The sequence below is a fragment of the Planococcus alkaliphilus genome (assembly GCF_057031095.1).
In genome coordinates this window covers 2766214-2823884 of sequence record NZ_CM168060.1, presented here as the reverse complement: position 1 = coordinate 2823884, position 57671 = coordinate 2766214, and the positions used below count along the sequence as shown (strand labels likewise).

Annotated in this window: 40 protein-coding genes and 3 pseudogenes (2 of these 43 only partly in view); 35 read left to right on the top strand and 8 right to left on the bottom strand. The window is 41.7% G+C overall.

The window, feature by feature from the left end; translation table 11 throughout:
- From AC2EXB_RS14830 to AC2EXB_RS14810, 5 genes and pseudogenes are all read left to right on the top strand, one after another.
- Positions 1-166, top strand: a pseudogene (locus AC2EXB_RS14830) (lamin tail domain-containing protein) (its annotated part extends 254 nt beyond the left edge of the window); the annotation flags it as partial.
- Positions 167-946: 780 nt separating this feature from the next.
- Positions 947-1744 (top strand): endonuclease I family protein, encoded by a 798-nt coding sequence (locus tag AC2EXB_RS14825; RefSeq protein ID WP_483604761.1) that lies wholly within the window; start codon positions 947-949, stop codon positions 1742-1744.
- A gap of 410 nt (positions 1745-2154) precedes the next feature.
- A complete protein-coding gene (locus tag AC2EXB_RS14820) occupies positions 2155-5670 on the top strand; it encodes a DUF6359 domain-containing protein (RefSeq protein ID WP_483602160.1) in 3516 nt (1171 codons plus the stop codon).
- Positions 5671-5833: 163 nt separating this feature from the next.
- Complete coding sequence (locus AC2EXB_RS14815) at positions 5834-7132, top strand: S1C family serine protease (protein WP_483602159.1); 1299 nt, start codon at positions 5834-5836, stop codon at positions 7130-7132.
- 17 nt (positions 7133-7149) lie between these two features.
- On the top strand, positions 7150-7362 hold the full coding sequence (locus tag AC2EXB_RS14810; protein WP_483602158.1) for a hypothetical protein: 213 nt from the start codon (positions 7150-7152) through the stop codon (positions 7360-7362).
- Between the two features lie 137 nt (positions 7363-7499).
- Here AC2EXB_RS14810 and AC2EXB_RS14805 read toward each other — a convergent pair whose 3' ends face one another.
- Positions 7500-8264, bottom strand: coding sequence for a C40 family peptidase (locus AC2EXB_RS14805; RefSeq protein ID WP_483602157.1), 765 nt, complete (start codon positions 8262-8264; stop codon positions 7500-7502).
- Positions 8265-9100: 836 nt separating this feature from the next.
- On the opposite strand from AC2EXB_RS14805, the gene AC2EXB_RS14800 reads away from it, so the two are divergent.
- The 9 genes and pseudogenes from AC2EXB_RS14800 (at position 9101) to AC2EXB_RS14760 (ending at position 22876) form a co-directional block, all read left to right on the top strand.
- The gene (locus AC2EXB_RS14800) at positions 9101-9439 is read left to right on the top strand and encodes a hypothetical protein (RefSeq protein ID WP_483602156.1); all 339 of its coding nucleotides are present in this window, start codon (positions 9101-9103) and stop codon (positions 9437-9439) included.
- Between the two features lie 26 nt (positions 9440-9465).
- A complete protein-coding gene (locus AC2EXB_RS14795) occupies positions 9466-10485 on the top strand; it encodes an acyltransferase (RefSeq protein ID WP_483602155.1) in 1020 nt (339 codons plus the stop codon).
- Positions 10486-10745: 260 nt separating this feature from the next.
- Entirely contained in the window at positions 10746-14978 is a 4233-nt protein-coding gene (locus AC2EXB_RS14790; protein WP_483602154.1) for a S8 family serine peptidase, read from the top strand.
- A gap of 424 nt (positions 14979-15402) precedes the next feature.
- Positions 15403-15594, top strand: a pseudogene (locus AC2EXB_RS14785) (helix-hairpin-helix domain-containing protein); the annotation flags it as partial.
- Positions 15595-15777: 183 nt separating this feature from the next.
- Positions 15778-19401, top strand: a complete 3624-nt coding sequence (locus AC2EXB_RS14780) for a S8 family serine peptidase (RefSeq protein WP_483602153.1) — start codon at positions 15778-15780, stop codon at positions 19399-19401.
- 135 nt (positions 19402-19536) lie between these two features.
- Complete coding sequence (locus AC2EXB_RS14775) at positions 19537-20475, top strand: glycosyltransferase family 2 protein (RefSeq protein ID WP_483602152.1); 939 nt, start codon at positions 19537-19539, stop codon at positions 20473-20475.
- Positions 20475-22220, top strand: a complete 1746-nt coding sequence (locus AC2EXB_RS14770; RefSeq protein WP_483602151.1) for a DUF6020 family protein — start codon at positions 20475-20477, stop codon at positions 22218-22220. The genes AC2EXB_RS14775 and AC2EXB_RS14770 overlap by 1 nt, the downstream gene beginning before the upstream one ends.
- A complete protein-coding gene (locus tag AC2EXB_RS14765) occupies positions 22207-22545 on the top strand; it encodes an EamA/RhaT family transporter (RefSeq protein WP_483602150.1) in 339 nt (112 codons plus the stop codon). Before AC2EXB_RS14770 ends, AC2EXB_RS14765 begins: the two co-directional genes overlap by 14 nt.
- Entirely contained in the window at positions 22511-22876 is a 366-nt protein-coding gene (locus AC2EXB_RS14760) for an EamA family transporter (RefSeq protein ID WP_483602149.1), read from the top strand. The genes AC2EXB_RS14765 and AC2EXB_RS14760 overlap by 35 nt, the downstream gene beginning before the upstream one ends.
- A 61-nt stretch (positions 22877-22937) precedes the next feature.
- Here AC2EXB_RS14760 and AC2EXB_RS14755 read toward each other — a convergent pair whose 3' ends face one another.
- Both AC2EXB_RS14755 and AC2EXB_RS14750 read right to left on the bottom strand, forming a co-directional pair.
- Positions 22938-23996 carry an S-layer homology domain-containing protein gene (locus tag AC2EXB_RS14755; protein WP_483602148.1) on the bottom strand — a complete coding sequence of 353 codons (1059 nt, stop codon included), beginning with the start codon at positions 23994-23996 and terminating at the stop codon, positions 22938-22940.
- 32 nt (positions 23997-24028) lie between these two features.
- Complete coding sequence (locus tag AC2EXB_RS14750; RefSeq protein WP_483602147.1) at positions 24029-25111, bottom strand: S-layer homology domain-containing protein; 1083 nt, start codon at positions 25109-25111, stop codon at positions 24029-24031.
- Between the two features lie 371 nt (positions 25112-25482).
- Here AC2EXB_RS14750 and AC2EXB_RS14745 point away from each other — a divergent pair, with 371 nt between their 5' ends.
- Positions 25483-27843 (top strand): bifunctional 2',3'-cyclic-nucleotide 2'-phosphodiesterase/3'-nucleotidase, encoded by a 2361-nt coding sequence (locus AC2EXB_RS14745; RefSeq protein WP_483602146.1) that lies wholly within the window; start codon positions 25483-25485, stop codon positions 27841-27843.
- A 586-nt stretch (positions 27844-28429) separates the two neighbouring features.
- Here AC2EXB_RS14745 and AC2EXB_RS14740 read toward each other — a convergent pair.
- Positions 28430-29365 carry a nuclease-related domain-containing protein gene (locus AC2EXB_RS14740; protein ID WP_483602145.1) on the bottom strand — a complete coding sequence of 312 codons (936 nt, stop codon included), beginning with the start codon at positions 29363-29365 and terminating at the stop codon, positions 28430-28432.
- A 301-nt stretch (positions 29366-29666) separates the two neighbouring features.
- Here AC2EXB_RS14740 and AC2EXB_RS14735 point away from each other — a divergent pair, with 301 nt between their 5' ends.
- Together AC2EXB_RS14735 and AC2EXB_RS14730 are read left to right on the top strand one after the other, a co-directional pair.
- Positions 29667-31064 (top strand): trypsin-like peptidase domain-containing protein, encoded by a 1398-nt coding sequence (locus AC2EXB_RS14735; RefSeq protein WP_483602144.1) that lies wholly within the window; start codon positions 29667-29669, stop codon positions 31062-31064.
- Between the two features lie 159 nt (positions 31065-31223).
- On the top strand, positions 31224-31433 hold the full coding sequence (locus AC2EXB_RS14730) for a hypothetical protein (protein WP_483602143.1): 210 nt from the start codon (positions 31224-31226) through the stop codon (positions 31431-31433).
- Between the two features lie 168 nt (positions 31434-31601).
- Here AC2EXB_RS14730 and AC2EXB_RS14725 read toward each other — a convergent pair whose 3' ends face one another.
- Positions 31602-32489, bottom strand: a complete 888-nt coding sequence (locus tag AC2EXB_RS14725) for a hypothetical protein (RefSeq protein ID WP_483602142.1) — start codon at positions 32487-32489, stop codon at positions 31602-31604.
- Positions 32490-32817: 328 nt separating this feature from the next.
- Here AC2EXB_RS14725 and AC2EXB_RS14720 point away from each other — a divergent pair, with 328 nt between their 5' ends.
- On the top strand, positions 32818-33600 hold the full coding sequence (locus AC2EXB_RS14720) for a tyrosine-protein phosphatase (RefSeq protein WP_483602141.1): 783 nt from the start codon (positions 32818-32820) through the stop codon (positions 33598-33600).
- A 600-nt stretch (positions 33601-34200) separates the two neighbouring features.
- Here the strand turns inward: AC2EXB_RS14720 and AC2EXB_RS14715 are convergent.
- Positions 34201-35643 (bottom strand): MBOAT family O-acyltransferase, encoded by a 1443-nt coding sequence (locus AC2EXB_RS14715; RefSeq protein ID WP_483602140.1) that lies wholly within the window; start codon positions 35641-35643, stop codon positions 34201-34203.
- A 449-nt stretch (positions 35644-36092) separates the two neighbouring features.
- Here AC2EXB_RS14715 and AC2EXB_RS14710 point away from each other — a divergent pair, with 449 nt between their 5' ends.
- The 15 genes and pseudogenes from AC2EXB_RS14710 to AC2EXB_RS14640 all read left to right on the top strand — a co-directional run bounded on the left by AC2EXB_RS14710 (position 36093) and on the right by AC2EXB_RS14640 (position 53430).
- On the top strand, positions 36093-36824 hold the full coding sequence (locus AC2EXB_RS14710) for a YveK family protein (protein ID WP_483602139.1): 732 nt from the start codon (positions 36093-36095) through the stop codon (positions 36822-36824).
- 6 nt (positions 36825-36830) lie between these two features.
- Entirely contained in the window at positions 36831-37532 is a 702-nt protein-coding gene (locus AC2EXB_RS14705) for a CpsD/CapB family tyrosine-protein kinase (protein ID WP_483602138.1), read from the top strand.
- Positions 37533-37859: 327 nt separating this feature from the next.
- The gene (locus AC2EXB_RS14700; protein WP_483602137.1) at positions 37860-39701 is read left to right on the top strand and encodes a polysaccharide biosynthesis protein; all 1842 of its coding nucleotides are present in this window, start codon (positions 37860-37862) and stop codon (positions 39699-39701) included.
- A 215-nt stretch (positions 39702-39916) separates the two neighbouring features.
- Positions 39917-40510: a CatB-related O-acetyltransferase gene (locus AC2EXB_RS14695; protein ID WP_483602136.1), complete on the top strand. Its 594-nt coding sequence runs from the start codon at positions 39917-39919 to the stop codon at positions 40508-40510.
- A complete protein-coding gene (locus tag AC2EXB_RS14690; protein ID WP_483602135.1) occupies positions 40510-41880 on the top strand; it encodes an oligosaccharide flippase family protein in 1371 nt (456 codons plus the stop codon). The genes AC2EXB_RS14695 and AC2EXB_RS14690 overlap by 1 nt, the downstream gene beginning before the upstream one ends.
- Complete coding sequence (locus tag AC2EXB_RS14685) at positions 41870-42841, top strand: glycosyltransferase family protein (protein ID WP_483602134.1); 972 nt, start codon at positions 41870-41872, stop codon at positions 42839-42841. The genes AC2EXB_RS14690 and AC2EXB_RS14685 overlap by 11 nt, the downstream gene beginning before the upstream one ends.
- Positions 42838-44031: an O-antigen ligase family protein gene (locus AC2EXB_RS14680; RefSeq protein ID WP_483602133.1), complete on the top strand. Its 1194-nt coding sequence runs from the start codon at positions 42838-42840 to the stop codon at positions 44029-44031. The genes AC2EXB_RS14685 and AC2EXB_RS14680 overlap by 4 nt, the downstream gene beginning before the upstream one ends.
- Positions 43985-46096 (top strand): bi-domain-containing oxidoreductase, encoded by a 2112-nt coding sequence (locus tag AC2EXB_RS14675; protein WP_483602132.1) that lies wholly within the window; start codon positions 43985-43987, stop codon positions 46094-46096. The genes AC2EXB_RS14680 and AC2EXB_RS14675 overlap by 47 nt, the downstream gene beginning before the upstream one ends.
- A gap of 4 nt (positions 46097-46100) precedes the next feature.
- A complete protein-coding gene (locus AC2EXB_RS14670; RefSeq protein WP_483602131.1) occupies positions 46101-48176 on the top strand; it encodes an alginate lyase family protein in 2076 nt (691 codons plus the stop codon).
- 2 nt (positions 48177-48178) lie between these two features.
- Positions 48179-49411 carry a glycosyltransferase family 4 protein gene (locus AC2EXB_RS14665; protein WP_483602130.1) on the top strand — a complete coding sequence of 411 codons (1233 nt, stop codon included), beginning with the start codon at positions 48179-48181 and terminating at the stop codon, positions 49409-49411.
- Positions 49408-50669 (top strand): annotated as a pseudogene (locus AC2EXB_RS14660) (nucleotide sugar dehydrogenase). The gene AC2EXB_RS14665 and the pseudogene AC2EXB_RS14660 overlap by 4 nt, the downstream one beginning before the upstream one ends.
- A 6-nt stretch (positions 50670-50675) precedes the next feature.
- Entirely contained in the window at positions 50676-51281 is a 606-nt protein-coding gene (locus tag AC2EXB_RS14655) for a sugar transferase (protein WP_483602129.1), read from the top strand.
- A gap of 1 nt (position 51282) precedes the next feature.
- Positions 51283-51909 (top strand): acetyltransferase, encoded by a 627-nt coding sequence (locus AC2EXB_RS14650; RefSeq protein ID WP_483602128.1) that lies wholly within the window; start codon positions 51283-51285, stop codon positions 51907-51909.
- A gap of 29 nt (positions 51910-51938) precedes the next feature.
- Positions 51939-53102 (top strand): DegT/DnrJ/EryC1/StrS family aminotransferase, encoded by a 1164-nt coding sequence (locus AC2EXB_RS14645; protein ID WP_483602127.1) that lies wholly within the window; start codon positions 51939-51941, stop codon positions 53100-53102.
- Between the two features lie 166 nt (positions 53103-53268).
- Positions 53269-53430 (top strand): ATP-binding protein, encoded by a 162-nt coding sequence (locus tag AC2EXB_RS14640; protein ID WP_483604760.1) that lies wholly within the window; start codon positions 53269-53271, stop codon positions 53428-53430.
- Between the two features lie 933 nt (positions 53431-54363).
- Here the strand turns inward: AC2EXB_RS14640 and AC2EXB_RS14635 are convergent.
- On the bottom strand, positions 54364-55035 hold the full coding sequence (locus AC2EXB_RS14635) for a transposase (protein ID WP_483602126.1): 672 nt from the start codon (positions 55033-55035) through the stop codon (positions 54364-54366).
- A gap of 133 nt (positions 55036-55168) precedes the next feature.
- Between AC2EXB_RS14635 and istA the strand changes: the two genes are divergently transcribed.
- Together istA and istB are read left to right on the top strand one after the other, a co-directional pair.
- A complete protein-coding gene (istA, locus tag AC2EXB_RS14630; protein WP_483602125.1) occupies positions 55169-56716 on the top strand; it encodes an IS21 family transposase in 1548 nt (515 codons plus the stop codon).
- On the top strand, positions 56713-57456 hold the full coding sequence (gene istB / locus AC2EXB_RS14625; RefSeq protein ID WP_483602124.1) for an IS21-like element helper ATPase IstB: 744 nt from the start codon (positions 56713-56715) through the stop codon (positions 57454-57456). The genes istA and istB overlap by 4 nt, the downstream gene beginning before the upstream one ends.
- Before the next feature lie 94 nt (positions 57457-57550).
- Here istB and AC2EXB_RS14620 read toward each other — a convergent pair whose 3' ends face one another.
- On the bottom strand, positions 57551-57671 hold the final stretch of the coding sequence (locus AC2EXB_RS14620) for a YifB family Mg chelatase-like AAA ATPase (RefSeq protein ID WP_483604758.1). The gene runs 1376 nt beyond the window's last position; only the last 121 of its 1497 coding nucleotides appear in the window; the start codon falls outside the window, past its right edge; it ends in the stop codon at positions 57551-57553.

Sequence of the window (57671 nt, the reverse complement as noted above, 5' to 3'; positions counted from 1 at the left end):
GATGGATTTATCCGGAACAGTGGCTAGCGGAGAGATAGTGGTCATCTTCAATGGCCAGGCAGCTGAAGGCATCAAGAGCAAGGGGCAGCTACAAAATAATAACGTCATCAACTTTAATGGCGATGATGCTTTGGTGCTGAAGAAAGACGGCACACCGATCGATTCTTTTGGCCAAGTCGGCACGCGCATTGAAAATGCAAAAGATGTTACGCTGGTCCGCAATCCTGATATCCAAGCGGGCGACGGCATCGTGGATGATGCATTTAATCCTGCGGAAGAATGGATTGCGTATCCAGTAGATACGTTCGAGCACCTTGGGGCGCATACCATGACGGGATTCGGCGAAACACCGGCTCCAGAACCTGAGCCAGCACCGGAACCAACGCCAGATCCTGAACCGTCACCAGGGATAGGACCGATTCAACCTCAAAAGTTCCTTCATTATAAGAACTTGAACAAGAAGAAATTGAATATCGGCCAGCCAAGCGTGTCATTGACGCTCGAAGGGAAAACGGCGATTTCCGATGCGGTTTACTTAAAAGGAAAATACGCTGAATTTCACGGAATGGGCTTTAAAGAAGTGAAAGTGGTATTGAGTCCGGCACGGGCTGAATCCATATTTGACTTTAAAGGAACCGAAGTGGCGAAAGTGGTGGTTGATGGCCAGAAAGTTTCTCAAATTAGAGGGGCAGAAAACGTCAAGGCAATCGAGTTTACCAACGGAGCGGATTATGAAGCAATCGAATTTTATGACGCAGCTGGCCAGCCGATGAATTCGCCTCATTTGCCGGCAGAGAACAAAGCGCCGGTCGTGCTGAAAGCATTTGGCAATGAACAAGTGAAAAGCGGGGAAAGTTTGCAATACGACTTGACGGAATACTTCGCGGATCCGGAAGGGGAAAGTCTCGCCTTTACTTCCACTAAAGGCAGTTTAGAAGGTTCTATCCTGACATTGGATCTGCCGGCCGGTTCCCATATTATCGGCGTGACGGCGACTGATGGCAAAGAAAGCATCACGCAATCGTTCTCGGTAACGGTAACAGAAGAAGTTCCAGCAACGGGAAGCTATTACGAAACAGCTACTGGTTTGAGCGGCGATGCATTGAAAGATGAGTTGCATGCAATCATCGACGACCATGATCAGCTGAGCTACTCGGCGGTTTGGGATGCGTTGAAAGTGACGGATGAAGACCCGAACAATCCGAACAACGTTCTCCTTCTTTATAGCGGAGAATCGCGTTCGAAAGGGTTGAACGGCGGCAATGTCGGCGACTGGAACCGGGAACACACGTGGGCGAAGTCACACGGGAATTTTGGAACATCACGCGGCGCAGGAACGGATATCCATCATTTGCGTCCGACAGATGTGCAAGTGAATGGCGCACGCGGAAATCTTGATTTTGATTATGGCGGCAGTAAAGTGAGCGGCTGTGACGGCTGTCTGCGAACAGCGAATTCGTTTGAGCCGCCGGATAGAGTGAAAGGTGATGTAGCGCGCATGCTATTCTACATGGCCGTTCGCTACGAGCCGGGCGACGCAGTTGATTTGGAGCTGAACGAACTATTGAACAACGGATCGGCGCCATACCACGGGAAATTGTCTGTTTTGCTTGAATGGCATGAGCAGGACCCAGTCAGCGACTGGGAGCGCCAGCGCAACGATAAAATTCAAGACATTCAAGGCAACCGTAATCCGTTTGTCGACCACCCGGAATGGGCAGCGTCAATTTGGGATGCGAGCTAAGATGGGAGAGTCCTGCAGAGAGTTTTCTTTGTGGGGCTTTTTTAATTGGGGAGAAGTGCGAGTTGCTCATTAATTGATATGAGTTACTCACCACTGCTGAGTTCCTTTAATTAGCGTCCAGTTTCTCCTAGAACACATTTTAATAAGGGGAATCTTTATAACCAATGTACATGGGCATATGCAGCGTGGTTTTATAGGCTTAACTACATTCATTTCGAAACCAAGAGTAACATGGAATTTAAAAAAATGTAATTCTTTGAATCTTTTAGATCACTAAATGTTAGATATTAACAATTAAACATGCTAATAAGGCAAATAGTTGGAATAGTTACAGAAAATTTACGAAGCGCTTACATTGCTTCTGTATAATATGGTTTGTATGACTAATAAATTCCAAGGAGTGAAAGAGTTTGACAAAAAATGCATGGATTAAATTGTTTTTGAGCCTAATTTTGGTTCTGTCAGCAGCTTTGCCTTATATGGCCACTGCAAAAGCGGCTGAACCGATTACGGTTGCAGAAGCGATTGCGAATAATACAGGGACTCAGACTGTGAAAGGGTTTATTGTTGGAACAGCGATCAGCGGTTCAAGTTATGACCAAGAAGCGCCTTTTACAGTAGCAACGAATCTTGGATTAGCTGATTCACCGGATGAAACTAATCCTGCGAAGATTTTGCCGGTTCAATTGCCGTCGGGTTCTATCCGTTCAGGCCTAAACTTGGTGGACAACCCTTCTTTATTTAAAGCGGAAGTTACCATTACCGGTAAATTAGAAGCTTACTTCCAGGTAGCTGGCTTAAAATCACCAACTTCTTTCACGATTCTATCTGAAGGCGAAACTCCGCCAGAAGCGACACCTGTAGCTTCGGTTGCTGAGGCACGTATATCAGCAGGCGAATTGATCCAAGTGGATGCCATTGTGACAACTGGCACAGGTTTCTGGGGCGGCAATGCATTTTACGTCCAGGATGAAACTGCTGGGATTTATGTCTATACAAACAGTGCGGATGTGAGCCCTGGCGACAAAGTCCGTTTGACAGGTTCCGTTTCTGAGTATTCGGGCGAACTGCAATTGCAGCCGAATACAGTTGAGAAGCTTTCTTCAAACAACGAACTGCCAGCCTTGCAGAGCATCACTCCGGCAGGCGTCAATGAAGAAACGCAAAGTGAACGAATCGAACTTCAAAATGTGACAATCACAGGTTTGAAAGCAGTCAACGATTTCGGGACATTCGAATTTTCAGCAATGGCTGAAAATGGCGAAACGGTTGTTGTGCGCAATGATAACCGCAACGGATTGACTTTCGAGCAATTCACAAAGCAATACAAAGAAGGCGATTTGATTCATGTAACGGGGATCGCTTCAAAATTCAACACATCGTACCAAGTGAAAACGTTAGGCAGCGAAAGCTTTGATTTAGTCAATAAACCTGCAGTTTACGCAGATATCTTCCCAGGCGTCGTTTCAGAAGGAACAGCAATTACCCTTCAATCGGGCTGGGAAAATGCAGACATCTACTATACGTTGGATGGCTCAAACCCAACTCCAGCGAGCACAAAATACACAGCCCCAATTGAATTGACAAAAGACACAGTGATTAAAGCGATTGCTGTGGGAGACGAGACTTCAGAAGTATTCTCGTTCGAATACACGGTCCTTAAAACGAAAGATTTGAAAATCCGTGATATCCAGGCCGATGGCCATTACTCGGATTATCAGAATGCAACAGTTACGGGAATTACAGGTGTGGTAACGCATCTTTACAACTCAGCAAATTTTGTTATTCAAGACACAAACCCAGATGACGATTTGACGACTTCAGAAGCGATTATGGTTAATAAGGCTTCGAACGGTTTGAAAGTCGGCGATTTGGTAACTATTAGTGGAACAGTTGAAGAACATAATCAAGAAGGCTATTCCGATATGAAAACAAACGACCTGCCGATTACACGCATCCGCGCAACCGATGTAGTGAAAAACGGCATAGCGGAACTTCCTGCACCGATTGTCATTGGGGAAGATGTTTTCCCGCCAACTAAGAAAATTGATACGGATGGATTAACTCAATTCAATCCAGATGTTGATGGCATCGATTTCTGGGAATCGCTTGAATTGATGCGCGTCGGTGTAGCTGATGCACAAATTGTGGGCCCGCAAAGCTATGGAGAAGTATTTGTGGTTTCTAAAAATGCGACAAACAATGATTTCCATAAACAGGGCGGCATTTTAATCTCAGAAGATGATTACAATCCGGAACGCATTTCCATTGATATGGATAATGAACAATTTATCGCGAAATCCGGCGATTCGTTTGCTGAAACTCCAGTCGGCGTCCTGGGATACGGCTTCGGCAACTATAAGATCTGGGCGGAGGAAAGCGATCTTCCGGCACTTGTAGACGGTGGAACGGCACCAGAACAAACTTGGATCCAAAAACAAGAAGATCAATTAACCGTAGCATCTTATAATGTAGAGAATTTCTCAGCAGATCCAAGCCATACGTCAAATGAGAAAGCAGAGCGCATTGCAGAATCATTCGTCGAAGATCTGAACTCGCCAGATATCATCGTGATGGTGGAAGTACAGGACAACGATGGTCCTAAAACTACAGGAAACAGCGATGCAACCGCAACTTATGAACGACTGATCAGCGGCATTGAAGCTGCAGGCGGTCCGACATACAAATGGACTGATATTGCACCTGAATACAATCAGGATGGCGGGGAGCCTGGCGGGAATATCCGTGTCGGCTACCTTTACAATCCTGACCGTGTTAAATTATCCGAAGGAACAAAAGGATCAGCAACAGAAACGAACTCATGGCTGAACGGCGAACTTGCACTGAACCCAGGCCGTGTGCAGCCGATTCCTATGCCGAACACTCGTAAACCGATTGCTGCCCAGTTTGAATTCCAGGGCGAAAAAGTAGTCGTTATTGGCGCTCACTTAAATTCAAAAGGCGGAGACCAGCCGCTATCCGGCAAGAATCAGCCGCCAGTTCTTGGCTCTGTACCAGAACGCATTGAATTGGCAACAGCGATTAATGGTTTCATTAAAGAAGGCTTAGCTCAAAACCCTGATTTGAATGTAATTGTAGCAGGGGATATGAACGATTTCGAATTTACGCCGGCACTTAAAGCACTTAAAGGCGATATTTTGGCGAATAAAGTCGAAGATGTGCCGTTAGAAGACCGTTATTCTTACTATTACCAAGGGAATTCACAAGTTCTGGACCATATGCTGGTGACGAAGAACTTGAGAGACCGTGCAGAAATCGATATGATTCACATCAACTCGATGTTCATGGAAGAACACGGACGCGCTTCTGACCATGATCCGGTCTTGATGCAAGTGAAACTTAGCCAGCCGGTTGTTCCAGGAGAACAAGTGGCAGAGCCAGATTACTCCGGCAAAAAAGCAGTAGTGGTTGCAGGAGAAGCAGATGAAGATGGCCAGTTGAGTATTTTATTCAATGAAAATACCGTGGCTGAACTTATCGCTTCACGCAAAGACTTAGTAGTTGGTATGCCAACAGCTGATTTGACTTTGCAAGTTTCAAATATCGTTGAACTTGCGAAAAAAGCGGATGGAGCGTTCACACTGGAAATTGCGTATGCTGAAGAAGAGGAAGTCGACAAACGCCCGACGGTTGCCGATCAAATCGATTTGAACATTGTCAATGAAGAAGGCAAAGACCTCTCCGTCAAATTGAAGCAGCCTGCCGAATTGGCTTTCGATTTGAACCACAATGTGAAAGTTGTATTTGGTGCGAAAGAAGACCAAAAAGGCAAATGGAAGATCTTCCAAGGTGAACTGAACAAAAATAGCTTCACCATTTCCATCAACGAATTCGGCAACTACACAGCCGTGTCGAACAAAGGCCAGATGAAAGATGATAAACCTGGAAAAGGGAATAAAAAATAAACGAATAAAAACCAGTAGAGAGTTTTCTTCTCTACTGGTTTTTATTATGCCCGATTCTGGCAACCGCACAATCGACTTGCTATAATAGGAAAGAATTGAAACCAAATGGCTTTTGGGCCGTCTATTATAGGAAGAGAAAAGCAGAAGCGAGTTGAATGAATAGATGAATAACCGAACAGGAAAACGCAAACAGCAGAGCCAATCGCGCAATAGACGATTGCTGCTTAGTATATTGTCTTTGGTTTTATTGGCAGCGATCGGGCTCGGGGTTTACTTTTTAGCCTTTACGCCGGATTCGAAATCGAATGCCGCACCGTCATTGAAAGAAGATTTCGCGGGAATGGTGTATACGGGATTTGATGTCAGTGAAATCGAAGAACTGGAAGCACCGGAAGAAGTCGTGCAGGGCACGGTCGAAAACGCAGTGGAAAGTAAACCGGAAGAGCCGGTGAAGACGGAAACCGTCATCATCCCGCCAAAAAAAGACAGTTCGTTGATGATCGCAAATGCAAAAGCGCACGTCTATACGATCTACACGGATTTGGAGCAGGGATCTGGCTTCTTGTATAACACACAAGGCGATATCGTGACGAGCGCTCACGTCGTGCGAGATGCGTCGTATATCGTCTTGAAGAATAGCGACGGCCAAGAGTTCAGTGGCCAGATTGCCGGAATTTCTGAAACAGAAGACATTGCATTGGTGCGGGTTGAAGAACTGGCCGGTAAACAGCCGATGGGCATCGCGACATCGCCTGCAGAGCCAGGAACGGATGTAGTGGCGATCGGCAGTCCCGGAGACGTCAGCAATACCGTCACAGAAGGGGAAATCACCGCAACCGGTGCAAGCTTCTCGGACGGCTACGAGTACACAGATATGTATGAAATGACTGCCGTATTGAAGAAAGGGTCGAGCGGCGGCCCGTTGATCGATTTGGAAAGCGAAAAAGTACTCGGCATCAACTCGATCATCCTCGAAGACAATCCGGAAATCGGCTACGCCATTCCACTGTATACAGTTGTGGACCAGCTGAACGCATGGGCAGCGGACCCGATCACGTATGAAGAAGAGGAAATTGTCCTGCCGGATGTCAAAGATGCCTTCTTTGAAGAAACCATCCTGCGCGACTTTATCACCGCTTATTATGAATTGCTGCCATACTCGTTGAACGATCCGGAATTGGCGTACTACGAGTCGTATTTGCTGCCGGACAGCCAAGGAGCAGCAGAAGGCAAGAACTTCGTTGAGACAAACCGCAGCGAAACGCGGACATTCGATGCCGTCGTTCCTTCTATTAAAAGTGTCGTAATTGGCGAGGAAGAGGCGCTTGTCGAGGCGAGAGCTACACTGACTTATCACGATGAAGAAACAGGTGAGACCTCAACCATCGAGCACACAGCGATTTATACCGTGGTGATCGATGGATATGGGGATTATCAGATCAAGAACATTGAAATGAAATAAGAGGGGGGAGAGCCGGCTTGGGTGCTGGCTCTCTTTTTTTGTGGGTTTTGTGTGAAATCAGCTTATTTGTTGTTGAAATCAGCCGTTGGGCGTGCGAAATCAACCATCGCATCCATGAAATCAACCATTCGCAAGCTGAAATCAACTCGCCTCATTTGTCGCGGTTCGTTGCAGGCGAAACGCATCCATTTATGCACTTGGTCTTTGGATTGTGTGCGAAATTACCCTAATCAGCCTCGAAATTACCCTCGGCACATGCGAAATTACCCCATCATCCCACGAAATCACCCTTCACAAAAAATTCCTTCCATATAAAACAACGCAAAAAAAGAGCCAAGCAATTACTGCCTGGCTCTTTCATATTTGATTAGTTGATGCGTTTGAAGCTGTGGAATTTTGGTCCCCAGTAAGAGTTGCTTAAGCTGACAACTTCTGCTTTAGATCCGCCAGCGTGAACGAACTGGTTGTTTCCGATGTAGATCCCGACGTGAGAAATCCCAGCGCGGTAAGTGTTGGCGAAGAATACGAGATCTCCAGCTTGTGGAGTTGAAACAGTTGTAGATTCAGCAAACTGAGTTGTTGTAGTGCGTGAAATGCTCTTGCCTGCTTGTTTGAATACGTATTGAGTGAATCCGCTGCAATCGAAGCCGGCAGTAGTCGTGCCGCCGAATTTGTATGGAATGCCTTGCAGCGCCAATCCTTTAGAAACGATTGTTGAAGCTGAAGCTGTGTTTGATACTTTAGCTACTGAAGAAGATGTTGAAGTAAGAAGTGAACTCAAAACCCAACCGGCTTTGCCGTTCGCTTTAACTTTGTACCAAGTTTCTTTGCCGACTTTCTTTTGGTGAGTGGCAGTAACTTTAGTGCCTGCTTTAGCTAGAGTGACAACTTTATATTTTGTGCCAGCATCCTGGCGTACGTTCGTGTTGTATTTCGTTTTGAAAGTTCCAGATTTAGCAGTTGCTTTGCTTGCTGCAACTTGCTCAACTTCTACAGAAGTTTCTACGGAAGTAGTGGATTCATAAGTTGAAAGAACCTCGTCGTTTGTATTGAAGGCTGCTTGTGCATCCGTGGCTGTTTGGCTAAGGAGTAGTGTACTTGCTGCTAATACTGAAAAGACAAATTTCTTCAAATTTATTTCCCCTGTCGTTTTATATTATCTAAATATAAGTTTTTGTTTTCGTTGGAATCTGTTTCTAACTATATAGAGTTGTGTATTTAAAAACAACGTCAGTTAGATTGCAGTTATATTACAGTTTCATTACAAAGAAAAATTTGTTTAATAAAACCAGTTATATCAAGGTTTTTCAACGAATTAAAAATCGCTTCCAAATGTTTAAAAATCAGAAATAGTGGTTATATGCGCTAAATATTTCAATTTTGTGCTCGTTTAGATCCTTAAAAATGTAAAAATAAGGGTTTAATACAGGATATATTTCAAGTTAAATGTATTAAAAGAGAAAGTGTACTATTACACAATCCAGCACTAATCTGGAAAGGCAGTATTGGATTTATTAAGAAATAATTGAATTTTGAGATTCTTCTTACGATAAGAAAATTTTACCTATAGCTCATTATATTTTTTACTTTTTATGGAAGCTTAATGGTTTTTTAATAATTTTTGCTACTTCGGAATAATAATTTAATAAAATAAGAAAAAATTATGTACTGTTAATGGAAACAGGTTAAAAATAAAGTGGAAATAGGGGCAGAGACGAGAGTCTTTACTCATAGGAAAAGGAAGATTAATAGAAGAAGATGCGATTGTAGAACTTAAAAGGAAAAAGGAAGATTGGGAAATCGTTTCGAGCAATATTCCGGAAGCTTGGAATTCCGGTGTTACAGGGAAGGCGCCAAGATTTTGGTCATCGGCCCGTAGATTTCTCTGTATGAAGATTTAATCATTGCCGGCGGTGCATCGACAGTCAGCTGCACAAACGCTTACGCAGTTGATCAAGAGCATAGTATTTGGAGGCCGGTAATCAAAGATCCGCTTCCGCAGATATTTCGATGCGCTATGCAGAGTCCGTCAATGCGCTAGGGATGAATCGCGTGACCGGCGGATTGACGCCGACGCAAGTTGGCGGTATTCATTTACCATTTGGCGAAGTAAAGGAAGAAGGATGGATTCACATTGAGAATCGGCCCTTTTTTATAGCTAGGAGCAACTCATCGCGATCAAAGAAATTTCTCTCAACACAAGTTCATCTTCCTATAGAGAAGCAAATTGCCTTAAGAAGAGGTGTCCGTTTCGTTTCAGCCAAAAGGGAGTTTCAAGAATCGGCGGGAAGGGGAAGTGTAGGGTAAAGAGATTTTTGCAAAGGGGCGGGGCTATGAACGAACGTTATGATTATATGGACTGGCTTCGTGTGTTCTCAATTGTGGCGGTTGTCGGCGTTCATGTGGTGTCAAAAATCATCAATAGCGCGGCGACAGATGAATGGGCGTGGCAATTTGCGAACGTCATCGATTCCGGCCTGCGCTGGTGCGTGCCGATTTTCTTCATGCTGAGCGGGGCGCTGCTGCTGACGCGGCATCCGGATGAACCGGTCGGCGATTTTTTGAAAAAGCGTTTAAGCAAATTATTGATCCCGCTTGTCGTCTGGAGCGGTTTTTATATGGTCTATAATGTGATGGAACTGGGCAAAAGCTATACGGCCTGGGAAATGGTCAAATTGTTCCTGACCGACGACGTCTATTATCATCTGTGGTTCATGTATACAATTCTCGGCTTGTATTTGATGGCGCCTTTCCTCCGCATCCTCGTCCACTACATGTCACAGCAAGCCTTTCAATGGCTTCTCGGATTCTGGCTCCTATTCTCGGCCATCCTTCCGTTCTTTCCAAAATACTTGGAGTTTGAACTTGCCGTGCCTGCCGGATTGTTCTCACCGTATATCGGCTATTTCATGCTCGGTGCCTATCTCGTCATGTATCCGCTGGCGAAAAAGCATTTGGTCTGGCTCGGTGCAGCAGCGCTGCTCAGTTATATAGCGACGATCTGGGGTACCGTGGCATTGACCAATCAGGCAGGCGAACTTGATGAATTCTACTATGAACATTACCGGCCGAACGCTTTTTTCATTTCACTGTTTTTATTCGTCCTCTTCCAAAAGCTCAGCAATCGCCTAAACCCGAATCCCATCATCACCCGCATCAGCATGGCGACGCTCGGCATCTACGTGATCCATCCGCTGGTCCAGCTTTACTTGAATAAATTCTTCGGAATAAATGAAACGATGATCCACCCGGCATTCGGTATCCCTGTATCGTGGATCCTCATTTTCCTGATTTCATTTGGCATCATTTTGGTGCTGCAGAAGATTCCGGTCGTGAAGAATATTGTGCCATAAATGGCTTTTAGAAAACCCGTCTCTATTCTGGAGACGGGTTTTACATTTGAAATATAATCACAAGTCCCATGAATAATTTTATGAGTAGTCCATAACTCCTCATAAGAGCGGGTGGGAAACATACATATACCTATGTAAAAAGAGCTGGAAAAAAGAAGAAATAATCCCATCAGACTAGTTAGAATATTTTAATAATATGGTAAATTTGAGATGCCGCTAAATTTAATTTAGCAAACACATGATCATAAGGGGGAAAACAATTGAGTAATTTACGCAATCTTGTCATCACGGCACTTGTGGTTTTGTTGACGTTCAGCTCAGTGGCCTTCGGGTTCACGGGAGCATCCGCTGCACCGAACACTTCGGCTGCAGGGGTTACGAAACAGGTGAACCAGAAGCCGGCTGTTAAATTGCCGGATAAACTGGCGAATCCGGAAAATCCGAAAAAGCAGGTCCGCATCATTGTCGAGCTCCAAAAAGAGCCGGCAATTGAAAATGCGACACGCAAAGGGGTTCTTTATAAGAGCTTGCCGGATTCCACAAAAGACAGCTTGGAATCAGCAGTGGTCACTGACCAAAACACGGTCAAATCAAAAATCAAAACAGCAGCACCCGGCATTACATATCTCGAGAACTTTACCACGGTATTCAACGGCTTTTCAGCGAACGTACCAGCTGGACAAGTCGAGAAAATCGCTGCACAAGCAGGCGTAAAAGCAGTTTATGAAGCAACCGAATACGAGCGTCCGGCGATCAAACCGGAAATGAAGTATTCAAAAGCATTGGTCCAGGCACAGCAGGTCTGGAATGATTACGGTTACAAAGGCGAAGGAATGGTTGTCGGCGTCATCGATACCGGCATCGACCCATCGCATAAAGATATGGTGTTGACTGACAACGCAACGGGTGAAATCACCAAAGCGGAAGTCGACGCATTGCGTTCAGACAAATCGCTGGAAGCTGGGAAATACTATACAGCGAAAGTGCCGTTCGGCTACAACTATATGGACGGCAACGATACGATTCTTGATCTAGGGCCGGAAGCTTCGATGCACGGCATGCACGTTGCCGGTACAGTCGGCGCGAACGGCAACGAAGAAAACGGCGGGATCCAAGGCGTTGCACCGGAAGCGCAGCTTCTGGCATTGAAAGTATTCGGCAACGATCCGCTGTACCCGTCCACTTACGGCGATATCTACATTAAAGCTATCGATGATTCAATCAAATTAGGGGCAGACGTCATCAACATGTCTCTTGGTTCTACTGCAGGTTTCGTGGATTCTACAAATCCTGAACAGCAAGCAGTCGAACGTGCAACAAACAACGGTATTTTAGTATCGATTTCTGCAGGGAACTCGGATATGTTCGGATCTGGTTTCTTCTATCCCTATGCAGAAAACCAGGACTACGGATTAACCGGCTCACCGAGTGTTTCTTACGACTCTTTCGGTGTTGCTTCATTTGAAAACGATGTGATTACAGCACTTAGCTTCGGCTACCAATTCGGCGGTGCAGAAGCAGGGCGCGCATTGTATTTACTAGCGAACGATAAAGATCCGCGCGATCTGCCGGAAGAAAATTATGAAGTCGTCGATGCAGGTCTTGGTTTGCCAGCTGATTTTGAAGGCAAAGACTTCACCGGCAAATTCGCATTGATTTCACGCGGTGAAATCAGCTTTGTCGAAAAAGGCCAGGCGGCACAGGCAGCGGGCGCAATCGGCGTTATCATTTACAACAACACATCAGGCACGATCAATATGGCATCAGATCCATCAATCACGATTCCATTCATGTCAACGGTTCAAGACGCAGGTTTAGCGATGAAAAATGCGCTTGCTTCCGGCCAGACGGTAACGATTTCATTTGATGGACAGTATTTGGAAACGCAAAATCCGGCAGCGGGCCAAATGAGTGATTTCACTTCATGGGGACCAACGCCAAACCTTGACTTCAAACCGGAAATCACAGCGCCAGGCGGCAATATCTTCTCGACGCTGAACGACGATGAATACGGTTTGATGAGCGGAACTTCAATGGCAGCGCCTCACGTGGCAGGCGGAACGGCATTAGTGTTCCAGCGCATTGAAGAACTTGGGCTGCAAGGGAAAGACCGCGTGCAATTCGCGAAGAACATCATGATGAATACAGCAAATCCAGTGGAATTCGCTGATGGCCAGTTTGTATCGCCTCGCCGCCAAGGTGCAGGATTGATGCAATTGCACGATGCGCTTTCAACTGACGTAACAGTGGTCAACAAAGCGACAAACGAAGGAAAAGTGGCATTAAAAGAAATCAAGAACAACCAATATTCATTCACATTGACAGCGCAGAACTATTCGGATGAAGCTGCGGAATTCGCAGTGGATGTCAATGTGCAAGTGGATGCAACAACGGACGGCGGCGGTGTCCTAGTGACGGCTCCGAACGAAATCGGTTCGGTGAATGTCTCTGACGACGTAACGATCGCAGCTCCGGCAACTGTAACAGTTCCTGCAAATCAAACAGTCGACATCCCGGTAACGGTTGACGTTTCAGCGATCGACGCTGAACTGGATGCAAGCTTCACAAACGGCTATTTTGTTGACGGATTCGTCACATTAACGGATGCAAACGAAGAAGTGACAGGCAACACGGAATTGGTCGTTCCGTATTTCGGCTTTAACGGCGAATGGGACGATGCCAGCATTTTCGATGATTTTGCTTGGGATCCAATGACGTATTACGGACAGACGATGCTTGCAGACGATAAAGGATTTATCCTGAACGGCGGCACGCATATCGAAGGATTCGATCCAACGAAATTTGCGTTCTCACCAAACGGTGATGGTATGCAAGATGGGGTCATTCCAGTATTCTCGCTTATGCGGAATGTGAAACAGTTTGAACTGAATGTACTCGATGCAAACGGCAAGAAATTGCGGACGATCCGCACCGAAAAAGAATTGGTTAAAAACTACGACAGCACAGAACCTTTCATCTTCTCACCTAATTTCACGTGGGATGGAAAAGCGCTTGGAAAAGTGGTAGCAGACGGCAATTACAAATTGCAGCTTCGCGCTGTGATCGATTATCCGAATGCGGAATGGCAGTCAATCGAATTCCCGGTTATCGTGGATACGAAAGCGCCGACAGCAAAAGCTTCATTCGATCCAAAAACGAAAAAAGTGATCGTCAACAGCTTTACAGACAACACGGGCCCAGATCGCTGGGAAGTCTTCTTGAACGGCAAGGAATTGACGGAAGATGAGGCAACTCCAGCAGATGAATCGTTGGCACCGACAACAACAGACTATACAGTTGCGGCAGAGTTGAATAAAGACGACAAATTGACAGCAGTGTTCTACGACGTCGCTGGCAATAAAACCGAAGTGGAATTGCCGGTAACAGGTTCTGAAGATAAAGAACCGGTTATCTTCATCGACTCACCGGGAGTTCTTTCAACGCATGATAAAAACGAAGTAACAGTAAAAGGCCGTGTTGAAGATGATTCAAACATCACTTCAGTGACGGTGAACGGCGAGCCGGCAAAAGAATTTGACGGCACAAACTTCACACATACGCTGACATTTGAAGACGGTTCGCAATACGTAACAGTGAAAGCGGTAGATGAATTCGGCAACGAAATGGAAATCCGCCGCCAAATCCTGGTTGATACAAAAGCAGCTACGATCACATTGGTAGATGCGCCGAAAACAGTCGACCTGGATACAGATGAAGCGGAAATTACATTCAACGTCAAAGACAATTTCGATCAAATCCGTGTTTACTTGTATGACAGCGAAATCTTTGCAAAAGAAATGTCCACGTATAGCGGCAAGAGTTTTGACCAAAACATCAAAACGACTGTGCCAGTGCTTGAAGAAGGCGTCAACGAATACAAATTGGTCGTTGTCGATTTGACTGGCCACCGCACCGAGTTGGACTTCACGATCACAAAACAAGCAGCGCCAGCTCCGGAAGACGGCACAGTCTTGAAAGTGAAAAAAGACAGCTATTCATTGAATGTCGGCGATAAAGAAAAAGTATCGGTGACAGAAGAAACGACTTTGCCAAACGGCAAAAAGAAAACAAAAGACGTAACGAAAAAAGCTTCTTATAAAGTAGCGGATTCGTCCATCGTAAGCGTGAAAAATGGCGAAATCACTGCGAAAAAAGAAGGCAAGACAACCATCACGATTTCTCACGGCAACGATACAGTCGTCGTGAATGTGACAGTAGCTGATCCAAAACCAGTGACAACGCTGGAAGTGGATAAAGCGAACTTGTCATTAAAAGAAGGCAAGAAAGAAAAAATCAAAGTGACGCAAACGACGGTTAAAGGCAAAGCCAAACCGGTCAAAGAAGACGTCACGAAAAAAGCGAAATTCACCGTCAAAGACAGCAAAATTGCTGAAGTGAAAAACGGCCAAGTGACAGCCAAGAAAAAAGGCTCCACAACGATCACCGTTTCTTACGGCGGCAATGAAACCACGATCAAATTGACAGTGAAATAAGAAGGGAAGCCCGGAGCAGTGAAAATTGCTCCGGGCTTTTGCTGTTTTGAGCAGGATTCGAAGGGCAACGGGGTAAACTCGCAGGCGTTTAAGGGAAACTCCTCAGCATTAGAGGGAAACTCACAAATTCCAGCACTTAAGCAAAAAGTCAAAAACCTGATTGGCTGGCTTTCCGCTTACAGCGAAAAGCGAAAGTTCAAGTGACAAGGAATATGAGAAGGGTGATTTCGTAGCTGATCTGGGTAATTTCGAGGAGGTTTGAGGTGATTTCGAATGTAATTGGGGTAAATTCGCACAAATTAGAGTAAGACTTATCAATCCTAACGAGTTATTCAGCAACAACATTTGCCGCCTTTTCAAAACTCGCCAAAATATTTATACTTTTGCCAAACGCTAATAGAAAGGGTGAACTTCAATGACAATTCCAGACGAAGAATTTCTATCAAGGTTTTCAGGACCAGCGAGACGCGCATTAGAAAGCCACGGCATCACCACAGCTGAAGAATTATCGGCTTTCGCAGAAAAGGAAGTGCTGCAATTTCATGGAATGGGACCGGCTTCATTGCCAAAGCTTCGGGATGCATTAGAAGAGAAAGGATTAACATTTAAAAAATAATTGCCAAAAAGATCCAAGCCTCCAGCTTGGATCTTTTTTTATGCATTTTCGAAGGACTAAAGTACTTGTCTGAAAACAATTTATAAATATTTAAAATAAACCTTGGGATTTTAGAATCATATGATATTATAAAATTATCTAATTATTCAGATAATAATGATAGAACGGAAGGAGTTATGTCTCATGAAGAAACGTGTGCACGTGAAATTCTTCAGCAGCTTCCTGTCCCTCGCCCTGGTTCTCTCATTGCTCATGCCCTTTGATACTGCAGAGGCTGCCGCGGAAAAAAATCCGTATAGCAAAACAGCCTACACTGCAGGAGAGCTTCAAGCCAAAACCACCATTGTGGAACAGCTTCAATTGTCAAAAAGCACGGCAAAGTTACATAAAGATTTGCAAGATCTTTCCGGCAGCCAAGAAGTGCCGGTCATTATCCATCTATCGGAAAAACCGGTAGCATTGCAAAAAGGAATAGCGGAGTCTGCTGGACAAGCATTCACGGCTTCGCTCGAAAGTTCAGCGGAAGTGAAAGTCGCTAGCCAGCAAAGATCGGCCAAAGAAGAAATGGCAAGCGAGCAGATTTCATTCGAAGTTGGCTTTAGCTATAAAACGGTGTTGAACGGTTTTTCGGCAACGGTTAAAGCTGATGACTTGGACAAATTGATGGGAATCGATGGCGTAACGTTAGTGGAACCGGATGTCACGGTACGAGCCGCTTCGGTAAAAGCGGGCAGCGCGGAAGTCAAGCCGGCGATGAATATCAGCGCACCGTTTCTCGGAATTGAGAAATTATGGGCGGAAGGCATTGACGGCAAAGGCATCAGCGTCGCAGTCATTGATACGGGAATCGATGCCGACCATCCCGAATTTAAGGGAATTTACAAAGGCGGCAAAAATTTCGTCAAGCATTCCTCGGTTTATACACGGCCGCGTGCAGCAAACGACGCTTCTGAAACGCGTCCATCAGAACGTCCCGGTAACTTGCCGGAGTTTGATGAAAGCGGCGATCCGTTCTATACATCTCACGGTACGCATGTGGCAGGGATCATTGCTGCAAACGGAGCTAATAAATACAAGGTGAAAGGCGTTGCACCAAAAGTGGATCTTTACGCATACCGAGTACTTGGGGCATATGGCAGCGGCTTGAATTCAAGCATCGTCGCAGCTATCGAAGAAGCAGTCAAACAGGATATCGATGTCATCAACCTATCGCTTGGTGGCGGCACGAATTCCGAAACGGATGCAGGTTCTTTTGCCATCAATAATGCGATGCTTGCCGGAACTGTCGCGGTTTCCGCAACGGGTAATTTCGGCCCGGACCGCGGTTCGATCGGCACGCCGTCTACCGCACGCCTCGGTATTGCGGTCGGAAATACGACAGCACCAGAATCGGTTTACAGCGGAAAAGTGACGGTCAAAGCTGGGCTATTCAATTACGCGAAAGTGAACAAACTGATGCTTAAAACTTTCAACATGGACCCGGCCAAGCAATTGGCGGGAAGCTACGGAATTGTCTCCATTCCTGGATTCGGCAAAGAGAATAACTTTAATGGACTGAATGTGAAAGGGAAGGTGGTACTCATCTCGAGAGGTGAAATCCCATTTGTAGAAAAAGTTGAAAATGCCAAAAAGGCAGGCGCAGCAGCGGTTCTCATCTATAACAACAGCAGCCTTTCAGAGCCAGCTGGGGCATCTCTCGGCGAAGGGCTTGATGCGCTTCCGACTTTCGATTTATCAAAAGGAGACGGGGAAGCGATCAAAATCATGATTTCGCAAAATACAGGAAGTGTTTCATTCAGCGATTTTACTGAAACCGTCTTAAAAGGCGATGACATCAACGACACCAGCTCGCGCGGACCGAGTACGCCGAATTATGATATTAAACCGGATGTCATGGCACCCGGCACCAATATCATGTCGACGCTGCCGATGTATAAAGCCGACAACCCGAAAGTGAGGTATGACCTCGCTTATGGCAATGAAACCGGAACTTCCATGGCCGCACCGCATATTGCGGGAATCGCCGCGCTTTTATTGCAGAAGCATCCTGATTGGTCACCGTTTGATGTGAAAGTGGCGCTATCCAATACGGCTAAGATTTTGGATACGAAAAAGTACGATGTATTTACTCAAGGGGCCGGTCGGGTCGATCCGTACGAAGCGCTCTATCCCGATATCTTGGCTTACGCCGAAGATGAAGCGATCCTCGACGAAAGCGGCAAACGCGTGCCGAATGTCAAAGGCACTGTCACATTCGGTTCATTGAATCCTGGGGCAGGCCCGATTTCAATTGTGAAGGAAATTAAAATAAAAGATATGGATGGGGGCGGCGGAAACTACACCGTTTCAGTGGATACACTGAAGACGTTTGCGGACGCCAAAGTCACGGTCGACAAACCGGCGTTTGCCTTAAACGGCGAGCAACTGATCAAAGTGACCTTGACCGCTTCTCAAAATGCGAACTTCCAAATGGGAGATGAAACGCAGGGGTATATCCGCATCAAATCAGAGTCCGGAAAATCCAAGGAAATATCCTTGCCGTTCGCCGCAGATTTTGGCGGCGCGCCAACAGAAGTGAAAGATTTCAAAATGACGGAAACCGATCTTTCATTTAATGGCGATGGTATCAAAGATAAAGCGGAACTGAGTTTTGCTTTGACGGAAGATGTCAAAACAAACTTCATCCAGTTGTGGAACATCATGGATCCGGCAGCTGGCGTTGAAGGCGACGGCTATATCGGCTATTTGTACGCAGCGACTACACTTTCAGCCGGCTCTTACCGAATGGACATTGACGGCAACTATATCCCAGGCAGCGGCCCGGAAGAAAAGCCGATTCCGGACGGTTTGTATACGATAGATTATACGGGGCTGACCGTGTCCGGCAATCCGCCAGTCGTCAGTGCTTCGCTCGGTCCGGTCATCGTCAAATCGACCGTGCCGAAAATTTCCGGTACGGTGCGCGGAGGCAAGGCAAGCGGCAAAATCACCGACAAATACATCGATTACTATAAAGAATTGACGAAGTACGGAACGGCTTTTGACCTCAATGAAAAACTGAAAGCTTCTTATAAGGTGACGTCTGGCGGCAAAGAAGGACCATCTGTGCCGATCAAGCTTTCAACGGATGGTACGTTCTCTTTCGCTGTCACTGCCGGCGAAAAAGATGCGGTCACCATCCAGGTTGAAGATGCGGCGGGGAATAGCGGCAAGCAAGTGATTTCCGGAAAAGGCGCTGCCAGTCCTAGCGGATTCAATGACACCAAAAACCACTGGGCTCGCACCCCAATTGAAGCTTTGGCAAGCCGCGGCATCATCGCCGGGAAAACAGCGACTACATTTGAACCGGAAAGCAACTTGACCCGGGCGGAATTCGCCGTGCTTCTTGCCCGTTCTCTTGAATTACCGTTGCAAGAATATCAAGGGACATTTAAAGACGTAGGTCCAAGTAAAGCATGGGCATATCCGGGAATCGAGGCTGCGGCCCGTGCCGGAATTGTCGCAGGGAAAAAAGACGGCAGCTATGCACCGGATGCACCGATTACTCGGGAAGAAATGGCCGTCATGGCAATCCGGGCAGTCGAGTTCCAGAATCCTTCTTTGCTGAAAAACTTAGGGAGGCCACATCAGTTTTTGGATGCGAAACACATTGGGAAATTTGCGAAAGAAGCCACTGCAAAAGCTTTCGCATTGGGCATCATTACAGGGCGTTCAGGGAATAAATTTGCTCCAAAAGACTTTACGACACGTGCAGAAACAGCGGTTATCCTTTATCGGACATTAAAGAAAGTAGAACTGATGAAATAGCCAAAATAATGAGAGCATGGAGTCTCCTTCCATGCTCTTTTTATCTGTATGTAATTTCCACACCGTTCTGGCATAGATTTCCTTGCCATGTTATGATTAGGAATGTGCGTATTTGATATAAAGGAGAAAGAATATATGAAAATTGCAATATTGCTGCCTTGTTACAATGAAGAATTGACAATCGGCAAAGTTATCCAAGATTTTAGAAAAGAACTTCCTGAAGCTGACATTTATGTTTACGATAATAATTCAAAAGATAAAACTACCGAAGTAGCAATTGCTAATGGTGCCATCGTGCGTCAAGAGCCGCGCCAAGGAAAAGGGAATGTGGTTCGGTCAATGTTCCGTGAAATTGATGCGGATGTATACGTAATGGCTGATGGAGACGATACATATCCGGCTGAATTCGTACATGAATTAATCAAGCCGGTCGTAAACCGCGAAGCGAATCTTGTTATTGGAGATCGCTTATCAAACGGAACTTATTTCAACGAGAACAAGCGGAAGTTCCATGGATTTGGAAATACCCTTGTAAAAAACTTGATTAACCGCTTGTATAAGAGCAAGATCAATGACATTATGACAGGTTACCGGGCATTTGACCGTCTGTTTGTTAAATCGCTTCCTGTCACAAGCCCAGGATTTGAAATCGAAACTGAAATGAGCATCCATGCTTTGGATAATCGATTTTTGATCAAAGAAGTGGCTATCGACTACCGCGACCGCCCAGAAGGCAGTGAGTCAAAACTGAATACGATACAAGACGGCATTAAAGTGCTTCGTATGATCTTTACATTATTCAAAGATTATAAGCCGTATTTATTTTTCACTTCATGGTCTGTCCTTTTTCTAATTCTAGGGTTAGTTGCTGGAGTTCCTGTGATTGTTGAGTACGTCCAAACTTCTTTCGTGACGCGTGTGCCATCGGCCATTTTGGCAGTCGGCCTCGTAATGTTGTCTATGCTGTCATTTGCTAGCGGGTTGATCTTGGATACGGTAGCGGGAACACACCGCAAGCAATTCGAACTTGAATTGATCCGGATCAGCGACCGAATCAACGGAGCTAATAAATGATGAAGAAAACCTACTTAATGAGTGCTGCTGTGATATTAGCAGCACTTTTTCTCAGTCTTGCTGCTGTCTTTTATTTCCAGCCGATATTAAATGCAAATCCGTTTCTTGTAATAGTTCTTACCTTATTAGTAGGGGGACTCTTGTTTTATCTCAAGTCTTTTCCAACAGAAATGGCGCAGTGGGAAAAGCCGAAAAAAGTGAGTTTGGCGATCTTCCTTCCGGTATTTTCTATTCTGGCAGCGTTCAGTTTAAAGGGGAACCAAGCTTTTCTTTTCGATAATCACTTCCTGATTGTTGCGGCTGTTTATGTGGGAACCTTTCTCCTGGTTGCTGCGGTTACACTGGCAATCATCCAGTTTGTCCTAAAGATTAAACCGGTGACAGAGCTCCATAAAACTTCATTATGGTGGGTTTTCCTTTACATGCTTCCGATGCTTGGCGCATCGATGATTATGTTCATCGCTTTTTATCCGGCTGCCATGACACCGGATTCAATGGCCCAGTGGGAACAGGCTAAGACGCAGGAATTTACAAACTGGCATCCTGTCATGTTCACTTGGACGATTATTCTATTGACGAAAATTTGGGATAGTCCGGGGATTGTTGCGCTATTCCAAGTATTCCTGCTCGCTGTAACGATGGGGTATATGGGGTATTTAATGAAACGCTTCCGCGTCAATCCCTTCATCATCTGGGCGATTTTAATCGGAGCTGCGATTCTTCCGATCACTTCAATCCTATCAATTACCATCTGGAAAGATGTTACTTACAGTATCTCGTTGTTGTTCTTCTCATTGTTAATGATTTTATTGGTCAAAACGAACGGGGAAGAGACGAAAAAGACTTCGTTCATGATTCTGTTCTTACTGAGCTCTTTCTTGATGGTGTTTTTCCGGCATAACGGATTTCCGGTGTTTGTTGTAACGATGATTGTGACGTTAATTATGTATCGCCATACCTGGAAACGTTTATTGCCGGCGGCATTGGTGATTATTATCATTCATCAAGTCATCACAGGGCCGGTTTATGAAAAATTGGAAGTGCATCCGTCAGATCCGCAGGAGGCACTTAGTATCCCAACTCAGCAAATCGCCAATATCGTTGTCAATGACGGAGATATGACAACGGAACAGCGCGAATACATCAATGATTTGATGCTGCTCGAAGTATGGCCTGAAAAATACAATCCATATAGCGTCGATCCGATTAAATTTGCCTGGGGCGATTATGACCGTTTTGTCATTTACGATGATTGGAAAGGCTACTTCACAATTTGGGGCCAGTTGGTTGTGCAAAATCCTGTGCTGGCAGTCGAAGGTTTCTTGAAGCAATCATCGCTTGTATGGCAGATGAACCTCCCGGATGATGGGAAAATGAATCGCTACGTGACCAATATTTACTACGGAAACGAATTTGGATTGGTCAATAAAGTCTTGCATCCTTACGTGACCCAACAAGCAGAAAAAGTTCTTCGGGTCAGTTCTCCTGCAGAAGAATATATGTGGCGGCCTGCTGTTTACATTTTCTTGATGACCTTGCTTGTCTACATCGCTTATTTACGGAACAATTGGCGTGTATGGCTATTATTGCTTCCGGTTGCATTAAATACTGGGGCTGTAACGGCCAGTATTCCGGCACAAGATTACCGCTATCTATTCAGTACAACCCTATTCTTCTTTGCTGCTTTGTTCATCAGTTTAATCTCATTTAAACAGGGAGGAAGGGCAGAAGATGAAAAAGCCTGATACGACGCAGCCTCTCGGCATTGTTTTGATGATTGCGGCCGCATTTTCCACGGCAACCGGCCAGTTGTTTTGGAAAATGGCGGAGTCGATTTTGGATATTCACATGTGGATCGGGTTTGTACTTTATGGGCTCGGGGCAGTTTTGATGACGGTTGCGTTCCGTTTCGGGAAACTCTCAGTGCTGCATCCTCTGCTGAGCATCGGATACATCGTTGCTATCTTTTACGGAGCCGTTTTCCTTGGAGAAGCGGTGACGCTCAATGTTTCACTGGGGACATTGATCATTTTAGTTGGAGTCATTATTATCGGGGGTGATCGCCATTAATCTCTTACTTGGCTTATTGCTCATAGCGATGACTTGGCTAGGCGCACTTGGCGGCTATTTCTTAAAAAAAGCATCCTCTTATGATTTGGAAAGTGAGCGCAATAAATTGATCGGGACCTTAGTCGTCGGAGTGGGTTTTTACGGATTCGGTGCCATTCTTAACATCATTGCGTTGAATTTTTTGCCCTATACAACGGTTTTTCCATTAACTGCTGTTACTTATATATGGACAATGATTTTATCGTACTTCATATTAAAAGAAAAAATCGGCTTCCGAAAAATTGCGGGTGTGCTTCTTATCTTAACAGGAGCCATTATTTTAGTAAGTTAAAAGGAAGAAAGAAAGCGCCAATATCCATTAGGGATATTGGCGCTTTCGCATTATTCATTTCTTATTTGATGCTCAACAATTGACTGGTCACATTTCCTTTGTTGTCTATGTGTTTAACAGATCCGTAGCCTTCAACTAAATAATATTTGTAGCCATCTTCAGTGGTAACTTCGACTGCGTTAGTAAAGGTTTTGAAAGGCGTTTTGACCGTTTGATTTACACCGGTAATAGTAGAAATGTAAATTTCACCAAGGCCGTTTTCAAAAGTTTTGCCGACCTTAACCGGATAAACTAAGTCAAGATCCGATTCAGAATAAGGATAAATGGCACGGAGCTCATCTTTTGTTTCAAACTCGATATACAAAGAATTTCTTGCGCCGAATGTATTGGTGCTAGTCCACATATAGCCATATTCTAAACCGCTGTTGGCATTAACATACTTGTAGCTTTCTGTGAATGTTCCTTTGGCAGTTTGGTAAGTATAGCTTTTCGTCTTGTCACGCAAATAAGAGTTTTCCATATGAGTATCGTTTTTGAATTTCGGCTCCAGGACACGGGCAATAAAAGCGGATAGCTGGCCGCGTGTAATCGCTTGTTTAGGGCGGAATGTTCCATCGGTATAACCGGCTGTCACATTGGCTACAACTAAGTTGCCGATTGCATCATAAGCCCGCATGTTTTCGGAAACATCTTTAAATGCTACGCCGCTCACATTGGCGATATTGTAGATGCGATCTAAAATCATTGCCATATCGCCGCGTGTGATTGGGGCATCAGGTCTAAAGGTACCGTCTGGAAAGCCTTTAATATAGTTTGCATTATGCACCGCGGCGATATAGCCGCTTGCTTTTTGAGATTTGGAAACATCCTTAAAAGTTGAAGTGGTCTGAGTGCCATCAAAGTTTTTCAATTTGCCGATCATGATAGCTGCTTCTGCGCGCGTCACAATCTTGTCGGGTTTAATGGTGCCGTCCCCGTATCCAGAAATAGCTCCTTTATCAATGAGGTAAGTCATTTCGTCATAAAAACCATGGCTTTTTGGCAAATCTGTCGCCGCTTGCGCAGGAGAGCCAAATAAGGTGAGTGCAAGTGCTGCTGAGATCATTGGAAATTTCTTCAAAGAATCGTTCCCTTCAACTTTTTATTTGATGTTTACTTTACATCCGTTAATTCATAAAGTGTATCGCCATCATAATGGACGGTTTTGATTAAACCATAGCCTTCAGCCATGTAGTATTTATAGCTCTTGCCATCCCATTCTGGATCGAGGACGGAAACTTCGACTGCGTTGGTGAAGGTTTTATAAGGCGTTGTCACTTTTACATTTACACCGGTAATTTTAAATGGCGGTAAATCAGTGTCGCCGCTATCGAAAGTCTTGCCTTTTGTGATCGGGTAGACCAGGCTAGCTGTAAATCCATCTTCCGGGAAGCCCGTAATATACATTTCGCGGCTTTCATGCTCCGCATAGAAATAATCTTCGCTGTCATCTTTGTAATCGACTAACCAAAAGAAGCCTTGTGGCTCATCAAAGTATTTCGCGCTGTCTACATATTTTTCAGTCGACACTTCGCCGGTGATTTCACGGTATGTGTATGTTTTTGTTTTATCTTTCAAATACGAATGCGCCTTATGCGTATCGTTCTTGAATTTCGGCTCAAGGCCCCGAGCTAGGAAAGCGGAGAATTGTGCGCGGGTTGTTGCGTTATTCGGTTTGAACGTTTGATCTTTATAGCCAGCTGCAATGTTTGCGCTCACAACTTCGCCAATGGCTTCATAAGAACGCATTTTTGGTGTAACGTCTTTGAATTCATCCAGCCCGCCGATGGTCATCGGGAACACACGTGAAAGGATGATTGCCATATCTCCACGGGTAATTGCAGCATTCGGTTTAAAAGTGCCATCTTCATATCCTGAGATATAGCCAGCTTTTTCAGCTGCTGCGATATAGCCGCTCGCTTTTAGATTTTTTGTTACATCTTTGAATTTGGTAGCGCTTTGCGTACCATTAAAGCCCTTCAATTTGCCGATCATAATTGCAGCTTCTGCACGGCTAACTGTTTTATCAGGCTTCAGGCTGCCATCTTCAAATCCTGAAATGACCCCTTTAGTGACCAAATAGTTCATTTCGTCATAAAAACTATGGCTCTTTGGCAAATCGGTTGCTGCTTGTGCGGGTGATGCCAGTAAGCCAATCGCTAATACTGCACCCATGATCAATGGAAACTTTTTCAAAAACGACACCCCTCAAATTTAGTTGTTTACATCTGTGTATAAAAGACAGGTTAGCATTAGTTATAGTTGCTTTATCCTACTTGACTCTCCACAAACCCTATTCATCAATAAAGTCATTTTGTAACACTTTTGTAATATTAATGTAACAAAAAATCCAAAAATAGTAAGTAGGTCTTTTTATGCAATTATTCTACGCTATCGTGCCCTTCAACCTACTAGACGCTTCAGAATTTAAAAAGTCTCAAAAATTCTCAGTTTCTTGAAAATTTTCTCCATTATTTTTATTAATTTTTTGTAAACGTATTCATTTGTTTAATCATTAGGCATATAATTAATTAGCTAGATTATTTCAATAATAGGGAGATGGAAGAATGGCAATTGGGAAAAAAGCGTCGATGGCTTTAGCGGCATTTGTTTTAGCGACGAGTGCGATGGCAACAACGGTTCCTGCTCAAGCAGCAACAAAAGAAGTGACGCGCGGTGAATACATCAAACAATTGGTGTCTTCTCTTGATGTGAAGCTAGGAGATGGATCGACAATCGCTTTTAAAGACGTCGATGCAAAATTGGCGCCTTACGTGGAAGCAGCTTATAATTTAGGTTTGACTACCGGCAAGACAAAGACAACGTTCGCGCCGAACGAAAAACTTTCACGTGAGCAAGGCTTCGCAATGGCGGCCCGTGCAGTGGATTCAGAACAAGAATACACAAGCACACTGCTTAAAAAATTCAAAGACAATCGTTACCTTAGCAAAAGCCTAGTTGTCGATTTGTCTGAAGCAGTCGGCATCGGCTTATTAAAAGGCTACGGCGATGGCACAGTGAAACCGTCGAAAGGCATTTCACAAAATGAAATGAACGCGTTGATCAAGCGTTTATTGAAAGAATACCAGCCCGTAAATCCTGAAGCCGTATCGCTCCGCATTCTTGGAACGTCCGATCTTCATACGAATTTCGTCAACTACGATTATTACCAAGATAAAGTATCGAACAGCCTTGGTTTAGCGAAAACAGGTGTCTTAATCGAAGAAGCGCGTGCGCAAAATCCGAACACGATGCTATTTGATAACGGCGATTTGATCCAAGGAACGCCATTCGGCGGCTATAAAGTGACGGTTGACCGCCTTGAAAACGGTGAACTTCACCCAGCTTACGCGGCGCTAGAGTCATTAGACTTCGATGCATCGACGCTAGGGAACCACGAATTCAACTTCGGCCTCGACTATTTGGATGAAGCGCTTGACGATGCACCGTTCCCAGTACTGAACGCAAACGTCTACGATGCAGCAACAAAAGAAAACAAATACAAGCCATATGAAATCATCGACAAAGAAGTGGTTGATGGCAATGGCGACAAACATACGATCAAAGTCGGCGTGATCGGCGTCGTTGCACCGCATATTATGAAATGGGACCGCGCGAACCTTGAAGGCAAAGTCATTGCTGAAGATGCGGTCGAATCTGTAGAAAAATTCCTTCCTGAAGTCGAAAAAGCGGGCGCAGATGTGGTCGTAGTTCTTTCCCACTCAGGGATGGGCGATGAAACGCACGATGTCGGCGAAGAAGACATCACGTACCAGCTTTCTGAAATTGACGGCATCGACGCGATCATCACAGGGCATAACCACGATCTATTCCCTGGATCTTACGGCGATTTAAAAAACGTCAACCAAGAGCAAGGCACAATCAACGGTACGCCAATCGTAATGCCAGGGAAATTCGGCAGCCACTTGGGCGTCATCGATTTGAAACTTTCGCCTAAAGGGGAAGAGTGGGAAATCGTTTCTGAAAAAGCGGCACTTCGCGCAATCGATTCCAAAACTGACAAAGTAGCAGCACAAGTCATCGAGGCAGTTAAAGAGACACACGAAGCGACGATTGACTATGTCCGCAGCCCAGTCGGCAAAACGACAGCACCGATCAATAGCTATTTCTCCCAAGTAACAGATGATCCATCAATCCAAATCGTCAACAATGCACAAAAATGGTACGTAGAGAAGAAAGTGGCCGGCACAGCAAACGCTGACCTGCCGATCCTTTCAGCTGCAGCACCGTTCAAAGCAGGCGGACGCAACGGTTCGGATTACTACACAGAAATCAACACAGGCGAAATCGCAATTAAAAACGTTGCAGACCTTTACGTCTTCGACAACACCATCTTCACATTGAAATTGACGGGTGCTGATTTGACGGAATGGCTGGAAATGTCAGCAGGCCAATTCAAGCAAATCAACCCGTCGGCAACAGGCGAGCAGCAATTGATCAACCCGGATTACCGCACGTACAACTTTGACGTAATCGACGGCGTCACTTACGACATCGACGTAACGCAGCCAGCGAAATACGACGCGGACGGCAAATTGGTCAACGAAAAAGCAAACCGCATCAAAAACTTGAAGTATGATGGAAAAGCAGTAACAGCGACTCAAGAATTCCTGGTCGTTACAAACAACTACCGCGCAAGCGGCAATTTCCCAGGCGTGACAAAAGCGAGTGAGAAAGTCGACTACGCTTACGAAAACCGCCAAGTCATCATGGATTACATGGTCGAAGTCGGCACAATCGATCCATCGGCTGACAGCAACTGGTCATTCGCACCAATCGCTGGCAACCCGAACGTCGTCTTCGAAACATCTGGCAAAGGCCAAAAACTAGTGCCAGCCGGCAGCGGCATCAAATACCTTGGCGCTGCAGCAGACGGCTTTGCGAAGTACAGCATCGAAATCAAATAAGCGATTTTTTTGGGAGAGCCCTTCACCTTTGGTGGGGGGCTTTTTTGGTATGGGGTTTTTGGGGGGGGCGGGGTGATTTCGAGAGCGAGCGGGGGAGTTTCGCATGCTCAAAGGGTAATTTCGAGTCAAGATAAGGTAATTTCACACTTCAGGAAGAGATCAAGTACATGAATGGCTGCGTTTCGCTTGCAGCGAACCGCGAGGAAGGAGGCATTCGCTGGCGAATGCCTTATCTAAAGGAGGAGAGTTGGTTTCAAGACAGAATGGGGTAATTTCATGGGGGAGTGGGGGAGTTTCGCATGCGCAAAGGGTAATTTCGAGTCAAAATGAGGTAATTTCACACTCGCTGAAGAAATCAAGTACATGAATGGCTGCGTTTCGCTTGCAGCGAACCGCGAGGAATGAGGCATTCGCGGGCGAATGCCTCATTTAAAAGAGGAGAGTTGGTTTCAAGGAGGAATGGGGTAATTTCATGGGCGAGCTGGGGAATTTCACATGCGCAAAGGGTAATTTCGAAACGAAACAGGGTAATTTCACACTCAAACCAATAGAAAAGCTGACCTTTCTAAAAGGCCAGCGTACAAAATCATTTATAATAGTAGAATTGCCCTTTTTTACGTACGCGTTTCAGCTCTGCACGCAGCAAAACATGGCGGGCAGCATTTTTATTATGCAACAGTAAAAAATCCTGGCATTGGCGATTGGTGATTGTCGGAGATACAAGAGCGAACCAATCATCCAGCGCGTGACGGGGGCCATCCGAAATCTTCACCTGGCAAATAGAACAATGATAAGTTCGAGCACTATGGCGGCTTCCGATAGCGCCGCATTGTCGGCAAAGGATGCCTTTCTTTAATTCAGATGAATGGTATTTAAAGGTCTGGGGGTAGTTTTTCTCGCTGAAGGGTGAGTGTTGTTTGATAAGCAGTTCGCCGATACGAAGAAGTTCTTCGTTTGGAAGCGGCTGACCGTTCCGGGGGAGGGTAAAGATGAACCGATTCAAGGAATGGCCATATATGACAGGAAAGGTTTTAGGGATATTTTCGACCAGTGTCGTCGGATAAGGCAGGACAATCGCTGCATAGACAGGAAGAGAAACGCCCATTTCTTCAAATAAAACCAGCAGTTCTTCTCGCGCATTCCATACTTGCGTCACGGGGGAGCGGTAGCCAATTTCTTGTCCTTGCTTCGTGATTTGCCGCATATGCATGCTTTCTTCATCGAAAATCAGGGTGCCGGAGTAATTTTTCACTTCCAGAATTAGCGCGAAATAAGGCGTCAATACAATAGTGTCCATCTGACAATAAGCTTCGCTCAATTGAAGGTCGCTGATAAAAAGGCATTCCTTCCACCTCATCTGTTTCAACAGCCGATCAACTTCGATTTCACCGCCGTGTCCTGCTTTTATCATATAATGGGTCTTCTCAACATCGGGACAACTTTTATGGGAATGAGGGAGGCGATGCATTAATCTGGGCAACACCTCCAGCTCAATTGGCGAGATTCTTTCTTTAATAAACATATCATTCCTCCTTTTCTCCTGAAGTATACCAATTCATCAACCAAAACGACATATGATTTTAGACAAATCTGAAAAAATATAGAATGAATAAAATAGTAAGGGTGATTTCAAAAGACATTGGGGTAATTTCAAGTGGAAATAGGGTGATTTCGCAAAGGAACCCTCCTCCCACAATTTTCGTCTACTAAAAACACACCTTATGTAATCTGTTCATGGCACTATTTTCCATGTATAATGGCGATAATCAAAGGGGAATGCCACAATTAGCAAAAAAACATTTGAAAAACCAGGAGGAACCACTATGTACTGTTCGAATTGCGGACATAAGAATAAGGAAGGCGCTCGCTTTTGTTCAAGCTGCGGCGAACCGCTGGAAGAAAGACGCTCGAAGAAACCGAAGAAGAAAAAGGGCTTGTATGTCGGCATCGCTTCGGCAGTTTTGCTGGCAGGAGGCATCGGCGCGGCACAATTGCTAGGCGATGACAACGATGAACGGAAGCGGACAGAGCAGCCGACAGAAGAAACAGCTGACGTCACGGAAGAGGAAACACCGGAACCGGAAGAGCCAAAGGAAGAAGAGACAGCCGAGCCGTCTGCCGGTGAAGTGACGAAAGTCGAAACGATTCAGCCGCCTGCCGAACAGCAAGAGTTATCCGAACCAAAGACGCGTGAAAAAACCGCCATTATCAAAGAAACGCAGCAAAAAGTCTATACGATTAAAACTGAAAATGGTTATGGATCCGGCTTCTCGTTCAACGATAGTGGAATGGTTGTCACCAATGCCCATGTAGTCGCTGGCTTCACAGACGTCATGGTCCGGAACGTCAATGGCCAGGAGCAGCCCGGAAAAGTTATCGGCATTTCTGATAAATATGACGTTGCACTGATTAAAGTCGACGCTTACGAGGGCATTGCGCCGCTTGAAATCGAAATGAACCCGACCGATGTTGGAACCGAAGTCATCGCACTCGGCAGCCCGTCCGGTTTTGAAAACACCGCTTCAATTGGCTACCTGACTGGTATTGACCGCGATTTCGAACAAGACTTCCTTTATGAAGATATCTACCAGATTGATGCCCAGATTGCACCAGGCTCAAGCGGCGGCCCGCTGATCGATGCAAAAACGGGCAAAGTCATAGGCATCAATTCGCTGCTGTTCATGGATGGCAGCGAAATCGGCTTCTCGATTCCGATGCATTCGATGGTTGACCTAGTAACGAGATGGGCAAATAGCCCGATGACGGCGGACCAAGTCGCAGCCATGTTCCCAGCTTATGACGACTTTGAAAATCACGAAGGCGAAGACTACGAATACGATTACGAAAACGAAGGCAATCTCGCGTTTGACGAAGTTTTCCTGAGTGAATTCATCGGCGACTTCCGCTACTATTACGAAATCGCGCTCAATAGCGAAGATTTCTTCTACGTCGAAGACATGCTGCTGTATGACAGCCTGGCCTATATCGGCCTCCGCGATTACATCACGGAAATCACCGGCCAAGGCATGGAATACACATTCACCGATCTTGAAATCACAGGCGTGGAAATAAACGAAGACCACGCACTCGTCCATACCTACGAAGCGTTTGACTTCTTTAACGCAGCAGGGGAGGTAACAAAAGAAGAACGCAATAAAACCTATACCGTCGTCATGGACGATTCCGGCTTTTATTACATCTCGGATATCGTTAACCAGTAAATTTCAAATAAACCCATTTTTTCTCAAAAAACTTCCGAATCTCTATAGGCAAAAATTACTGATTAGGCTATAATGAATGTAACTTATAGCCCTTATAATTTTTAATTAAAGATAAAATACTATGGAGAGTAGGTAAAAAGGTTTATGGAGGAATTCGAAATGTATCAAACCAAGCTTGAAGAGCAATTTGGCAAACCCATGAAAGAGATCATTTACGAATACTACATCACGAAAAACTTCGGACCATCCGTAGGGGCAAAAGAACTCGGAATTCCACGCCGCGTTTTTATCTACTTTCGGAATTACTATAGTTTAAAAGAAGTCAAACACGCGCTGCATACCGACCAAAACCTTTGCCCGGACAAATGAAAAACGCCATCCGCTTTTTAAAAGTGGATGGCGTTTTTTGCTTTTCTTTATTGTCCAGACTCCAGCGCCTAGCTCCTCGGGGTCTTAAGTCAGCCCACTCCGGAAATCAGGATTTCCTGCGTGTTCTGCCTTAAGCCTGTCGGAGCTGGATAGACGCTTCCGCTTTTCTTATAGTCCAGTGGCCTTGCTGATTAAATCGCTCTTGCGCTGTTCTTTGCGTGCTTCGTATTCAGAAACTAGGGAATCGGCATGCGATTCAGCCAAGCCGTTCGCTTTCAATTCCTTTTTCATTGAACCAAGCACTGCGTAGAAGACTGTGTCTGTACGGCCTTCGAGTTCAGTTGCTGCGGACATGTACTTATTATAGAAGTAACCGTAGCTGATGGATTCGCCTTTTGCTTTCTTCGCGTCATACTCGCTCTTTGCGCGGCCAACCAATCCGTTGATGCGTGAATTTGCCTGGTTTTCGATATCCGCTAAACTTGGTTCGTATTTCTGTTTGATCTGTGCGACTGTTACTTTGCCAGATCCAGCATCTGAACCGGAATTTCCAGATCCGCCTGCAGAACCTTTGCCTGAGTTAGAAGAACCGGATCCGTTCGATCCTGTATTTCCAGTTGTTGAACCAGAGTTTGATCCAGAACCGCTTGCTTTATCCGAGCTGCCAGAACTTGTTCCGCCGTTTGAAGTGGATGTGCCGGCTGTACCAGAAGTAGAGCCAGTCGATCCGCCTTCAGAAGCGCCGCCTTCGGAATTGCTTGAATTTGATCCTTCGGATGAATTTCCATCAGTTCCAGAAGCTGTTTCAGATGAAGAGTCTTTCGAACCATCCGCTGAATTTTCAGCGACACCTTCTTCTACTACATTTCCATCGCCATCGACAATAATTTTAGAACCGTCAGGCAATTCTACTTCATAATTTTCTTTTGTAATTTCATCCACCTGTTCGTCCGCTACGTCGTACTCCTTAAATTGGAATAAATACACTAAATAGCCCGCGACACTTAAAAAGATGATTCCTAGTACCAAAACAATCTTTTTCCAATGTTTTTTCATGATATTCCCTCCTTAATAAATGAATATATTTTCCGCAATAATATAATAATTAGAAATTATAAACAAACAATATAGTTCTGGATAAATTAAGTTGTAGTGTAAAAAATATTAAGCTACAATTAGACAATAACATAAATATTGTTTCATTTCTTAGAAAGTTAGCGGGATATTTTTTTGCTTTTTTAGTAAAATGTTCTAAAACTATTCAAAAATCTGCACTTATTGGAATTTTTGAAGTATATAAAATATGAGAATACCACTTTATAGCAAGTGAGGTTCTCATAAAATGTAATAAGAATAGTGTGTTCTATGCATGGAGTTTGTAGTAATGGAGGAAGCAACAATGATCGATACACATTCACATATATTACCTGGTCTTGACGACGGTGCAGAAACTATGGAACATACAAAAAGGCTCCTTGAAAAAGCAGTGGAAGAACAAATCACCGGCATCATAGCAACCCCGCATGGCCACCATCCGAGTTTTAAAACCGATATCCAAGCGATTAAAACTCAGTTAGCCGCAGCTAATGCTTATATCGAAGAACAACAACTGCCAATTAAAATATATAGTGGCCTCGAATGCCGCTTATCTGAACAACTGCCGCAACGATTGAAAGACGGTGAAGCATTAACGCTTGCAGGGTCACAATATGTCTTACTTGAATTGCCGTCATCTGGAATTCCAGCTTACACGGTGCCTATTATTCAGCAGCTTATTTTAGCTAATTATGTGCCAATCATTGCACATGTTGAACGGAACCAAGGGATTATTGAAAAGCCTGAACGCCTTCAAAGGCTGCTTCTCCATGGCGCGGTTTCACAAGTTACAGCCGGGTCACTTGCAGGTAGTTTTGGGAAAGTTATTCAAAAGACAGCATTAACCTTGATTGATGCAAACTTGATCCATGTCTATGGATCTGATGTTCACAACTTAGATAAACGCCCATTTCTATTTAATGAAGGACTTAACTATTTAGAAAAAAAAAATCGACATGAAATGGTTGATTTAATGCTTGAAAACAATGAACGGATCCTCTCCAACCGCAATCTGATTGTCTTGGAGCCTCAGGACATACCGAAACCAAAATGGTGGAACGTCTTCGCATAAGCAGAGGCGTTTTTTTATTTGGTAATTACTAGTTACCTTAAGGTAAGAAAAAGGAGAGAAAAACTATCTGTATCATAAAAGTATATGGATTAAATGGCATTAATCGAAATATATTTAAACTATGCTGGCTAATCAAAAAATGAACGAAAAATAGAAATGAAGTTGGTTTCTCTAAAAATAGTATTGGTCAAGAAATTTGAAAATGACATATAGCGAAGAGCAAGTTAGGTATCACTTAAGAATTCGTTCTGGAATGAGTTAAATTACCAACTGTATCGAGGGATTTGCTTGAAGTCATATCTAAATAACCAAATACGGTCATCATAACTGCTTAGTATTGCTAATAAAATATGATTATATTTCAAAAGCCAAGAGTTACATCACAAATTTTATTATCTCAATTTCGACTTATGAAGATATTTACAAATAAAAGATGCAAAGTTTTAAGTACTCAATTTTAGTTTGAAAATCTATTATATAAATCAAAAACTGCTGGTATAAATGAATACCAGCAGTCTATCAATATAATACTATTTATCAATTTGAATTCATGTTTCATAATGTTATCTGTTACATGATTGTGTCTTTTTAAAGAGATCCTTAGAAGTTAAAATACAGAAACTCACTCACTTGCTGCAATTGCATCGTGCTGTAGAATAACAGCAGCGCAACGAAAATTGCCATCGGCACATTTCGTTTCATCTCATTTTTAATTTCGATTGAGTTTTTCGCAAACCAGCTGAGCAATAAACCAATCAGCAACAGAAAATACATTTGGATTGTTGGCGTATCAAACGGCAAAAGCACTACCCAGTCCGGATTGATATCCGGGAACAGCTTCGTAATGCCGGCAGGGAAGTAGAAGCCGTTGAAACCAAACATCGCTTTTAGCACGGTCATTGCATCTTCCAACGTTAACGCGCGGAAGAAGACCCAAGCTAAGTGGACGAATAAAAACGTCGTTATCCAGGCTACGATTCCGTTCATCTTATAACCCGCAAGTTTCCAGTAGCGGCAGATGATGCTTGCCGCACCGTGCATGACGCCCCATATCAGGAATGTCCATCCGGCCCCGTGCCAGATGCCGCTCACCAAAAAGATGATGAAGATATTCAAATATGTCCGCCGCGGTCCTTTCCGGTTCCCGCCAAGCGGTATGTAAATATAAGCGGTCAAGAAATGCGACAAGGTAATATGCCAGCGCCGCCAGAAGTCCTGGATGTCGCGCGCTTTATATGGTGAATTGAAATTAATCGGCAAGCGGATATTGAACAGCAAAGCTAGCCCAATCGCCATATCCGAATAGCCGCTGAAATCGAAATACAATTGCAGTGTATAGGACAGCGTCGTAAACCAGCTATCTAGGAAGGTCAGCGACCCCACATCGCTGTATCCCGTGTTCGCCCAAGCGGCAAATGTATCGGCAATCCCCACTTTCTTGAACAGCCCGATTGCAAACACCAACAAGCCCTTCGAAATATTCTCGTACTGGATCCGGTAATTCTTCTGATCCGTAAACTGCGACATCACTTGCCCATGATGCACAATCGGTCCCGCAATCAGCTGCGGAAAAAACGAAACGAATAACCCATAATTGAGGAAATTGTATTCCTTCGTCTCCAATCGGTACGAATCGACCAAATACGCAATTTGCTGGAATGTATAAAAACTGATCGCGAGTGGCAAAAGCAGCTCTTTCAGTACAATCTCCGAACCAAATACGATATTAATATTCTCTACAAAGAAATCATAATACTTATAATAGCCAAGCAAACCGATATTAAACAGAATGCCGAGCATCAGAATCCCTTTGCGCAGCGGCTTCGTCCGGTCCTTGCCGAGAAACGCCCCGATGATGTAATTAATCACCATCGACACTAAGATCAGCGGCAAATACGCCGGATTCCAATAACCGTAGAAAAACAGCGAAGCGACCAGCAGCCAACTTTTCGCAAACGGAATATGCAGGCGGCCAAGTATGTAATACACCACAAAAACAATCGGAAGGAACAAAAAGATAAACTCAAACGAATTAAATATCACAACGAAACCCCTCTGATCTTTAAGAATAGAACAATCAATCCATTCTACTAAATTTTAGTTAAAATTTAAATGGTAAATAAAGGATTTTAATTTGCTCTGTACTTTGCGGAAATCCATTAAATCATGGTATATAATCTTGTGGCTCAAGGTAAATGAATATTTGAGAAAGATTTATTGACTAGTTAAGTCATTATATTATGTGGTAAAAACAAACGTTCCTCGCTTAATTATCGAATATTTAAGAAAAAAGTAAAAAATACCTATGTAAAATTTATGAAATGAATAACTGTCCTCTTATATCATTTAACAAAGTAAGTTAAAATTGTAAGATATTTAGTAAATTGAATATTTTGGAGGATTTTAAGTATGTTATTTCTTAATGACAACTACTGCATCTTAGGAGGTATCCTCGCTATTTCAAATTTTCGCTTAAAGGAGCAAAACTGCCAATGGAAGAAACTATTTCATTACAAGAACTTTTTGTTGTCATTAAAAAACGGCTTGGCTTGATTATCATTTTGACAATTCTTGCGATTGCTATAGCTGGTTTAGTTAGCTATTTTCTACTCACACCAATTTATCAATCTTCTACTCAAATTTTGGTGAACCAAGAACAAACCGAGGCCAGTCAATTATCTAATCAAAATATCCAAACCGATTTGCAATTAATTAATACATACTCGGTAATTATTAAAAGTCCAGCAATTTTGGACCAAGTGGCACAGCAACTGGACCTAGGTCTTACAACTGATGAACTTAATAGTAAGATTTCTGTGAGCAATGCTGAAAATTCACAAGTTGTTGATGTAGCTGTAGAAGATCCGGATCCGGCAATTGCAGTTGATATCGCCAATACCACGGCTGATGTATTCCAAGCAGAAATTATCGAATTGATGAATGTCGATAATGTTTCTATTCTGTCACCCGCAGTGTTGAAAGAAAATCCGTCACCGATTAAACCGAACCCAATGCTCAATGTGGCCATTGCCGCTGTCATTGGTTTAATGCTGGGAGTCGGACTAGCATTCTTTTTGGAATATCTGGATACAACGATTAAAAGTGATCAAGATATTGAAGACTTACTTGAAATTCCAGTACTTGGCAAAATTTCCCCAATCGAAGAGAAAACAGAAATGCAAACGAATGCATCACGCAAGTCATCCAAAAGAAGGGGGGCGTAATCCAAGATGGCTAGAAAGAAAAAAGAACTGCAAGAAACCGCACGAAAAGTGATTACATTCACTAATCCTCGCTCTTACGTAGCTGAGCAATTCCGAACGCTTCGGACAAATATCAACTTTTCATCGCCGGATTCAGACATCCGTTCGCTGGTCGTCACATCTGCAGCGCCGTCAGAAGGGAAATCCACCGCTTCTGCCAACTTGGCTGTCGTATTTGCACAAGAAGGCAAGCATGTATTGCTCATAGATGGAGATATGCGGAAACCGACAACCCATTATACTTTCCATATGGGAAATACCCAAGGACTTTCGAGCGTATTAACGCGTCAAATACAGGTTGAGGAGGCCATCCGCCAAACTGAAATTGAACGATTGGATTTGCTGACATGTGGACCAATTCCACCAAATCCAGCGGAATTGCTTGCCTCGAAATCAATGGATGCATTAATCGAACAATTGAAAGAAATCTACGATTTAATCATTTTTGATGCTCCACCGCTTTTATCCGTAACCGATGGCCAGATTCTCGCCAATAAATGTGAAGGCACAATTCTTGTCGTGAATTCAGGTTCGACAGAAAAAGACATGGCAATCAAAGCGAAAGAAGCAATCACTTCATCTAACGGCCGTTTAATCGGTGCTGTCTTAAATAACTTCATCCTTCCGAAAGACAGTTACTACTACCAGTACTACGGATCTGAAAAGTAAAAAGGATTTCCTTTTTGCTTTTTCTTTTATCCATTTTCATATTTACTAAAAGTCCCAGAAATTCAGCTAGCCTTCTTAGTTCTTGCAACCTGCTGTTTATGTCTAAAAACATAGAGTTTCTTAAAAAAATACATATGATTCAAATTAATAGTATATAGTGCCTATTTATCTTATTATTCATTGCTTAATAAATATAACATTGATTTTTTTAATAAAAAAATAATATTTCAATTGGTAAATCCTTTCATATTAAAATCTTATTGTGTTAAAATATAGGAAATGTTAAACGGAGTAAAACTAAATACCTATTTAGAGAGGGTGGCATAAATGTCAGTGAAAAACAGAGTGTCCCTGCTCGTTGCGATGGACTCATTAATCGTCTTCTTTTCAATTTTTATCGGATACTTTCTTTTGCATCCATGGACGAACCCATTTGAAAGTGGCTTCTTGCTAGCTAGCGCAACAACCATTTTCATGGCTCACCATGCGTTTGCCTTATATTACGGGCTTTACCGAAAAGTCTGGGAGTACGCATCGATCGGGGAACTCACATCGATTTTCAAAGCCGTCTCATTCTCAATTATCGCAGTCGGAATTGTACAATTCGCTTTTCGCGGTGATGTGCTGCTTCGGGCACTCGCAATCACCTGGATGCTGCATCTCTTATTAATCGGCGGTTCGCGGCTTTCATGGCGTTTATTCCGAGACATTCTTATTGCTAATAAACAAGGCGACCAAAAACGGACGATGATTATCGGGGCCGGAAGAGCTGGAACATTGGTAGCTCGACAGCTTATCAATAATCCAGAAAAAGGCTTGCTGCCTGTTGTTTACGTCGATGATGATGCGAAAAAGCAAGGTTTAGAGATTTATGGCGTTCGAGTAGTCGGAGGATCTGATGCAATTGCCGATATCGTAAAAGATAATCAAATCGAACAAATCGTCTTTGCGATTCCATCACTGCCAAAAGTCGAAACCGCTGAAATCATCACACGATGCGTTGACACCGGCATCAAAACGCAAATTATACCGCTCATTGAAGACTTAATAACAGGAAAACTATCTGTTACGGACATGCAAGATGTGAAAATCGAAGACTTGCTTGGGCGAGATGAAGTGAAACTAGATATGAACAAAATTGAAGGACAGCTGACAGGGAAGACGGTACTCGTCACAGGAGCTGGCGGATCCATCGGTTCAGAAATTTGCCGGCAAATTTCACGATTTACACCGGAAAAGCTCTTGCTTCTCGGTCACGGTGAAAACTCGATTTACTTGATCGACATGGAACTACGCAACTCAATCGACTGCGATACCGAAATCATCCCAATCATTGCAGACGTCCAGGACCGTGAACGCATGATCCAGATCATGATGGACTACGAACCGGATGTCGTCTACCACGCAGCTGCGCACAAGCACGTTCCTTTAATGGAAGGAAATCCGATGGAGGCTGTCAAAAACAATATTTTCGGTACGAAAAATGTAGCAGATGCAGCGCATTTCGCCGGCGTTAAAAACTTCGTTATGGTGTCGACGGATAAAGCGGTCAATCCGCCAAATGTGATGGGTGCTACTAAGCGCTTTGCTGAAATGATTGTCCAGAACTTAGCGAAGCGCAGCAAAACGAAGTTCGCCGCAGTGCGTTTTGGGAATGTACTTGGTTCACGCGGGTCGGTTATTCCGTTGTTTAAGAAGCAGATTGCTACAGGCGGTCCGATTACCGTTACAGATGAACGGATGACCCGTTATTTCATGACTATTCCAGAAGCTTCTCGTCTTGTGATTCAGGCAGGCACACTCGCTGAAGGTGGGGAAGTCTTTGTCCTCGATATGGGCGAACCGGTAAGAATCGTTGATCTTGCAGAAAATCTAATTCGTTTGTCTGGCTATGAAAAAGAGGATATTGGTATTAAATTTGCAGGAATGCGTCCTGGAGAGAAATTGTATGAGGAATTATTGAATTCAGAAGAAATACAGAGTGAGCAAGTGTTTCCGAAGATTCATATTGGGAAGGCGAATCCGGTTAGTGAGGGTGAGCTGACGATTTTGTTGGATAAACTGCTCGATATGGAAGAGGATGTTTTGAGGGATACGTTGATTGGGTTGGCGAATCGGAAGAATGTCGCATTTAGAGAAAAATCATCGTTAAAAGTTGCTTCAAATTAAGGTATATAGACAATAAATAAAATAATTTTATAAAAAATAAGAAATTGGATAAAGGTAGAATTACATTAAAGCATAATAATAAAAATGGTTTTGTAATTAAATTGAAGAATAAAATATGAATTCGACCATCCTAATGTTAATTATAATAAATTAATAATTTTAGTAGGGGTAAAATTCTCGCTATTTCCAGAAAAGGTTTTACGAAAGGAAAAACAATGAACTTTTTAAGGTTAATAAAAAATATATATAGATTATATAAAAACATTATATTATTTAAGAAAGCAACAATTTTAACTCCTTATATAATTGGTAAAAATACAATCGGTGTAAAAAGTATTTTAAATGAAGGGGTAGTGTTTGAGAACTCACAATTAGGAGACGGATCATATGTAAACCGTAATACAATTATTAAAAATTCCAACATTGGTAAGTATTGTTCTATTTCATTTAATTGTGTAATTGGTGCAGAAAATCATAATTTGAGAAATTTAAGTACTTCCCCTATATTCGATATGAATAAAAGAGGAAGTATTATAACTACTATTTCAGATGATGTTTGGATTGGCGCAAATGTGGTTATAAAGGCAGGCGTGAAGATTGGCAAAGGTTCAGTTATTGGTGCCGGTTCTATAGTTACAAAGGATGTTGAACCATTTTCAATTTGTGCAGGCATACCAGCGAGGGCTATTAAGTCGCGCCTTGATTATTTTAATAGTGAAGATTCGGAAGTTTTGCAATCTCTTAATTATGATCTTAAATTACAGGATCTTTTAGAATTACAAAAAAATATGAACGAGAAATTAAATTGATGAAAAAGTTTTTTCCGTTTTTCTTACAAGCGGTAAATTTATTAATTACGGCAATTTTAGGCTTTATCTTTCTTCCGTTAATTACTAGGTATTTAGAAATTACTGATGTAGGTATATACGCACAAGTTCTCTCTATTTTTAGCTTAGGAATTCTCTTAATCAATTCAGGAACAACTAACTACAATTATAGATTTCTTAACAACGAAAATAGCAAAAATTTTAGTAATTCTTATAAGGCATTTCTGGTCTTTTTATTACTAGGGATTGCAGTTGTATTGCTATATTTTATTTCTTACACTAAATTTGAATTTACTGAAATAATCACGATTTTAATAGCGCTTTTATTCTTCGGGAATTTTAAATATTTCCATTCAATACTATACTCAAATCAAGAGCATAAGAGTTTTGTATTATTAAATATAGTTGAAGCCACCACTAGATATTTATTAGCGTTTATTTTTATTCTCTGGGGTATTAATTACCTTGCTTATTTTATGGCCAATATAATTTCAGCCATCTTTGTATTGTTACTACTTTTTACTTTTAATAAAAAAATAATTTATTATTTTAGATATAAAGGGGCAGAAGGGAATTCTTTAAAATATACATTGAAATATTCTTCTATGTATACAGCTTCAGGTTTAGGTTTATGGGTATTAACTTCTATAGATATATTACTTATTGGTATTTATATGAGTGATGAAAGAGTTGGAGTCTATTCACTAGGCTATACTTTAGGCTTTCAGGTAATTACCTTTATTCTTATGGTTGTAAATAATGTCTTTGAACCTAAGATGTTATCGAAAATAAAAAACGAAATAGAAGATTACTATTATTTAAACTTAGTCTTTATTTATCTCTCAATACCATTAATTGCTTACTTATACATCAACTCAGATTTTTACTTTCAAGTTTTTCTTAAGACAGAGTTTATGGAAAGTGTGAAAATAACTAAAATAATATTATTTAGTTCTTTTTTATGGGGTATTTTCAAATTAACTTCAATTAAACTTGCTAAAGATTTAAAACCTGGACTATTTACAAAACTAGTATTTCTGGCGGCAGCTATAAATATCTTGCTAAATATTGTTTTAATTCCTATTATTGGTTTAATTGGAGCAGCTATTTCTTCCTTATTAAGCTACGGTATTCTGGCAGTGTTAGGAGTACTGTTAATATTTGATTATGCTAAGCTGATAAAGTTTTCATGGACTACAATATTAGTTTTTATTATTTTTTATTTTATATTTATATTGACAAGTTTAATCATAAGCAATCACTTAATTAGTCAATTTACTCAGATTATATTACTTTGTATATTTTATTTATGTGGGTTGTTATACATAAGGAGTGGGAAGTTTGGGAGATAAAGTTATTTTAGTTGGTAAGACTCCTCCGCCTATAGGTGGGGTAACTGTGCATGTAAAACGCCTAAAATACTTGTTAGACAAAGAAGGATATAACAATTGCATAGTTGAATATTCGAAGTTTAGTAATCTCTTAAAGATATTCTCTTTTAACAGAGGAATATACCATTTGCATATCAGTAATGTATATTTGCGATTTATATTAACATTACTATTATCTCTACAAAATAAAAAAGTAATTAATACTTTCCATTCATTTAGAAATAAAAAAAAATCAAGCATAGCTATTAATAAATTTACTTCAAAATTATCTTTTAAAAATATTGGTGTAGGGAAGAAACTATCTGAAGAATTAATAGAACTTGGTTTTAATAGAATATTTTTTCAAGAACCATTTATTCCACCCTCACTAGATGAAATGATTGGATTAAAATGCGACATGAAGGAATCGAATAAATTTACTATCGGAATTAACGCATATTCTATCCTTTTAGAAAATGGCAAGGATATATACGGTGTAATGTTTACTTTAGAAGTAATTAAAAAATTAGTGAAGGAAAGATATACAGTTTTCTTAAATATTTATTTTTCGGAAATAAAAAATCAAGAATTTTATGAAATGATCATAGAATTTATCAACGAGAACAAATTAGAGGATTATGTAAAAATGGTACAAGGTAAAAATCTAATAAAAGAATTTCCTAATTTAAATTTATTTCTAAGACCGACGTTAACAGATTCTTATGGGATTTCAGTAAGTGAAGCTATTTTTCTTGGAGTTCCAGCTATTGCTAGTAATGTTTGTATTAGAGATGAGCATGCTCAAGTATACGATATAAAGAATCCAGAAGGATTAATAAATGAAATAAAAGATAAAATTGAAAGAGGAAATCAAGTCATGCCAATTTTAAAGGAATTTGATTCAGCAAAATATCTTATTGATCTTTATGGTTTCGAAGCATGAAAAATATAAATAATAAATTTAATTATCTTTTGATATTATTATTATCATTTTCCTCTTTATATCTCTCAGCTACTTCAATAAAAATAATAGGTGAAATTTCTTTATTTTTAATCTTATTTTTAAGCATGGTTCTACTCTTAATAAATTTAATTTTTATAAAAAGTATATCAAAAAAAGAACTTTATATTATTGCGGCTTCTTTTGGGTTTTTAGCGATTATGATTATCAGTGCGTTATCTCTAAATAATTACTTAGAAAGTTTGTACAAAATTGGAACATACATCGCTTCAATTTCTTTGTTTTTATACTTTATGATTTCGAAATTGTCTAGAAATCAATTAAAAATTTTATTTTGGAATATTTTTGTTTTATCGTTAATTCCATTTTTAAATTTTATGCTAGGTACTACTTACTTATTTACAATTATAAATCCAAATGGTATTGGAATGTTATTAAGCTTTCCATTATTTTTAAGTATTCTGCTTTTGGGAAAAGAAAAGAAATTTTTAGTGTTTTCTATAATTTTAATTGTAATGATTATTTTAACAGTAACTCGATCTGTCTTACTCGGTATTTTTTTTAGTATGATTTTTTATTTTATATTAAAATTCATTAATAATAGAATTGCTTTTCTAGTAACGATTTTAATTTCATTTTATGTAGTGTATAAAAGTATAATTTTTTATACAAATTTAAAGAATAAAGAATACTTTACATTAATAAATAATTATTCAACGGAATATGCTGGGAAAAACTTACTTTCTGGCAGAGAAGAAATTTGGAAACAAGCGTTTATTTATATAAGGGAGAATTTATGGTTTGGTTATGGAATTGGAAGTAATATAAGTGAGATTTTTGGAATGAATTTATCATTGCATAATTTTTATATTCAATTAACATTACAATCCGGAATATTAGGTTTAATTAGTTTCCTAATATTACTAATTACTATATTAAATTCTTGTTACAGTAAAAATATTGAATTTGAGCAAAAGATTGCTCTTTCTTTTTTTATTGGTTATTTGATTCAGCAAAATTTCGAAGTTTTTTTATTTGAAAATAATATATTTTTTGGTTTATTAATTTTACTTACAGCCAGTATAGGATTATCAGCGAGTCGAAAAATAGAAGGAAGTGCCTACTATGAAACAACTATCCCAGAGTTTAAAAAACGGAATAACAAAGATTAATGATATTCCTTTACCTAAAGTCACAAAAAAAAATTTATTAATTCAAATTGAGAGTGGAGTTGTCTCGGCAGGCACTGAAAGGATGCTAGTCGAATTTGGGAATTCTAACTATCTTCAAAAAGCAAGGCAGCAACCAGAGAAAGTTAAGCAAGTTTTAGATAAAGTAAAAACAGATGGTATCCAACCTACAATCAATTCAGTGAAAGCTAAATTAGATCAACCGATTACTTTAGGTTACAGCAATGCTGGCAAAGTAATCGCGGTGGGGGAAAATGTAACCACTTTTAAAGTTGGAGACCGTGTAATCTCCAATGGTCCACATGCTGAGGTTGTTTCTGTTCCTGCTAATTTATGTGCGAAAATTCCTGATGTTGTTTCCTCAAAAGATGCTGCCTTTACTGTTATTTCTTCAATTGGCCTTCAAGGAATCCGGTTAGCTAAGCCCACTTTAGGTGAAACTTTTGTTGTAACTGGTCTGGGTCTTATTGGTTTAATCACAGTTCAGCTATTAAAAGCACATGGCTGCAAAGTCATCGCCTCGGATTTTGATCAACAAAAAGTAGATATGGCTAAAAGCTTTGGTATTGATGCAGTAAATGTTAGTAATGGTATTAATATTGTCGATTATGTCATCTCCAAAACGAATGGCCGCGGGGCAGATGGAGTGATTGTAACTGCTTCTACCAAAAGTAGTGATCCTATATCCCAAGCTGCTCAAATGAGTAGACAAAGAGGTCGTATCATCTTAGTTGGAGTGACTGGATTAGAACTAAATCGCGCCGAATTTTATGAAAAAGAGCTTTTTTTCCAAGTGTCTTGCTCTTATGGACCTGGACGATACGATGCGAATTACGAAGAAAAAGGTCAAGACTATCCGTTAGGCTTTGTTAGATGGACAGAGCAGCGCAATTTTGAAGCGGTGCTGGATATGATGGCGGATGGGAAGCTCGATGTGAGTTCTCTTGTAACTCATACATATAAATTCGATGATGCATTAGATGCTTATAAAGCATTGAGCGAAGACCGTTCGGCTATCGGCATTTTATTGGAGTATGAACAAAAACATATTGATATGAAGAAGGACAGAACTATTAATTTGAAAGAGTATACTATTTCAAATAGTAACAAGCCGGCTATCGGCATGATTGGTGCAGGGAATTATACTAACCAGACACTCTTACCTGCTATGCGTGGATTGGATATTATCAAACATACAATCGTTAGTACGGGTGGAACAAGTGGAGTAAATGTCGGACAAAAATTCGATTTTTTGCGCGCTTCAACAGAACTCGATCATGTATTAAATGAAGAAGAGATCAATACATTAATCATAACGACTCGCCATGATAGTCACGGTAGTTTAGTGAAACAAGGACTTAATAATAAGAAGCATGTCTTTGTTGAAAAACCTTTATGTTTAACGAGGGATGAACTGGAAGAAATAAAAGGAATTGAGCATAATCAATTGTTAATGGTCGGTTTTAATCGTCGATTCTCTCCTCATATCCAAAAAATGAAGGAGTTGCTTTCATCGTTGCATCAACCCAAGTCTATTTTAATCACGGTAAATGCAGGAGCTATTCCTGCGAACCATTGGACGCAGGATTTATCAGTTGGTGGTGGCCGTATCATAGGTGAAGGATGTCACTTTGTTGATTTGGCAAGACATTTAGCGGATTCGAAAATTGCTTCTGTCCAAGCTACCAAGATGGCTGTTCCAGGAGAAGAAGAATTAGAAGAAAACGTAATAATGAATTTATCTTTTGAAGATGGTTCTATTGCTAGTATTCAATATTTAGCAAACGGCAACAAAGCTTTTCCGAAAGAACGAATTGAAGTTTTTGCTGGTCATAAAGTTTTATCATTGGATAATTTTAAAACACTCACTGGCTATGGCTGGTCTGGGTTTTCGAAGTTCAAAACACGTTCTCAAGATAAAGGGCATGCAAATGGGATTAAGTTATTCTTAGGAGGAGTGCAATCGGGAATTGCGCCTATACCTGTTGACGAAATATATGAAGTAACTGAAGCTACGTTTGATGTAGTTGACCAATTGCGAGGGTGATAAATTGAATCCGAAAATTGAAACGGTAAAGAACATGGGGCTTTCCTGGACTTTGTTTCGTGTAAAGTATGAACTTGAAAAGAAAATGGGTTTACTTAAGAAGAAGTATCGTACTTTTTCATATGATGACATTAAACTTAAGGAAATTATGCTAACTGATGTGACGCTAAAAGAATTAGTTGAAAGAAGGTTAAAAAATTCATTTTTTCAAGTGGATGCTGATTATTTAAATGAATCTAAAGAAGATTTTAAATTAGAACAAGCCATTAAGAATGCGGATGATATTTTGGAGAGGAATTTCACTTATTTTTCAAAACATCCAATCAACTTTAAGGAAATTAATTGGCACTATAGTCCATTCACGAAAAAAAAATCTCCTGAAAAGCTGCATTGGACTGAAATTGGCGATCTTTCTAGTGATTTTGGGGACATTAAGTGGATATGGGAACTATCCAGATTTTCTTTTGCATACCCTTTGAGCCGTGCTTATATAGTGACAAAAGATGAGAAATACGCAATTGCCTTCTGGTCCATGTTCGAGGATTTCATTGAGCATAATCCCCCTGAGCTCGGGGCAAATTACAAGTGCGGGCAGGAAATGTCTTTACGAATAATGGCTTGGATATTTGGAATGAATGCTTTCATAGATTCCCCTGAAACAACGAATGATCGTCTAGAGCTAATACTAAAAGCTATTCATCATCATGCAGATCATGTAGAGAAACATTTTGACTTTGCTTTGAAATCAGTTAAGAATAATCATTCTTTGTCTGAAGCGGCTGGCATGTATACGGTTGGAACGGTTTTTCCTTTTTACAACTTGTCGCGTAAGTGGAAAGAAAAAGGAAAGAAATTTATTCAGTCGGAAGCAAATTGGCAAATCTATGAAGATGGTTCGTACATCCAACATTCATTTAATTACCAGCGCCTAGCTATTCAAAATTTTACTTGGGTGCTGCGTTTGGCACAAATTGATGGAGAAAAATTTGACAGATCATTTATAACGAAATTTAAGAAGACAGTTGAATTCCTGTATCAAATGCAAGATTTTTCTACGGGAAGATTGCCGAATTATGGTATGAATGATGGAGCTTATATTCATCCGCTTACTTCTCTTGAATACTTAGACCACCGTCCTGCGCTGCAGGCGGCTTGGCTGACTTTAACTGATACCAGATTATATGAAGAAGTTAAAGTGGACGAAATTTCTTTATGGCTTGGGTTAGATGTGGGAAAATCGTATCAGTCTCCGATTAAAGGATCTCGTTTGTTTAATGAAGGTGGCTATGCAACCTTAAGACAAGGGGAGCAGTTTGCTATGATTCGATGTACAAGTTATAAACATCGGCCAGCACAAGCAGATATGCTTCATCTAGACTTCTGGGATGGTAAATATAATATCTTAGCGGACGCAGGCACATACTCTTATAACACAAAACAAGAAAATCTACTCTATTTCAATGGGACTGCTTCACATAACACGGTGATGTTAAATGGAAAAGACCAAATGACTAAAGCATCGAGGTTTATTTGGTTGAATTGGACGAAATCCTCTATTACTAAATTTAAAGAAACAGCTTTTGGTACATTTTTTGAAGGAGAGCACTACGGATATTTTCCAATTACGCACAGAAGAGCAATTATGCAGTCTAAAGATATCTTAGTAGTTGTGGACGATATTATGGGAGAAGTCAAAGATGAACAACTTTCTTTAAGCTGGCTCTTTGGCGTTAATGATGTAAAACAATTGACAGAAGATAAGTGGGAAATAAGATTTCCGGATAAAGCGTATTGGGGCCTGAAAGTAATTTCTTCGAATCCCTACACTTCTAAATTAGTTAACGGCGCTGATAATCCTATTGCGGGATGGCGCTCATTATATTATGGCCATAAAGAAGCTTCGCCGCAAATAGTAATAGAAAGTGATATAAAGTCTGAGGCACGTTTCATTACTATTTTACAAAAGAATAGCCAGTTGGATAAGCAGGGTTTTGATGGCGAAAACTTACTGCTTGATGAGAGGAATTTAAAGCTATTGCCAATTGGTTCAAAAACAATATTTAACTATCTGGAGTTGTAAGGATGAAAATTTTAGTGCTGCATCAATATTTTCTAGGCAAAAATGATCCAGGAGGTTCTCGTTTCAACCAGTTCGTCAAGTACTGGGAAGAAATGGGTCATGATATCACAGTTGTAGCAGGGACAGTTCATTATGCAACTGGAGAAAAAGAAGAACAGCATAAAGGGAAATGGGTTATAAAAGAAGACTACTCTCCAAAAGTTAAATTAGTGAGAACGTATGTTTCTGAAGCATATAATAAATCATTTCTCGGAAGGCTATGGGGTTATTTTTCTTTTACAGTGTCTTCTTTATGGGCTATTTTATTTCATGTGAAAAAACACGATGTATTAATTGTGACCTCCCCGCCGCTCTTTGTAGGCATTACTGGAATATTGACAAAGTGGATGAAACGGACGCCGATGGTATTTGAAATCCGAGACTTATGGCCAGAATCGGCTATTGATACTGGTGTATTAACAAATAGCCTCATTATCAAATCAGCCTATTTTGTGGAGAAAATATCTTATCGGTTCGCAAATAGGATTAATGTGCTGACTCCAGCTTTTCAACATGCATTGGTCACTAAGAAAAACATCGACTCAGAAAAAATCAGTTTTATCCCCAATGGTGCTGATCTTGATATTTTTCAACCAGGCCCTATCGACAATTGGGTAAGAACTAAATATGATCTTCAAAGAAAATTCGTTGTTACTTATATGGGCGCACACGGAGTTGCTAACCACTTAGTATCTTTGTTAAATGTTGCAGAAGAACTAAGAGAACAAAAGGATATTGTCATTTTGTTTATTGGTGATGGCATGAAGAAAGCCGAGCTGATAAAAGAAGCCACCAAAAGAAACTTAGATAATATTTTATTTATTGAATCTCAACCAAAAACAAAGATTCCAGATTTTTGTAATGCTTCGGATGTTTGTACTGCGGTATTAAAGAAAGTTGATACTTTTAAAACTGTTTATCCTAACAAGGTATTTGATTATATGTCATGTGCTAAGCCGATTTTAATAGGAATTGATGGAGTTGCACGGAATCTGGTAGAGGGAAGTAATTCTGGATACTATGTTGATCCGGAGGATGCTAAATCTTTTTCAGAAAAAATCCTTTTACTTAAGAATAATAAAGAACTAAGAAGTGAGTTAGGGAATAACGGTCTTCGATTTGTTAGAGAGAACTTTAGTAGAAGAGCTCTAGCTCAGAATTATATAGAAATATTAGAGGAAGTCGTGAGAAAATGAAAAAAATGTGTGTAATCGGTTTAGGCTATATTGGTCTTCCTACAGCAGCTACGTTTGCCAATAATGGATGGGAAGTCGTCGGAGTAGAGTGAATCCAAAAGCAATAGGAGCTATTAATATAGGTGAAGTTCATATCGAAGAGTTGGGATTGAAAGCCAAAGTAAATAATGCAGTATTGCGAAATCTATTAACTGCAAAGTTTGAGGCTGAAGAAGCGGATTGTTTTATTATCGCTGTTTCAAAGCCTCACAATGCAGACAACACAGCTAATTTAGATTATGTGATCGATGCTACAAAATCTATTCTTCATTTTGTCAAAAAAGATGATGTAGTTATTGTTGAATCAACTATTCCACCGCGGACAATTTATGATGTGGTGGCTCCCATCTTTAAAGAAGCGAATTGGAGTGTTGGAGAAGATCTATTCTTGGCTCTTTGTCCGGAAAGAGTCCTGCAGGAAGAATTTTAATTGAATTGGTTGGAAATTATCGTATCATAGGTGGTATTAATGAAGATTCAACTGATAAAGCAACAGAAGTATATGAGTCTTTTGTCAAAGGACAACTGCTAAAAACCTCTGCTTTAAGTCCTGAGATGTCTAAACTTATGGAGAATACTTATCGAGATGTTAATATTGCGTTAGCGAATGAATTAGTCAAGATTTCCTTGTAGTTAGATATTAATGCTTTGAAGTTATTCAATTAGCTAACCATCATTCGCGAGTTAATCTACATTTACCTGGACCAGGCGTAGAGGAGCATTGTTTAGCAGTCGATCCATACTTTATTATCGAAAAAGCTCCTGTAGAAGCAGTATTGGTTTCTGATGCCCATGCTATCAATAATTCTATGCTAGCCTTTGTAATAGAGCAACTTAAAAAGATAGTCCCGAATACTTCGAAAAAAGTGTCTGTGTTCGGCTTAACATATAAAGGGAATATTGTCGATGTCCGTGAAAGTCCAGCGATGGATATAGTAGAATTATTAACTCAAGAAGGATACGGATTGGGGATTTATGATCCTCGTGTGAAACAGACTCAAGTGAAGTTCAGACTAGATACTTTTGAAGAAGCAATTGCAAATTCTGAATGTATCTTCATGTAGAGTTCAGATCTTTAGATGAAAATGCGATTATCTCAAAGATGAAAAATAGTGTGATTTTCGATGCTAAACGTTGTGTTAAAGTTGAAAACTCGAAAATTCAACTTATTGATTTTGGTAAAATAGGAGAGTTGAACAAAACGAAAGTGGTGCAGTGATTATTGATGAAAAGATTATTTGATATTACCGTGAGTTTTGTTACGCTACTGATTTTATCGCCTATTATCCTGATTATTGCTTTGTTGATCCGTTTCAAAATTGGTTCACCTCTTGTTTTCAAACAGCAGCGACCGGGCTTAGACGGTAAACCATTCTATGTTTATAAATTCCGGTCAATGACTGATGAGCGTGACGCCTCGGGCAAGTTATTACCAGATGAAATACGGTTAAATTCTTTTGGGAAAATCATTAGAAAGCTGAGCTTAGATGAATTGCCGCAGCTGTGGAATGTGCTGAAAGGCGATATGAGTTTTGTCGGGCCGCGTCCTCTTTTAGTGGAGTATATGCCTCTTTATAACGAAATTCAGTTAAAACGGCATGACGTAAGACCAGGAATTACAGGGTGGGCGCAAGTGAATGGCCGCAATACAATTTCTTGGGAGAAGAAGTTTGAATATGATGTGTGGTATGTCGAAAACCGCTCATTCTGGTTGGATATGAAGATTCTAGTAATGACGGTAATAAAAGTTTTTAAATCAGAAGGTATTTCGCAAGACGGGCAGGCAACAATGACGAAATTTAAAGGGAATTCAAAATCAGGGAGGTCTTAGTATGGATATCATTCTGATTGGCGATAGTGGTCATGCTAAGGTTATCGCTGATATTATAAATTCCAATGGCGATCGAGTAATTGCGAAGTTAGATGATAAGTATAGCAATTCTTGTGTAGAAAAAGAATGTTGGATTGGACCATTATCCGATTTAGATTCTTTAATGAAGGAACATCATGCTAAAATTATTGTCGCGATAGGTTCTAATCGTATTCGAAAGAATATTATTGAATGCCTTTCATTGAGCAATGAGTCTTATGCAAAGCTTATTCATAAAAGTGCTGTAATTAGTCCGAGTGCAACTATAGGCGAAGGAACAGTCATAATGCCAAGAGTAGTTGTAAACGCAGAAGCGAATATTGGCAATCATGTCATTTTAAATTCATGCTCAGTAATTGAGCATGAATGTGTGATAAAAGATTACAGTCATATCTCTCCAGGAGCAGTTCTTACTGGAGGGTCGACAGTTGATGAAGGGGTTCATATCGGTGCAAATGCTACTATAATTCCTTTGAAAAAAATTGGACAGTGGACGACTATCGGTGCTGGATCTGTCGTTCTGGAAGACATTCAAAAAAATGCTGTGGCAGTAGGAAGCCCTGCTAAAGTTATAAAAGTTAATAGATGATGAATCAAAAATTAGGAGCGATTAAGGCCATGACAGAACGAATTTTCCTTTCTTCCCCTCATATGAGCGGAAAAGAACAATCTTACATAGCTTCTGCTTTTGAAACAAATTGGATTGCTCCACTTGGACCGAATGTAGATGGATTTGAAAAAGAAATTGCTGAATATGTACAAATGGAAGATGCAGTAGCAACTAGCTCAGGGACAGCTTCTATCCATCTGGCTTTAGAATTATTAGAAGTTAAAAAGGACGACTTAGTATTTTGTTCAACGTTAACTTTTATAGCCAGTGCGAATCCTATTCTTTATATGGGTGCACAGCCAGTTTTTATTGATTCTGAAGAAAGAACTTGGAATATGTCTCCAGTTGCATTAGAGAAAGCGTTAATAGATGCAAAGAAAAATGGCAAATTGCCTAAAGCAGTTATTGTAGTTAATCTATATGGCCAAACCGCTATGATGGATGAACTGGTTGCATTATGCGAAGAATATGGAGTTCCAATTGTAGAAGATGCGGCTGAATCATTAGGTGCGACCTATAAAGGTAAACCTAGTGGATCATTTGGGAAATTTGGCATCTTCTCATTTAATGGCAACAAGATTATCACGACTTCAGGAGGCGGAATGCTTGTATCGAATGATGTAGAAGCACTAAAGCAAGCACGTTTCTTGGCCACTCAGGCAAGAGACTCAGCAGTGCATTATCAGCATAGTGTAATGGGATACAATTACCGATTAAGTAATATTCTTGCTGGGGTTGGCCGCGCTCAATTGGAAGTATTGGATGAACGGGTGAAGGTACGGAGAACCATATTTAATCATTATGTAGAAGCTTTAGATGGAGTGAATGGCCTCAATTTTATGCCGGAACTTGAAGGTACATACGGCAATCGTTGGTTAACTACATTGACATTGAATCCTGAAAAAGTGAAAATTACGCCTTATGAGCTGATAGCAGAATTGGCGAAAGAAAATATTGAAGCTCGTCCAATATGGAAACCATTGCATTTGCAGCCGTTGTTTGAAGGATGCATGTTTTATGCGCATGGAGAAAATAGTGTAGTGAGTGAGCGACTTTTTGAACAGGGGATTTGTTTGCCTAGTGGGTCTAATATGACTGCGGAGCAGCAGGAGAAGGTTATTAAAAAAGTTAAAGAAGTGTTGAAAAGCACGCGTCCGCTAAAGAGCACCTAGTTTCTTAGAAAAGAAAATGCCTTTTCGATTTTATCTCGAAAAGGCATTTTTTCTATTTTTTCTTTTTGCGATAGAAGTCTTTTGGAAGAACGGCTACAGCAGTGGAACGGGTCGCGGAGTGTCATGAAACAGTAGTCATAGGTATGATCTCTTGACTCATAAAGAAATGGACATGTCTGCATGTCCGGATTTGATTGACTTGGATGAGATCCGCTACTTTCCGTTTAAAGATTTTTCAGAGACTATCTTTTTCCAAGTCATCTTGAAGGATTATGAGCAAGGCTCGATGATCCTAACCTCAAATAAATCGTATATCAAATTGGGATAGGTCTCTAAGGTTGACGGTTTAGCCCCAGTCATTCTTGGCTGTCTGCTTCTCCATTCGGTGATTTCAAATATCTAAGGTAGTTCTTATCACCTGAAAAAAACGGAATATATCCAGTTGTCCCACCTGCAAAGTAACTAAAGTGGGGAATTTTATTCCAGCTATAATGGGGAAATTTAAACCCGCATTGATAGAATTAAGAAGATAATCCAAAAAACAGTACCTTTTTCCTTGATAGCGTATTATAATCTATTTAACAAACCAATGGGGTGGTTAAATAGTGGTTAAAAAAATAAGGTTATTAAGGATTTATTACCTAAAAATATTGATTAAAGATACAATAGATACTAAGATGAGAAATAAGATACAAAAGAAAATAAATTATCATGAAAACAAATTGAAAAGCCCGTTTGCTTATTCTAACAATCTGCAGTTCAAGTAAATCTTCATCCTAATTTGTTTACATACCTGAATTTTTATGTTCTTATAAAACAAAAGCTTTTTCCACGTTGTTGGAAAAGGCTTTTGTTGATTTTCGGTATTTAAAAAATTTCAACTTTTTCTTCTTGAACACAATTCAAGATATACAGGAAACCTGCATAATGAATCCGTCAAAACAGTGATGAAATGGTTTCCTGTTGGAATTTTTTTAAAAAAGTAAGTTGCAATAATTGTTTCGCACATAGGGTCTAATCAGGAACTAGAATAAAGCTTAATAAAATCGCTTCCCAGGGAAAGAAACAATTCCGACAATTCACTACAAATGTATACAAAAGAAAATCCATGCTTGAGAACTGAAGGTTCAAAAGCGTGGATTTTCAATATTTATGCAGAAACTGGAATTGTGGTGAATTGTGTCGCTCCCTGGGAATGAAAAAGCGAGCAAAAAAAAGAGTAAAAGGTAAAAGAAAAGGAACGGGAATGGCAGCACTCGCGTCACAGATCGAATTTTTCTGCATGCGGATCTTCATCGACTTGTTGCCGATAGCTTAAGCAATAGGTACAATACGCTGTATTTGTTCTATCAAATGGCTCCGGCAACAGTTCCTGCAAAAATTTGCGGTCTAAAAACGGCGGAGCGGGTAGCGCATCATCCCAATACAGAGGGAACGAACTGTACGGGTATTGCTCCAGCCGTTCAACCATCGGCCTCTTCGTCTCGATTGGATTGCGGTGGATGTAGCTGCTGACGGTCAGAAGGCCAAGCCGGGAATCGACTTCTTTCGCAAAATAGCGTTTCTGGTAAATTTGTCCGACATGTCCGTACCGTTTCGAATAAGAGATACTGTACCGTTTATTGATCCGCTGCATAATTTTATCCAACGGATCCCGCAGCGGCTTCACCAAAAGATGATAATGATTATTCATGAAACAATAAGCCAGGACCGTAAACGGATAATCCGCATGGACATGCAAAAGCGTCCGCTTCAGCTCAAACATGTCTTCTTTCGTCTTGAAAATCGGCTGCCGGTTATTACCGCGCATAATGACGTGGTAATAGGAATTGGGATTGAACTCGCGCCGAGGCGTCATCTCAACAGCGACTGATGGGCCCGGCGTGCACTGATTTTCCATTTCAGCGCTTCGTCCACTGCTGCATACAGCCACTTAATAGAACCACCTGTGCCAAATTTTAGAACCACTACGGACAAAAAATAGAACCACATAAGACATGAGAGAACCACTCCTATATAATTGGTTTGCGGAATATTCCGTAAATTGATTGTCTAGGAGGTTTTTTATGATCAAATATCGAGAGATTCTCCGGCTGGATGCTCAGGAGGTATCCAAACGGGGAATCGCAGCCAGCTGTAAGTGTTCAAGGAGTACGATTAATGATGTGTTGGAGCAAGCAGAAAAGAAAGGGATTTCCTGGCCTCTACCAGAGGAGTTGGGAGACAGAGAGCTTCAAAAGCTTCTCTTCCCTGAGAAGCATGTGAAAGACGAAAGGCACTTACCTGACATGGACTACGTCCATAAAGAAATGGCGAAAACAGGCGTGACGCTCTCGCTCCTCTGGCACGAATACGTAATCGTCTGCCGGAACGGGAATCAGATTCCCTACAGCTACCGTCAGTTCTGCCGGGAATACACGAAGTTCGTCACCACAACCAAAGCGACCATGCGCATTAAACGAAAACCGGCTGAAACCCTTGAAGTCGATTGGGCCGGCACTTCGATGAGTGTAAGAGATCAAACAACAGGCGAAGTACATGAGGTGTCACTTTTTGCGGCCACCTTGTCCTGCAGTGGCTACTCGTATGTCGAAGGGTTCTATTCAATGAACTCGCTTCATTGGATTACCGGACATATCCATGCATTTGAATTCTTTGGAGGCGTCACACAGACGATTGTGCCCGACAATTTGAAAACGGGAGTTGAAAAGCCTTCTTATAGCGATCCCATGATCAACCGGACGTATCAAGAATTGGCGGAGCATTATCAAACCGTCGTCATCCCGGCACGCGTCAGAAAACCTAAGGACAAGCCCAGTGTCGAAGGAACCGTTGGCACCATCACCACCTGGATTATCGCTTCACTGAGAAATCAAGTGTTCTTTTCACTGCAAGAGCTGAATGAAGCCGTCCGGCTTAAGCTGGAGGAATTCAATGCAAAAGAGTTTCAAAAGAAAAAAGGAAGCCGGCTCACTGCCTTCTTGGAAGAGGAGAAGTTTGCGCTTCTCCCGCTGCCTGCTTCCCGGTACGAAATGGCTCAATGGAAGAAAGCCACTTTACAACCAGATTATCATATTGAGGAAAACAAGATGTATTATTCGGTACCGTATGAATACATCAAGCACGTAGTGGAAATCCGGGTGACCCGAACAATGGTGGAAGTGTTTTTCAACAACTTCCGAATCGCTTCCCACAAGCGATTGTTCGGTAAAGATGGGCAATCGTCGACAGAGTTTGATCATCTGCCAGCCAAGCATCAGCAGTTTCTTACGTTTACACCAGCGCATTTCATTGAATGGGGAGAGTCCGTCGGACCCTTTACGGAAAAAGCAGTCCGCACGATTCTAGCCAATGGCACCAATGAAAAGCAGTCACTCAAGCTGTGCTTAGGGCTCTCCAAACTCGTTGCCCAGTATAGCGAGCGCGAACTTGAAGCGGCTTGCGAAAAGTCACTTACTTTCTCTCCGAGAGTGAGCCTGAATACGGTTAAAACGATTCTCAAAACAGAGCGTGACATCAAAACGACGACATCGTCGCAAAAGAAACCTGTCAGCCTTTCAAAAGAGCATGGATTTGTCAGAGGGGCCGACTACTACGGGAGGAAAGATCAATGACCATTGAATCTACAATCACCAAACTAAATGAAATGCGCCTGAGCGCGATAGCCGAGACGTATTATGACCAAATGAATGATCCTCAATACCGGGAGCTGTCTTTCGAAGATCGCTTCAATTTATTGATCGACAGCGAGTACATCCGCCGGAAGAACAATAAATTGGATCGGCTGATCCGCACAGCGAATTTGCGTATGCCAGACGCTTGCATCGAAGACATCCACTACTTTGAAGACCGCAAGCTGGATCGCACGACCATCTTGCGTTTGGCCAGCTGCAATTATATCGGCGAAAAACAGAACGTCATCCTGAAAGGGGCATCTGGAAACGGAAAATCTTATTTAGCATGCGCGCTTGGCGTCAGTGCTTGCCGAAACGGCTATACGGCCAAATATATGCGTTTGCCGGAATTACTGGATGAACTGGCGCTGGCTCGATTGAATGGGACGTACCAAAAGACCATGAAAGCTTACCGAAAGGTAAACTTATTAATTTTAGACGAGTGGCTGCTTGTTTCCTTGACCGAGCATGAAGCGCGAGATGTACTGGAAATCGTCGAATCGAGATACCAGAATGCCTCCACCATATTCTGTTCGCAGTTTGAACCTAGCGGTTGGTATGAACAAATTGGGGAAGCGACGCTCGCCGATGCCATTCTCGATCGGGTTATCCATAGTTCGCATTCCGTTTTCATTGATGGCAAGATTTCCATGCGTGAAAGACTCGGGATTCAGTCATAAGAATAAGAAGCCGCCCGAGGGCGGTCTTCTTATTCTTATGACTGGTTCTCAGATGTCCGAAGTGGTTCTGGTTTTTGTCCGAGGTGGTTCTATTTTATGGCACGAGTGGTTCTCGAGCTTGTCCTTCTTCAACTGCCGCGTCCGGTACCGTGTCACAATCCAGCACATCAGCAATCGTCCGGGCCAGCCGCAAAATCTTCAGCGTTGCTCGGCTG

Excerpts from the sequence above, each read along its gene's own strand:
- AC2EXB_RS14815 (WP_483602159.1), top strand. The coding sequence starts at position 5,834 with ATGAATAACCGAACAGGAAAACGCAAACAGCAGAGCCAATCGCGCAAT.
- AC2EXB_RS14795 (WP_483602155.1), top strand. The coding sequence starts at position 9,466 with ATGAACGAACGTTATGATTATATGGACTGGCTTCGTGTGTTCTCAATT.
- AC2EXB_RS14780 (WP_483602153.1), top strand. The coding sequence starts at position 15,778 with ATGAAGAAACGTGTGCACGTGAAATTCTTCAGCAGCTTCCTGTCCCTC.
- AC2EXB_RS14775 (WP_483602152.1), top strand. The coding sequence starts at position 19,537 with ATGAAAATTGCAATATTGCTGCCTTGTTACAATGAAGAATTGACAATC.
- AC2EXB_RS14770 (WP_483602151.1), top strand. The coding sequence starts at position 20,475 with ATGAAGAAAACCTACTTAATGAGTGCTGCTGTGATATTAGCAGCACTT.
- AC2EXB_RS14765 (WP_483602150.1), top strand. The coding sequence starts at position 22,207 with ATGAAAAAGCCTGATACGACGCAGCCTCTCGGCATTGTTTTGATGATT.
- AC2EXB_RS14745 (WP_483602146.1), top strand. The coding sequence starts at position 25,483 with ATGGCAATTGGGAAAAAAGCGTCGATGGCTTTAGCGGCATTTGTTTTA.
- AC2EXB_RS14740 (WP_483602145.1), bottom strand. The coding sequence starts at position 29,365 with ATGTTTATTAAAGAAAGAATCTCGCCAATTGAGCTGGAGGTGTTGCCC.
- AC2EXB_RS14735 (WP_483602144.1), top strand. The coding sequence starts at position 29,667 with ATGTACTGTTCGAATTGCGGACATAAGAATAAGGAAGGCGCTCGCTTT.
- AC2EXB_RS14730 (WP_483602143.1), top strand. The coding sequence starts at position 31,224 with ATGTATCAAACCAAGCTTGAAGAGCAATTTGGCAAACCCATGAAAGAG.
- AC2EXB_RS14725 (WP_483602142.1), bottom strand. The coding sequence starts at position 32,489 with ATGAAAAAACATTGGAAAAAGATTGTTTTGGTACTAGGAATCATCTTT.
- AC2EXB_RS14720 (WP_483602141.1), top strand. The coding sequence starts at position 32,818 with ATGGAGGAAGCAACAATGATCGATACACATTCACATATATTACCTGGT.
- AC2EXB_RS14710 (WP_483602139.1), top strand. The coding sequence starts at position 36,093 with ATGGAAGAAACTATTTCATTACAAGAACTTTTTGTTGTCATTAAAAAA.
- AC2EXB_RS14705 (WP_483602138.1), top strand. The coding sequence starts at position 36,831 with ATGGCTAGAAAGAAAAAAGAACTGCAAGAAACCGCACGAAAAGTGATT.
- AC2EXB_RS14700 (WP_483602137.1), top strand. The coding sequence starts at position 37,860 with ATGTCAGTGAAAAACAGAGTGTCCCTGCTCGTTGCGATGGACTCATTA.
- AC2EXB_RS14695 (WP_483602136.1), top strand. The coding sequence starts at position 39,917 with ATGAACTTTTTAAGGTTAATAAAAAATATATATAGATTATATAAAAAC.
- AC2EXB_RS14690 (WP_483602135.1), top strand. The coding sequence starts at position 40,510 with ATGAAAAAGTTTTTTCCGTTTTTCTTACAAGCGGTAAATTTATTAATT.
- AC2EXB_RS14680 (WP_483602133.1), top strand. The coding sequence starts at position 42,838 with ATGAAAAATATAAATAATAAATTTAATTATCTTTTGATATTATTATTA.
- AC2EXB_RS14675 (WP_483602132.1), top strand. The coding sequence starts at position 43,985 with ATGAAACAACTATCCCAGAGTTTAAAAAACGGAATAACAAAGATTAAT.
- AC2EXB_RS14665 (WP_483602130.1), top strand. The coding sequence starts at position 48,179 with ATGAAAATTTTAGTGCTGCATCAATATTTTCTAGGCAAAAATGATCCA.
- AC2EXB_RS14655 (WP_483602129.1), top strand. The coding sequence starts at position 50,676 with ATGAAAAGATTATTTGATATTACCGTGAGTTTTGTTACGCTACTGATT.
- AC2EXB_RS14650 (WP_483602128.1), top strand. The coding sequence starts at position 51,283 with ATGGATATCATTCTGATTGGCGATAGTGGTCATGCTAAGGTTATCGCT.
- AC2EXB_RS14645 (WP_483602127.1), top strand. The coding sequence starts at position 51,939 with ATGACAGAACGAATTTTCCTTTCTTCCCCTCATATGAGCGGAAAAGAA.
- AC2EXB_RS14640 (WP_483604760.1), top strand. The coding sequence starts at position 53,269 with ATGGACATGTCTGCATGTCCGGATTTGATTGACTTGGATGAGATCCGC.
- istA (WP_483602125.1), top strand. The coding sequence starts at position 55,169 with ATGATCAAATATCGAGAGATTCTCCGGCTGGATGCTCAGGAGGTATCC.
- istB (WP_483602124.1), top strand. The coding sequence starts at position 56,713 with ATGACCATTGAATCTACAATCACCAAACTAAATGAAATGCGCCTGAGC.